Origin of the sequence: Pantoea sp. At-9b, from assembly GCF_000175935.2 — a bacterium.
Lineage (GTDB): Bacteria > Pseudomonadota > Gammaproteobacteria > Enterobacterales > Enterobacteriaceae > Pantoea.
Genome location: NC_014841.1, coordinates 230,687 through 288,357, shown reverse-complemented (window position 1 = coordinate 288,357; position 57,671 = coordinate 230,687). Strand labels below are relative to the sequence as shown.

The following is a 57,671-nucleotide window of genomic DNA, read 5'->3' as shown; positions in this document are numbered from 1 at the left end:
TTTTCTGTAATGCTCCAACTTTCCTCAATTAATCCGCCGGTGCCTCTGCAATCCTCACCAGATGGACGATCAGCCACAGCAGCTCATCATCCGTCATCTCGACCTCCAGCATTTTTTTCACATAATCGTTGATCACCAACGCACAGCGGTGCATGCGCGGGTGCTGGCGGATGATTTGTGGTAGCAGGGCATTGCCCTGGCTGTGGTTGAGTTGCCCGGCAAACATCCGTTGGATAAAGAACTGCATATGGATCAGAAAGCGTGAGTAATTCAGCGAAGATGTGTCGATGGTGATCCAGGCGTGGTACTGGATGATATTAAAGATATCTTTCAGCATACGCATCGCCAGTAGCGTCTGGCTGGTGTCGCTGTGCTCAGACTGACCATTTACCAAATGAAAGGCGATATTACCCGCCTCTTCAGGGGGCAAGTCGAGCTGGAATTGGCTGTTGAGTTGCACAACCACCTGTTGCGCGAGGTTAAATTCCACCGGCCAGAAGCGCTGTACCTCAAACAACACGCGGTTTTGCAGCATGATCCCTTTGCGGCTGCGTTCCACTGCGAACATCAGGTGGTCGGTCAGGGTAAAAAAGATTTGCGGGCGCAGCGGATGGCTCAGCCCCTGCTGCGCCATCTGCATCACCAGTGCGGTCATCTGGAAAACCTCCTCCGGCATCGCCGCGAAAGCATTCAGATACTCCGCGCCGGGCAGGTTTTCCTGCACCATAAACAACTTCTCGACTTTTTCCCGTGGGATCAGGTCGCCGACATGGCTGTTAAAACCAATTCCTTTACCCATCACGATGGCTTCTTTGCCGTCGCCATCCTCGATCAGCACCAGGCTGTTGTTCAGGACTTTAATGACCTTCATCTGCTAACGGGTGTCCTGTAATTGGTGTCCGTTACTGGCGATAACCTGTTGATACCAGTAAAAACTGCGTTTTGGTATGCGCCGTAAATCGTTCAGCGTCTGCTCGTGGCGATTAACATAAATGAAACCATAGCGTTTCGCATAGCCCTGATGGGTACTGACCACATCAATCGCCGACCAGGGGAAATAGCCGATCACCTCAACACCATCCGCCAGCGCCAGCTGGATCTGTTCAATATGCTGACGCAGAAAGTCGATGCGATAGCCATCATCGATCGTACCGTCTGCGGCCAGGGTATCGGGCGCGCCGATACCGTTTTCGGTGATCATCACCGGCAGACCATAGCGTTCGCACACCTTGCGTAGCGTTAAACGCAGCCCCACCGGATCAATCACCCAGCCATAAGGAGTTTTGGCGGTGTACGGGTTCTCCTCCGGTCGGTACACTCCGGGTTCGCCTAACATAATCTGCTGATCGCCGGCACGTGGCGCGACATCGGACGCGTCCCCCCGGCTGGCGGCAATGGTGGCGGTGGAGTAGTAATTGATGGCAACAAAATCCGGGCGCGCGGCGGCCAGTTGCGCCGCATCGTCCGGCAATATCTGCGGCGCAAGGCCGCGATCCTGTAAATAGCGCAGGGCGAGGGCGTTATAGCGGCCATGAACCGCGACATCAAGAAAACTCCAGCAACGCAGCGTTTCCCAGTTATGTGCGGCGATGGCGTCCTCGGGACGACAGGTGGCGGCATACATTGAGGTAGTGTTAATCGCCGGACCGATTTTCGCTTCAGGCAGTAACTGATGGCAACGCTGCATCACCTGTGCCTGTGCCACCAGCATGTGATGGCTTTGCTGATAGAGTGACTTTTTATCCGGTAAGGTGCATCCCGGCGGCGTACCAATCGCGCCGGGATGCAGAATCATGGTGTTCTGTTCATTAATCGTCAGCCAGTAACGCACCTTGTCGCCGATCGCGTTGAACAGCACATCGGCATAACGCACAAAGGCATCAATGGTATGGCGATTCAGCCAGCCGCCTTTCTCCTCCAGCGCCCAGGGCAGGTCGAAGTGGTACAGCGTGACGATCGGTTCAATGCCGTGGGCGCACAAGGTATCCACCAGGCGGCGATAAAAGGCCAGGCCTGCCGCATTAACCTCACCCTCCCCGTCGGGGATCACCCGCGTCCAGGCAACGGAGAAGCGATAGGCTTTCAGACCAAGTTGCGCGAACAACGCCACATCGCTCTCCATGCGTTGATAATGGTCGCTGGCGACGGTGAAATCTGCCTTGCCTGCCGGATGGGTCAACATATCCACCACTGACGGGCCTTTGCCGTCGCTGTCCCAGCTACCTTCCACCTGATAAGCCGAGGTGGAAGCGCCCCAGAGAAAACCGTCAGGGAATGCGGCTTGCGTCTGATAAATCATGCTGCCTGCTCCCTGAGACTGAGTTCCATAATCGGCTGGCCGAAATCCACTGGCGCAGCGGCAGCCATGGTGATGGCATATTCATCGCTGTTGATCACCACCACTGGCGTGATCAGGTCGTATCCGGCGGCGGCAATCGCTGCCAAATCGAAGCGCACCAACTCATCACCCGCCTGAACGTCGTCACCCACCTGTAAGGACGAACTGAAATGCTGGCCGCCCAGCGCCACGGTATCCAGACCGATATGCACCAGCACCTCCATACCGTCGTGGCTCATCAGGCCAACCGCATGACAGGAGGGCAGAAAGGTCATCACTTTGCCGCTTACCGGGGCGCGCAATACACCTTCCTCGGGGCGGATAGCGACGCCCTGGCCGAGCAAACCATGGGAGAACACATCATCTTTCACGGCAGCCAGCGGCACCATTTCCCCGCGCAGCGGGCTGATGATGGTGCCGGGCTTCAGGTTCACCGGAACCGGAGCACTGGCAGGGGATGGGGTGTCAGCATCGGGAATATCGTCAAATCCGAGGACCCAGGTCAGCGCGAAGGTGACCACGATCGCAATCACACAAGTGATCAAGGCGTGCACGATGTTCATCGGGTTAGCGCCGATGAAAGCAGGCAGCGCGGCCAGTCCGGGAGAAACGAACGCATAACGCACCAGACCGCTTAACCCGGCATAGATACCGGCACAGCCGCCGCCGATCATCGCGGCGATCAGCGGTCGTTTTAATTTAAGGGTTACGCCATACAATGAGGGTTCGGTAATCCCTAACAACGCGGTGAAACCAGCAGAAGACGCGAGCTGACGCAGGTTTTTGTTGCGGGTCTTCAGTGCCACACACAGGGTTGCGGCACCCTGCGCGATGTTGGATGCCAGCATGCCGGGGCCGTTGATCATCTCAAAACCGTTCTTGCTCAGCTGCCCGGTGGCAATCGGCGTCATCGCCCAGGCGGTGCCGGTGATCACCAGGAACGGTTGCAGCCCGCCCATCAGCATCGGGATCAGCCAACTGGCATGACGGTCAATAATCACCGCACCAGCGGCAACCATATCGTTCAGCCAGATACCCAACGGCCCGACGACGACCAATGCCAGCGGTGCGGTGACCAACAGGATAATCATCGGCTTAACGAAAAATTTGATGATTGACGGTGAGACGCGCTCGGCAAAGCGTTCGATGTACGACATCAACCAGACGGTCAGGATGATGGGCAGCACTGAACCGGCATAATCCGCCAGCTGGAATGGCAGACCGAGGAAATCCACCGGTTTGCCGCTGGCGAGCAGTTTGCCAATGTCTGGATGCAGCAGTGCCCCGGCAATGGTCATCGCCAGAATCGCGTTACATTCGAATTTCAACGCCGCGCCATAGGCGAGCAGGACCGGCAGGAAGAAAAACGCCGCATCGGAGATGATATTCAGCAATTGCCAGGTTGGGCTGCTTTCGTTCATCACGCCGGTGAGCTTGCAGATCGCCAGCAATGCCTTAATCATCCCCGCCCCGGTGATGGCCGGGATCACCGGGGTGAAGGTGGTGGAGATCACGCTGATGATGCGAGAAACGATACCGCCACGTTCCTGTTTGGCTTGGGGCGTTGTTGTGGTTTTGTTGCCGCTGGTGGCTTTTTCCAGCACGCGGAATACCCGCTGCACGTCATTGCCCACCACAATCTGGAACTGCCCGCCGCGTTCTACCACGCTGATCACGCCGGGTAATTTTTCAATCTGCTCGCGCTTTACGGCGGCCCGATCATTAAACTCCATCCGGAGCCGGGTAGCGCAGTGCGTCAGGGTGCGGATGTTACCGCCCCCATTGACCAGCCGCAGGATTTCATCAGCTAACTCGTTATGACTCATCATTTTCCCTTTTCGTTAAGGCAAAAAAAAAGACCAAAACAAAAATGCGCTCCGGAGAAGACTGGAGCTGGCATTTTTATTTTGGTCTTGCCTGCCGAAGCAGTAGCACGCCGCAATAAAACGTATGTGGATGTTGCGCCAGGAGTATTCAGTACGCCCGCCAACATTGGCAATAACTAATAATAAAAATTGTGAACTGACGCAATCATTTCTCGGTGGTCGGGTGCCGGGTTAAGGCGTTAAATAAGTGTTAACCATATGAGAATTGTATTGTTACGACGATGAAAGGCCTACAGGGATGAAGTTTTCCTCTGCAAAGGAGATACCGGTAATAGGAAAATCGTTTCTCGTATGCGGCTCCTGGTTCGTCAGCGATGTCAGGTTTCCACCTTCACCAGCGCCAGACCCTTATCCAGCAGATACGGACGCAAATAGCCCACGGTATTCGACAGCAACAACACCTCCTGATGCAGCCGGATATGAAGCACTTGTTCAACATAGTGCCGCCGTAGCTGCATTCGCTGCCAGACTTCCGGGTAACTCGCGGCAATCTCTTGTTGCAACGCGCTGTCTGCCAGCGCCACCGTGTCTTCGATGCTACATCCACCGTAGCCCGGCACGGAGGGAATGATATCGATCTGCAATAACATGCCACTGGCTAACACCGTGGTGGCCCCTTCACTGACCGGCGAACAGAGCCACTCTTCATCGGCAACCAGATGGCCCGGATTCAGATGCCAGTGCCAGGTCTCCTTCGGCAACACGTTTTCCACTGTCTGATAGAGCTCGCCACCGGTGATGCCACATTGGAGGCGCTCCAGCCAGCTGATCACCGTGTGATAGTAGGGCAGCGCGACGCGTGTGAGATAATCTGCCACCTGTCGCGGAAGATCGTCGGCGCAGCTCGCCACATACGCTGCTCTGCTGCTCAGGCCGCCTTTGTAGCCGACCGTCAGGGAAAAGCGGTCGCCCAGCGCAATCAGTTTGTCCCGTGGATAGAGGGTGGCATGGGTGAAGCGATCGCCGGTGGCAGCGATGCTGATCACGCTGTTAGGCTGCCCGGCGGCGGCCAATCGCTCGCCAATCGCTTTTTCGCTTTGTCCGATGGCCACGGCGTCCAATGCGTTTAGCAGGCTGCCCGACGCCAGATTGGCACCGTATTCATAAAAGGCCACTTCAGCGGCACTGTTACGGATACGCACCCCATTGTGTGGGGAGATAAACAGCCCGGTGGCATTGCTGACCTGCTGCTTGCCTCCGGATGCCTGAAACACGGCATCCACGATAAATGCCGGGACATCAAACGGTGCCGGGTCAGCGCTAAACAATTTCCAGCCGACGATCCCGGTGCGGCTTGTGGGGCCGATACCACAGCTTGCCAACAGTTGATGCAGCGGTTGGTCGCCGTCCATCGGCTGATTTGGCAGGGAGAACACCGGGGCGTGCAGGCAGTTGCCGCGATTGCGGGCAAACGGCACCAGCTTGAGGTTTTCATTGCCCATGATGTAGCTGAGACAGCCATCCGCGCTCACCACCAGCAGCGCTTCCTCAAAACGTGGGATAAAACCGGAGAGATACTCGAAGTTGCCGCCGTGTTCTTTATCCGCGTAGATCACCAGATAGTCCAGCCCCCGGACGTGCATACGTTCCAGCACGTTTGCCAGGCGCTGGTGCATCACGGCATCCGGGATCACCACCGAGGTTGCATCATGGAATGTGGGTGGGGCCGGTATCCTGGTGAGCCGGTAATTTTGCTGCTGCGTCATGACCCGTCTCCTCAAGCCTGTGGTTTCAGCGTGGAATGATTAAGTTTCCGCGCAGCGTATACGAACCCAGCATATCCTGGGTTTTTCTCGTCAACCAACCTACCACTCTGGCCGCCATCGCATCCAGGGAGTACTCAATCGCCGGGATGGTGGGGATACCGGGTAAATGGACTGAACCCGCCAGGCTGAACACCATGATGTCGCCGGGCACCGATTTATTAAAAGCCTGTAGCTGGGTGATGACCTGTTGTGCTTCCTGATCGTTGGCCGTCAACAGCGCATTAAAATTCAAGGTGCTGGCATTGTTGAGCAACACCTGGAGCGCGACCGAGGAAGAGGGCGCATCCATAAACACCAGATTACGATTATAGGGCAGCAGGTTATTTTCCAGCGCGAGCTTATAGCCGCCCAGTACTTGCTCGCTGGCGTGGCCGACAGCGGGATAGATCAACGCTATCTGGCGCTTACCCTGGCTGATCAGATAGTTACAGGCCGTCTCAGCGGCAAACGCGTGATCAAACTGGATGCTGTTGGGCCGGTCAGCGTCGGCGCAATCGACGAGGATCACGTTGTCATCCTGAATATCGAGCGGGAAACGTGCGCCAATGATCAATACGTCATCGCACAGCCCACAACTCAGCTCATCCAGCGCGTGGAGTACATCGGCCTGGTTATTGGCGAATCGCAACAGGAGATGTTTTTGGTGCTGGCTGAGTTGTTTTTCCAGCGCATACAGGTAGCCCGTGGTTTGGTTGATGTTTTCCTGGGCGCAGATGACCCCAATACAACCGGTAGACTGGCTGAAGAGTGACTGAGCAATGACGTTAGGCCGATATTTTAGTTCCTCCACCGCTTTCAGTACTGCCTGACGGCTGGCTTCCTTCACGCCACGCGAACCACTCAACACCCGAGAAACCGTGGCTTTTGACACCCCGGCTAAGCGCGATACATCGTTGATCGTAGACATCTTTCTCCCCGGAAATGCTGAACAAACTTTAGCCAGCAGAAGTATAACGACTTCCTCTGTCGATGGAAACCGGATTTCCATATCGGTTCAAATCTCTGCCATATTGCCGCTATTTTGTGATGCGAATCTAATAAAAAAACCGCCGTTTTATCAGAAATTGATGCGGCTCACACTTCCCTTAACCTGTCATGGAAACCGGTTTCCGTATGATATCCAATCATAACCACATTGAGGCATATGTTTAAAGGATGGATGGCGATGATCAGGATTATGTTGTGTTGTTCAGCGGGGATGTCCACCAGCATGCTGGTACGCAAGATGAAAGAGGTGGCGCAGGAACGGGGCCTGGCCGTTGATATTGATGCTTACGGTGTGACCGAATTTGACGAGCAGTTTGCGCGTTATCAGGTGGTATTGCTCGGGCCACAGGTGAAATACATGCTGAAAACACTGGCAGATAAAGCGGCAACGGCGGGTGTCCCGGTTCAGCCGATCGAGATGATGGACTACGGTATGCAGCGCGGTGACAAAGTGCTGGATTACGCTCTTACGCTTATTGAGGCGGCTCACTAAAAAGGTGATGGTATGAGTTCGTTATATCAGTCGATGATTGGCGTGATCGAAAAAGCGATCACCCCGCTGGCCGGACGTCTCGGGCAACAGAAATACATCATAGCGATTCGCGACGGTTTTACCGCTGCACTGCCGTTTATGATTATCGGTTCTTTCATGCTGGTATTTATCTTCCCGCCGTTCTCGGCCACCACCACTAACGGCTTTGCCCGCGCCTGGCTGGATTTCTCTGCGACGTACCGTGAGCAACTGATGCTGCCGTTTTACCTCAGCATGGGTGTCATGACCTTTTTTATCTCGGTGGGGATTGGTGCCAGCCTGGGGCGGCAGTTCTCGCTCGATCCGGTGATGTCCGGGCTGCTGGCCTTTATGGCGTTCCTGCTGGTTGCTGCCCCTTATTCCAACGGGACCATCTCCACCGCCTATCTATCCGGGCAAGGGATTTTTACTGCGTTGATCACCGCGATTTATTCGACGCGAGTGTACGCCTGGCTGAAGCAGAACAACATCACCATTCGTTTGCCCAAAGAAGTGCCCACCGGGGTGGCGCGTTCTTTTGAAATCCTGATCCCGGTGGTGGTGATCATTGGCACGCTGCATCCGCTCAACCTGTTTATCCAGGCACAGACCGGGATGATTATCCCTGAAGCGATTATGCACCTGCTTGAACCGCTGGTGTCGGCGTCTGACTCACTTCCGGCGATCTTGCTGTCGGTGCTGCTGTGTCAGTTGTTCTGGTTTGCCGGTATTCACGGTGCGCTGATCGTCACCGGAATTATGAACCCGTTCTGGATGGCGAACCTCTCGGCCAACCAGGCAGCACTGGCGGCGGGGACCGCGTTGCCGCATATCTACCTGCAGGGGTTCTGGGATCACTACCTGCTGATTGGTGGTGTAGGTTCAACCTTACCGCTGGCTTTTCTGCTGCTGCGCAGCCGCACTACCCATCTGCGTACCATCGGCAAGATGGGCATCGTGCCGAGCTTCTTCAATATCAATGAACCGATTATGTTCGGCGCGCCGATCATTATGAATCCAATGATGTTTATCCCGTTTGTCTGCGTACCGATGATTAACGCCATCCTCGCCTGGACCGCGACCAAAATGGGTTGGCTGGCTCAGGTGGTGTCGCTCACGCCCTGGACCACACCGGCTCCCATCGGTGCCTCCTGGGCAGCCAACTGGGCCATCAGCCCGGTAGTGATGTGTCTGATTTGTATGGTGATGTCAGCCCTGATGTACCTGCCATTCCTGCGTGCGTATGAACGTTCTCTGATGAAAACCGAAGAACAAAAAGCGCAGGAGCAGGCAGCGAGAACTCAATCCGGAGAGAAACGTAATGAAGTATCAGTTTCCTGAGAATTTTTGGTGGGGCAGCGCCAGTTCGGCATTGCAAACGGAAGGTGAGAGCCGCGCGGGCGGAAAAAGTGCCACCACCTGGGACCATTGGTTTGCACAGCAGCCGTGGCGCTTTCATCAGCAGGTGGGGCCACAGCACACCTCGACCTTTTATCAGCACTGGCAGCAGGATATCGCATTACTTAAGCAACTGAATCACAACAGCTTTCGCACTTCGATCAGTTGGTCGCGGTTAATCCCGGATGGCACCGGTGAGGTGAATCCTGAGGCGGTGGCATTTTATAACCGCATCATTGATGAGTTACTGGCACAGGGTATCACGCCGTTTCTCACCCTGTTTCATTTCGATATGCCGCTGGTGATGCAGGAAAAAGGCGGTTGGGAGAGCCGTGAGGTGGTGGCGGCTTTTGGTCGCTATGCCCGGATCTGTTTTGACCTGTTCGGTGATCGGGTGCTGCATTGGTTCACTTTCAACGAGCCGATTGTGCCGGTGGAAGGCGGGTATCTCTATGATTTTCACTATCCCAACGTGGTCGATTTTCGCCGGGCAGCGACAGTGGCGTATCACACGGTGCTGGCGCACGCTGCGGCGGTGAGTGCGTATCGCGCCGGGGGCTATCGCGGCGAGATCGGGGTGATTCTCAACCTGACGCCGTCATATCCGCGTTCACAGCATCCGGCTGATCTTACCGCGGCGCATCACGCGGATCTGCTGTTTAATCGCAGCTTCCTTGACCCGGTGCTGCTGGGCGAGTATCCGGCAGATTTGGTGGCCTTGCTGGAACAATATGATCAATTGCCGGTGTGCCAGCCGGGGGACAGCGCGCTGATCGCGGCAGGTAAAATCGATCTGCTGGGCATCAACTACTATCAACCACGACGGGTTAAATGCCGCGAACATGCCGTCAATCCGGCTTCACCATTCATGCCGGAGTGGTTCTTTGATCATTATGAGATGCCGGGACGTACCATGAATCCTTATCGTGGCTGGGAAATCTACCCGCCAGGCATTTATGACATTCTCACCAATCTGCGGGTGAATTACGGCAACCCACGCTGCTTTATTTCTGAAAACGGCATGGGGGTGGAAAATGAGCAGCGCTTCGCGGAAAACGGGCAGATTAATGACCAATACCGGATCGATTTTATCGCCGATCACCTCAAGTGGCTGCATAAAGGTATCGCCGAGGGCAGTCACTGCCTTGGCTACCATATGTGGACCTTTATTGATAACTGGTCCTGGTGTAACGGCTACAAAAACCGCTACGGTTTTGTGCAGCTCGATCTCGCCAGCCAGACGCGCAGCGTGAAAAGAAGCGGTACGTGGTTTGCGGCCATGGCGGCTAACAACGGCTTTGACGGAGAGTGATAATGATCGATTTAGAAGACGCGGTGATGGAGATTATTGTTAACTCGGGTCAGGCGCGCAGCCTGTGTTTTGAGGCATTACAGGCCGCGAGGGAAGGGGATATCACCCAGGCGCAACAACTGTTGCAGCAGTCTGATACCTATTCCCGACAGGCACATAAAATGCAAACCCGCCTGATCGAGCAGGACGCCGGAGAAGGTCGCCAGCCAATGACGTTAATCATGGTGCATGCGCAGGATCACCTAATGACATCATTGCTGGCGCGTGAGTTGTCAGCCGAGATCGTCCATCTGTATCAGCGTTAAACGTGTCTGGCCCAGGCGGCAGCCTTACGGAACAGTTCATCTGAAGGCTGCACGCCGGTGTACAGACGGAATTGCTCAACCGCCTGGATGGCAAACACCTCTGCGCCGCTGATCACGGTTTTATGCTGCGCACGGGCTGCGCGGATCAGCGGCGTTTGTTCCGGCAACGCCACCACATCAAACACCACCTGAGCCGCCTCAATCGCTGCCGGTGAGAATGCCAGCGTCTCCGCCTCCGGCCCACCGGACATCCCTAAAGGCGTGGCGTTGATCAACACTTCCGCCGTTATCCCCTCCATGGTGTGGCGGTGTTGATAACCCTGTGCGGCTGCCAATGCCTTACCGCTTTCTTCATCCCTGGCGATGATATAGCCGTGGTGAAATCCGTGATTTTTTAGCGCACAGGCGACGGCGCTGGCCATGCCGCCGCTACCTTGCAGGGCAAAGGTTTGATGCGCCGCCACCGCGTATTTTTGCAGCAATTGTGCGATGGCGATGTAGTCGGTGTTGTAGCCTTTCAGGTAGCCATCACTATTGACGAGGGTATTGACGGACTGGATCACCTCAGCCGAGGGATCCAGCTCGTCAATCAGTGGAATACACGCCTGCTTAAACGGCATCGATACCCCACAACCGCGTATCCCCAACGCTTTGATACCAGCAATCGCCGCTGGCAAATCGCGGGTAGTACAGGCTTTATACAGATAATCGAGTTCCAACGCCTCATAGAGATAATTGTGGAAGCGGGTACCGAAATTGGTCGGTCGTGCCGCCAGCGATATACAGATGCGGGTGTCTTTGTTGAGAAGCCTGGTCATGGTAGTTCCCGTGGGTTGAATTGCCTGCGGAAAAATATTGCGTTAAAAAGAGGAAATGAAAAATTGATGTGTTTTGCACTGTAGAGTTCATCTTTTATGGGTACGCAACGCCTTGAGCAGCATTATCAAAAATTGTTAACCCTGTTCCCGCAGCGTGAGGCTCTGACCACGTTGCAAGCGCTTGCCGACGCCTTGTTTTGCAGCAAACGGCATATGCGCACCTTGATCATCCAGATGCAAGCTGCGGGATGGCTGGCGTGGTTCGCCCGTCCTGGCCGTGGGCATCAGGCAAAACTGGTGCTGTGCTATTCCCAACAAGAACTGATGTTGGTAAAGGCCGAACGCCTGTTAGATCTGAATGACATGCGCGGTGTACTGACGTTGTTAGGCGATGAGAAGCACCATCTGGCCTCCCTGCTACGTGGGCGTCTGGGCCATAGCGTGCAGGATGAACGCCAGTCATTACGGGTGCCATATTACCGGAGATTGCACAATCTCTACCCCGGAACGCCGTTGCGGCGTACTGAGATTCATCTTGTCAGGCAGATATTCAGCGGTCTGACCTGCATAGATGAACCAACCGGACAGGTTAAGCAGGATGTTGCGCACCGCTGGCGTCGACTTGATGCGTTGCACTGGTGTTTCTATCTGCGTCCTGGGGTGCTGTTTCATGATGGCACATCGTTAACCAGCCGCGATGTGGTGGCTTCCCTTGCCCGCAGCGCGCAAGCACCGCTTTTCTCCCATCTTAAGAATATCCAGGCGCAGGGTGAGTTAAGCGTCATGATCATGCTGAGCCAGCCGGACGAATTGCTACCCCAGCTGCTGGCCGATCCTGCCGCCCTGATTCTGCCCGCAGATCACCAACGGCGGCCTGATTTTGCTTCCCTGCCGGTGGGTTCCGGGCCTTACCAGATCGCGGAGAACAATGAATGGCACCTGCGCCTGACGGCGTTTGATCGCTATTTCGGCTTCAGAAGTCTGTTGGATGAAATAGACATTATCACCTGTCTGGAATCGGCACCGTCCGACCGACCTGCGGCGTTGCTGAGTTCCGGGATGAGCGATATTGCCTACGTTGCCACCCATGGGCAGCAAGTTGCCACCTCTGCGGATGACCCGGTGCTGGAGCGAGGCGGCTACTTTTTGTTATGCGACAGTCGTTCTTCCCTGTGGCAAAACATTACGCACCGTCGTTGGATACGCGCGCAATTAGCGCCGGAAGCCATCAGGCAGCAGATGCCGGAAGCTGTTCGTCCGCTATGGCTACCGGCCGCGAGCCTGCTATCCGACTGGTCGCATCAAATCGAAGACGGGGAAGCATGTCATCCCGGAGTGCAGCGTTTGCGGCTGGCGTACCATCATCAACATTACGAATTTCCGATGTTGATCAGCGCCTGCCAGCAGATTCTGGCAGCCAGTGGCATTGAGGTTGAGGCAAAGGAAATGTCTTATGAAGCCTGGGCTGCCGGAGAAGGTGAAGCCGATGTGTGGTTAGGCACGGTGAATTTTACCTTGCCGGAAGCATGGAATGTCGGCGCCTGGCTAACGGGCATGCCATTATTAAAAACCTCGATTTCCGGCGGCGATGCGCACCGGTTTGCCGACTGGCAGCAGCAATGGCGGGCAGGCGAACTTTCCGCACAGCAACTGACGGCAATCATTATCCGGGAAGGGTGGTTACAGCCGTTATTCCATCACTGGATGCGCTTGCAAGGACCCGAGCAAGCGCAGGGAATGCATTTTAATAATCTGGGCTGGTTCGACTTTACGTCAACCTGGATTGAACCGTTGGACGCGTGATTATAAATCAACGGGTAGATAATATAGGCACTGAGATTACATAATAAAAAACCCGCCCAAAGGCGGGTTTTCTGAAAAAGGTGGTCCTGTATTACAGGACCAGAACGAACCTGGTGTCATCACCGGTATGATAGCCGGGAGAGGACGCGAGCCAGGGCTGCATAGGGATTATAACAATAACGCAGTGAAAGTTAAAGGATGCGTAATGAACTGGAACGATCTGGAGAAACACTTTTCAGCCGCTCGTTTGGGGCGATATCGCACTGCGCGTGATGGCAATGAAACCTTGGCCGCAGAAGATTATGCACATAATCTCCAATTGGCTGAAGCCATGATGCCAGTCTTAAACACGCTTGAGATCGCCCTTCGTAACGGTATACATGCTCGCTTGACAGCCCGCTATAAGCGGCGTGATTGGTGGGCAGCCTGGATTGACGAGCCGGTATTCAGATGGCAGAACAAAGAAATAGCAGGCGCCATCGCAAAGCTTTCCCGACGCCACGAACCGCAAACGGCGGATAAAGTTATCGCCGAATTGACGTTCGGTTTCTGGAGTTCGCTGTTTAACGCACAGTTCCAGACCATACTGTGGAAAGATCTACGCCTAGTATTTAATCGTTGCCCTAAGGAGCTACGCCAGAGGCACAACATTTCAGCCGCACTTAACCAAATTCGTGATTTACGTAATCGTATTTTCCATCATGAACCACTCCTCTGGCTGCAACCGCCGTTGCCAGAACATCACGCCATTGGTGTGACGGTGGTCAGTTGGATTGATTCTTCACTCTCACAATGGCTCGCCGATCTTGATCGCCTGCCAACTGTCTGGGCTGATAAGTTGGCACGCTGACTCAACGCTTCGCCTTATCCCGGCGTGGCCGCACATTGATATCGGTGATTTGTGTTTCTTCTGTGGCATCGACAACCAGGCGCACTGCCGCCGCGACCGAATCAGGATGGCTGTATTCCAGCGGATCGATCGCGTCGACGTTGCCGACACGTTCGCGGCTTTTTCGGTTCATCGGGGTGTCGGTTGGCCCCGGTGAAACCGTTGCTACGCGCACGCCATGCTCACTCTCTTCCCCACGCAGCCCGTGCGCCAGGGCGTTGAGCGCAAACTTGCTGGCAGAGTAGACGGTATGCCCGGCCAGCGCGAGGGTGCCTGAACCGGAGTTGATAAACACCACCTGACCGCGTGTGGCACGCAAAGCGGGTAATGCCAGTCGCGTCAGCTCCGCAGGTGCAAACACATTGATTGAAAAGTGCTTTTGCCATAACTCCGGGCTGGCATTATCCACGCGAGCTTGCTCAGAGATGGCCGCAGAGTGCACCAGCACATTGATGGCAGGCAGTGAGTCAATAAAACGTTGTTGCGCGTTGAAATCCAGTAAATCGATATTCACCGCTTCGATATTTTGCCGCGAGCGCAACGCATCCAGTACCGCGTGATTGCGTCCTAACGCGTAGACTTGGTGGTCACGTGCAAGATTATGGACAATGGCTAAACCGATGCCGCTGGTACCACCAGTGACAATCGCCACGGGTAAATGAGGGGAATGGCTCATCGAGAATTCCTGTGCATTAACGAGGGGCAATCATCCTGACATAACCCACGCGCATCAGTTATATGAATAGGGTATATCCACATCCACGCTGTTCATATAGGACCGGTTAGCGCAGTTGGCTGTCTTTGCTGCCACGACGGTTGTAACCGCTGTGGCTTGCCTCGCGCTTGTCCCTCTCGTTCTGGCATTTAACGCAATAACGGACACCGGGTAACGCCAGTCGTCGTGCTTCAGGGATCGGTTCACCACATTCATCGCAATAGTGCGCACTTTCCCCCTGCCCAAGGTGACTCCGTGCTCGCGCGACTGCGTCATCAACAGTGGCGTCAATCTGATCCTGTACCGCACCATCACCAGACCAGCCGCTTGCCATATCCTATCTCCTGTGCCTCAGTTAATCTTAAGAGAGTAGAGTGAATCACCATTATTTGAGAAATCGAACGTTGCTCTTTTTAAGGTGACTGTGATGATCAAACCAAAAATCAGTAACAGGCTGGACGAAGACATTTGTGTGCATATTTTCATGGCCTCGTCCGCGATGGTCGGCGTTTGCCTTACCGTCATTGGTATTTTTCAGGTGGTGACAACCCTGAGACGCGAAAATACGTTGGGCGATGATTTGCTCGCCATCAATGCGATTATTTATCTGGCCACCACCATTTTGTCCTACCTGGCGCTCCGCACCCGCACTCAGCGGCGTAATCACCGGCTGGAAAAAATAGTCGATATTCTTTTTCTGGTCGCACTGACCTTCACCACCGTAGTCGCCGGGGTGATTACCTGGGCGATGACGTTTACCTGAAAGGTCATCACGCATCAGGCCAGCGCCAGGCAGGTACATCCAGGATGTCCTGCCCTTGGATCTTCGTTTGCCCTAACTCTTTTTCCAACTGAATAATGTGACATTCAGGGTCGCGCATCAGCGCATTAACCAGCCGGTTAGCGTGCGATATCACCCAAATTTGCGACTGTTGCGATGCCTGAAGAATTAACCGCGCCAGCGCGGGCAGCAAGTCCGGATGCAGGCTGGTTTCCGGTTCGTTCAGCACCATCAGTTCCGGTGGGCGGGGAGTCAGCAACGCGGCCACCCAGAGAATAAAACGCAAGGTGCCGTCGGATAACTCAGCAGCCGAGAGGGGGCGCAGCAGTCCCTGTTGGTAAAAGGCGATCGCGCTACGTCCCTCGCTATGATGGATGACTTCCAGCCGACTGCCGGGGAATGCATCGTCAATGGCATGAGCAAGGGCGTGGCGATCGCCGGTTTCAATAATGGTCTGCAGTGCCGATGCCAGATCTCGCCCGTCATGGTGTAGCACCGGGGTACGCGTCAGTAGCTGAGACTGGCGAGCGGGTGCGTCTTTATCGGTGCGAAAATGATCGTAGAAGCGCCAGTTGCGGATCATTTCACGCACCTGGAAAACTTCGGGGGCGGTGGTGGGATCGGCCAGTTGGTCAAACATGCTGCTGTAGACCGGCACTTTCTGTGCGACAACTTGCCACTGTCTGTCTGTACGGACTTTCAGCATATTGCCTTTTCGTTCCACTAACGAGGAAGCAGGGCGGTAGGATGGCCCATTAAAAATGACTTCCCGCTTAATCTCAGGATCAAGTGCAAAGGCTGATGAACTCGGTGTTGGCAACCCCAGGGTGATGGCATAGCCAAAATGGTCACTGGCAAAACCCAGCTTCAACCTGACGACATTATGCCGCGGTCCTCCTTCAATCGGCACGTCCCCACGTTTCATGCCGCGAGACAGGGTTTCCGGACCCGCCCAGTAGGTTGATGTTAATCCACCTTCTTCCGCCAGGGAGTTGACCACGCCTTCTTTTGCTGTCTCCGCCAGCAAACGTAATGCCTTGTAGAGGTTTGATTTTCCGCTGCCATTCTCTCCCGTGATGACACTCAATCGTCCTAACGGCAGGGTGAGATCGCAGATAGATCGATAATTAGCGATGGAGAAGCAGGTTAACATAGGCGCGGTCTCTCCCTTGAAACGTACTATGAATTTCCCAGTATAAACGGATACTAACCCACTGATATTTTTCGTAATGGAGTGAATATTTCAATTTGAAATTCCCTCATTTCGAATCCAACCCGAAGGTAGTAATGGTAATGAATGATGCCAGAGGCGATAGCGTCTGCAAAGAAGATGTTCCTGACGTGGTTAAAAAAATCATCTAACTTTAACGCCTTATAAGAAATTTTATGTCATAAAATTAAAGTGATTTAGGTGTTTCCTCTTTTAATTCATAGTTAGTTACATTTTGTTGTCTTTTTGCATGGCTGGCTTGATATCAATTGATGGTGAGATAAACTGAGTTAATAACTATCCGTTACCATTCCTCAATAATTACCTTACAGCAATCAGGCAAAAATATGTCGCTTAAAAATTTAAGTTTGATATCGATTGTATTTTTTATTTCTTCAATGCTTTTAGGATGCAGAATTAGCGATGATAAAGATCCTGAATGTCAGGCTAAATTGGATTCAGCGCAAAATAGTTTGGCGCAAAAAGAATATGGTTTATATCTTTCGATGCGCAACGAATTTCTCGCTGCCTGTAACCGATATGGCGTTGATTCTACATTAACATCTAAAAGTATCTCGTTGGATAACAGCATAAGTAATGATATGCAAAATTCGCATCAATATCTCTACTTTGTGGACCGGGAACGTTTGAATTTTCTTTCCGGTAGTTCAAGAGATTATAATGCGTATATGTCAAAGCAGTATGACTGGTTCGCCTCCCACGCTGATTACATTAAAGCCACCGATAAGAGAAAGGCAATTGACGTCATGACGGGATATGAAAGCGAAGTAATACGTTATTTCCGTCAATTAGGAACGGCTCATGCTACCTATTATCTGGCTAAATCATATGTTAAGCGTTATTCATTAGGGGATAATAGTGCAGCATTACTTCAGCAATTTTCTGAAGCGCTCGATCTGACTCCTTTTGCCACCCAGGAAATGTACAGCAATGCAATGAGTCTGGCCAGGGATAATAAAAACCAGAAATTAGAACAGCACTTTGCCCGGCAAGAAGTAGAACTTAATCGCGGTTGGGGTGCCACACCACAACAATCACGCATGTATCCTATTGATAAAGAAAAGCTTGTCAGGGTAGCTGAAAGTCTGGATGAGAAGCAGAGTCAGAAACTTAAAAATTCAACCCTGGAGTTGGCCGGTCTGCGTGACAAAGTTGATATTGAGAACCAGCAATTTGCTGCCCGACAGGTTGAAATCCAGGCTGAACAGGCGCGTGCAAATGCTGAATATGAAAAACAGAAGGATGTCGAAAATCAACAAACGATCGCTTCTTTAACCGGGATAGCGTCATCGGCGGTTATTGCACAAGCTTCCGGTGGGAATGTCATGCAAGCTGTCAACAGTAGCGCGGCTGATGCTGTAGCGGCTCAATCTAACGATCCAGAACTCATGCAGACCATCAAAAGTGGCTTTACATCGTTAACTGATTCGCAGCATCAGGAATGCAATCTTTCGACGACTTCAGGATTTAAAGCCTGTTGTAAATCTAATGGCGGAAAATTATTTACTACACCACGACCTGAAGGTGAGGTGAGTTACGCCTGTCGTCAATCACAACGCGGAAAGTTTGGCTGCATGTATAAGGGATCAACTCGGACAGGGCAGTGTGCCATGGAGTCGGAATGATTTGCGCTGTCAGACATACTTAAACGAAAAGGCCGCCCCTTGAGGGCGGCCATTGCTGTTACAACGTATTGCGACTCGCTGTTATTTGTAGAGTTCAGCCGTCATGTGAACACGGTTGTTGGTATTCGCTTCGGTGATTTTGTATTGAGCACCTTGCTGCTGTGCCTGCGCCGCGATTTTAGCTTCTGCACTGTCCAGGGTTGAGGCAGTAACGGATACGCTCTGTGCGAAACTTGCAGCAGACATCAGTGACAGAGCAGCAACAGCAGCGATTGATAATGCTTTGATAGTTTTCATGGTCTTATTCCTTCGTTTGTTTGGGTGGGAAGCGATGCGCCTCCGATGGAATAAATGATAACCATTGTTACCATTAGCAAGTTAACAATAAATGCTGATACTGTGATCATGCTAACTATCACGGTGATAGGAACCGCCAATGATGCTTTCGGGAGAGGGTTTACCTTGCGCAGGAGCGAAAGGTTGATGGCTTCATCTTCTGCCATTTTATAAACGCTCTGCTGAAGGCCTGCTGCGAACCAAAACCGTGCCGTAAAGCGATGGCAGAAATACTCTCCTGGCCTTCTGTGAGATCTTTGGCAGCCCTTTCAAGACGACGCTGGCGGACATAAGCCAGGATCGAGACACGATTGACTTGCTTGAACATATGCTGGATATGCCATCTGGAATAGCCTGAACGAGCGGCAACGTCCTCGATGCTATGTACGGCATGCAAATTCAGGTCAATCCAGTGCGTCAGATCTTCGATGATTTGTTCTCTGCGAGGCAAAATCTGTTTTCCTCCTGGTTGTGCTTCATCGTAATCATAATGTCTTTCAGGCAAAAAGTAATCGATTACTTTTTGCTAAAACTATGCTTGAGGCGAAGCACCGGGCTGGCGTATGAAGTAGGCCACAGCCAACGGTACGGCCAGCAACGAGATGATCAACCAGAAAATAATCTCCAGACTGAAGCGATGATAGCGCCTGACCCGCTCCTCAAGTTGGCGCACTGGGATGGCAGCTAAGCTGTCTTATCATGGTTCTTCCTGCGGGTCCCGTTTTGGCCATGTTCACCTCTCATTGATCAATGACCAAATATCGCTTATTTAAGAAATAGGGTGGGATATAATTATCCCACCCTTGGCAATAGCAGTACTGGAGTAGGCTTGAAATATTCAGGACGCCCGCTTTTTGGCAACAACGTATTATCCGGTTTCTCAACGTAAAAGTGCTAATGCCAAGGATATTAGACATTATAGGCTGTTTGACTGAACAAAATAATAACAGGATAACCTCCCACTCCCGGTCGGTGAAAAAATCTGATGGCTTAGTGAATACCAGCGATCTTCGACTGGAATGTGTGATAAAAGTCGAAAAATAAACATTTGCCAGCTCAATATAACTACAAATTATTCCAGGGGAACCATCCCTGAAACACCAGCGTCGTTTTTCGACCCTGTACGCTTTTAGCTCGTCACTGCCACCATAACTCAATATTTTCATGACGATACTCATCCTTCCTGTACTGGTGATTTTCTGGTCGTCAAGTATTATGTTTTCATAAACGCTATCGAGATCATCTAATAAGTCTCTGTCTGAACACCCCTTTATTTTCCCAGCAGGAATGTTGAAGTATTTGCATGCCTTATCATTTGCATAAACATATCGGGATGAGCTGTCTTTGACAGCCCAACCCAGTAGTGAGTTTTTAAAGTAAAATTCCATTTTTTCAACCGGTTATTACGATATGTCCTTTTTTAAGAAAAAACTGGGGTATATAATTATCAAACCGGTTGGTTCTGCAAAAATCAACTAATGCGGTTGATGAGTTGACCCCCGTCTTTTTGAATGAGCTGCGTAGTCTGCCATTGACGGCATCAACGGAAATGCCAAGAACATTACTTATCTCTTTAAGACTGAGATTGCATAGCAATAAATACATCACTTCCCACTCCTTTTCGGTAAAAAGTTCGGAGGGCGTCTGAAAAGTCGCATGTTGATTCAACTTTCCGTTTAATAATGATGTGGGGGTAAGAATATTCACATGCCTTACACTGATGACAGTGCCTATGCATAAACCATTTTCATCATAAAGGGGTTCCTGTATATTATAAACAGGTTGCATTATTTTTTCCCGCCCCTGTATATGGGTGGTGATCGCTCTTAAAACCGTCCCGGAACTTTCGACAAATCGTTCCTGCTGCTCGAATATATCTGCAAACTCAGCGACAGGGACGGGAACATCATGAATTTTCAAACCCTCGTAATCATATGTGGTAGAGATTGTTTGCCAGATCTTAAAGGCTTTATTGACATAAACAAACTTTGATGTCCTGTCTTTTATCGCCCAACCTACCACCGTGTCATTCTCAAACATCTGAATCAAACTTTTCGGTATCGATAATGTACTCATCAGTGTCGTCTCTCCATTGACTGATACTACATAAAACTTACCCTACATAAAAGTGACCCTACCTGAAGTCAACCTTTCATATCTGTATTAAAACAGCATACTTGCAGTTAACAAATGCAGCGCCAGGGAAATACTAGTAAAAATATAAAATAAAAGAAGTGATCTTCGCCCATATCTGACCCGGAAATGGGCTTTTTTTAAATTTAATAAATATTCATGCTATCAGGTATTAATGAAGGGGGGCATATGCCAATGGTTTAACCATTATGGGTTAAGTTTTCTCATTAATAATTAGCGGTGGCAGGGAGAGTGGTAACGTGCACGCCGATAATGAATTAGTTACAACAAACAAAAGGGTGCTTGCTCAAAATCACTTCGCCATCATGCCTCACAGGCTGGGTAGAGGAGCAACCTGAAACTCGCCGGTATTGTTGCTTGACTGGTGTTGGGCCGCAGGCCGATGTGGTTTTTTTGAAGCAAATGTATGATGTAACTAATATGCACGAAGGATCCGTTTGGATATCGGAAATTATTGTACGTTTAGGGGTCCGCATGGAAAACGGAAAATATCCCACGCTAAGACTGCTTTTTGTACAATTCAGTATCAACAGTGCGTAATGACCGGTATTTTCCGGCCCCCAGTTTAAGATTATTACGCCAGACGTAATCTCCGCTGTCAGTAACGTCAGCCCACTGGCGCGATAACTCTGATTCTCCAGCCCACGATCCCTGATTTCACCCAGCCGGTGCATGAATACCGCTCGCGCAAGAGCATTACGGGCCTCACCCCTATTCAGCCCAGCCTGTACGCGTCGTCGCAGGCCAGGATCACGGAACCAGTCCAGCATAAACAATGTCCGCTCGATGCGGCCAATTTCTCTCAGTGCTTTGGCAAGTCCATTCTGTTTTGGATAACTGGCTAACTTTTTTATCATCAGCGATGCGGTGACAGTCCCTTGTTTAATCGAAGCTGCCAGGCGCAATACCTCATCCCAGTGAGCCTCAATGTCTTTGATATTCAGGCTGGTAGTTGATATGACGGACTGAAGCCCCGGATACCGCTCGACCTTTCCATGAATAAACAGCCTCTTATCATGAAGGTCACGGATCCTTGGCGCAAAAGCGAAGCCCAGCAGATGCATCAGGGCGAAAACATGCTCAGTGAATCCTGCTGTATCGGTGTAATGCTCGGTAATTTCCAGCTCGCTTTCATGGTACAGCAGACCATCAAGCACGTGGGTTGAGTCGCGCACCCGACTGATCACTTTGGCGTAGAACGGACTATATTGGTCTGAGATGTGCGTATAAATCTGCACGCCCGGCTCCTGCCCATATTTAAGATTGACCTGGCCTGCATAACGCCCATGACTGCCAACCCGAAAGTTCTGCCCGTCTGACGACGATGTTTTCCCGTCGCCCCAGAATGCGGCCAGAGGTCGGGCTTTCTGGGCGTTGACCAGCTCAGCCAGCGCCGCTGAATAGGTTTCATCACGGATGTACCATGCCTGAATGCCTTCGAGTGACGATTTTGTTGCACCAGGGCAGGACTCTGCCATTTTTGTCAGCCCCAGATTGATGCCGTCGGCCAGAATGGTGGTCAGCAACAGCCTTCCGTCTTTTGGCCTGACGTTATTATTTTTGAGATGTGCGAAGTGACGTGTAAAACCCGTCCAGCTGTCTACTTCTTCCAGTATCTCCGTAATTTTCGGATGGGGGAGCATGCCATAAACCAAATCGGCAAAGGGTGAAACACCTGAAGGAACGCTGTTCTCCAGCGGAGTGATTTTCACACCTTTATCTGAGATATCAACATCTGGCAAATCACCAGCAAGAGCCATCGCGTTAACTTCTTCCAGACGCGATGCGAGAAGTGTCATACGGGTCTGAATATATGCCTGGCAATCGGTCTGAACGGCCAGCTGTAACTGGTCATTATGTCGGGATTTCTCAAACTCAGTGACCGGGATGAGATAATCATCAAAATTTCTGTATCGTCGCGAGCCTTTTACCCAGATATCACCGGAACGTAACGCTCCCTTAAGCTCATTCAGTACGCAAAACTCATAATACTTGCGGTCGATACCTGAAGGCGTGAGCACCAGTTTCCGCCAGCTTTCAGGGATAAAACCTATTGGCGCTTCGGGCGGAACTTTACGGAGCTGCTTACGGTAGATTTCCCTTGTAGTCTCAAGAGCATCGCTAAGCGCTTGCGCCGCAGGTGCCGCCACGAACTGTAATACTGACAACATTCGCGGGGCATATTTTCGAAGCGTACTGTATTTTTCGGTGATCAGGTGAAGCGGGTCAAAATTGCCTTTACGGGACAAAAATCGCGTTTCTTCCACGCTGCTGATGAACTCCTGCCAGGGAAGGACGTCTTCTATTGCGAGCCAGGGATCTTCACCGGATTCTCTGGCGTTAAGCAATGCCTGCCCGACGGAAGCATACTGCTTCAGCTTACTCTGAATTAGCTTTCCCGTTTGCTGGAGCCGTTCGGCCTGTGTGCGTTTTGCGCGGCTGAACAGGCTACCCAGAATACGTTCGTGCAGTTCTATAACTTCGTCAGTCAGTGTGGCCCGAGCTTCCTGAATGACACAAACCAGCGTAGCGTAACGCCTGACATCGGTAAATTTTGCCAGATCTCTACTGCTCATTTTCCGGCCCTCACGTGCCAGTTTGAGCAACCTGTTCTGGTGAACGGAAAGCGCAATACCATCAGGCAATCCCAGTGCGGCGATAGAATTAAGCCGATCGATATGTTGCAGCACATTTTTACCGTTGATTTTACCCGGAGGCTGAAGTAGCCAAGCGAGTCGGGTAGGTTGTTCACCCTCTGATATGAGCAGGCTATCGAGAGCTGATTTATGCTGCGTTTCCAGTTGCGCGACAAGTGCCGAAAATACGGCTCTGTCAGCGAGCGTGACGACTTCGGCAAGCGTCCGTTCGATCACATCAACAGAAGGGAAAATAACATTATTGTTATGCAGCCAACTGAGCATTTCTTCCGCCAGCATAAACCCTTTGTCAGTTCGCATCGCATAAGGGTGCAGATGCCGGATACAGCCTTTTTGCAGTGTCCGGCTGAATGGAGATAATTTAAGGTAGCGATAAAGTTCGGACAGGTGTTCCCAGCGGGTTTGCTCTCTGGATGCATATTCATGCCATAAATCAGGCTGTATTTTCAGTCGGGAAGCGACTCTGGATACGACGCCACTGTGAGGGAAATTACTTTTGTCAGGACTAAATCCTGGCCCGCGCAGGTAACAGAGTAATACCGCAAAACCCAGGCGATTAGCTGGCCGACGGTGCTTATTAATGAGTGCAATATCCTGTTCATTCAGAAAACACATTCGGGTCAGAATAATTTCCTCATCTGGTATAACAAGTAAGCGATCCTGCTCTTCACTGCTCAGTATCTGTCGCCGTGGCATAAATGCTTCCCTCGCGTATAGTTTCCATATGTTATGGATTGACTGTGACCGAAACTGACCGGTTTCGTACAGCAATCGAATAATATGTCCGAAAGTAAGTTAAATTAATTTCGGACATACATTATAATTCGTACATCCATTTCGTACGGAAATTTGCAATATGTCACGGGTTTTTGCCTACTGCCGCGTATCCACCCTTGAACAGACAACAGAGAACCAGCGTCGTGAAATTGAAGTGGCGGGTTTTACCATCAGACCCCAGCGACTGATTGAAGAGCATATCAGCGGTTCGGTTGCCGCCAGTGAACGTCCTGGTTTTACCAGACTGCTTAACCGCATGGAAAATGGCGATGTGTTGATTGTCACCAAACTAGATCGTCTCGGACGCAATGCAATGGACATCAGAAAGACAGTTGAACTGCTGGCAGATTCTGAAATTCGGGTTCACTGTCTGGCGCTGGGCGGTGTCGACCTCACCAGCCCTGCCGGGAAAATGACCATGCAGGTGATCTCGGCGGTTGCAGAGTTTGAGCGCGATCTGCTCATTGAGAGAACACATTCTGGAATTGCACGGGCAAAAGCATCAGGGAAACGATTTGGACGTCCCTCCGTACTGAATGATGACCAGAAGCAATTAGTCCTGGAACGACTCAGTACAGGGGTGACTGTGAGTGCGGTGGCTCGTGAATTCAATACCACGCGACAGACTATTCTCAGAGTAAAAGCTGCCAGATATTCAGACTGTTAGTTCTGTTTAACACAACGGGCTTTTACGGTCTTAACTCACCATATTTATACGAGGCCGTCGTACCACCATCGATTAATATATCGCTGCCGCTGATATAGGTGCCATTCGGCCCAAAAAGAAACTCAGCAAGTGCACCTATTTCATCAGGCGTACCGCCACGACCTGCAGGAGATTTAGCCAGCATATTCCGGTAAAATGCACCACGGTCAACACTATTCAGCTCATCATAGGCCAGCGGTGTGTATACAATCCCGGCGCTGATGCAGTTTATTCTGGCTCCACGTTTTCCCCACTTCACTGCTTCAGCCATCACGCGCAAAGCATTACCTCGCTTGGAAAGCTGGTAAGCGTACAGGCTATCATTAACCTCCTTAACCCACGGTAGTTCGAGCAGCGTCTCGGGCTCAAGTGTCGCCAGAGCATCCGCTTGTGCTTGTGTGAAAGCATCAACATTCAGTCGGTGGCTGGACTGAGAACCAATCACAACGGCTGACCCACCTGGCGCAATGACGTTGCCAAACTCTTCAAACAGTATGGCCGTACCGTATAAATCAACTCGAATAATGTCCTGCGCTTTCGCCTGAGAGGGAGACAGTCCGGCTGTATGAATAACACCTTTTACATCACCAATATGGCAGGCTTCTTTTACTAAATTTTGCACGGATTCGCGTGAACTGACATCAACAAGCGTGGTACTTACTTCAAACCCGGCACGTGATAACGTATGTTCGACTGCTTCTGCTATTTCAGGTTTAATATCAGCCAATAAAATATGCTTACCAATACTAACCCGACGTGCAATAGCCTGAGCAATAGATCCACTGCCTATAACAACAATCACGTCTTTCATTGTTTTCTCCAGTGTTTATCAGAGATGAATATAAAGGAAGATTTTCATTCCCAATGAAAATCTTCTACGAGCAAATTATTGAGCTTTATTCATAATATCGACAACAACACTATGGGTGTAAATGTCATTTATGCCGAACCATTCAGCATTACCCAGGATGTTTTCAATAAGTTCAGCGCTAACTTCAGTAATTCCCAGTTGCGGAAGGCGGGTTGGTGTGCCAATTTTATCAAACCAGGCCTCCAGTGCTGTAATACCTTGCTCTGCGGTTTCGAGTCCAAAAATTTCGCGCGCAAATCGGGTAAACTGCTCTGTATTACGTGGCTGATACCACTTCATCCACGCAGGCATAACTACAGACAAACCAGCACCATGCGGGACATTAAACAGGGCGGATAACGAATGTTCAATCATATGGTTCGGATAACTGAAGCCTTCTGTACCGGAATATATTAAACCATTCAGTGCCTGCGTGGATGCCCAGGCAAACTCAGCACGCGCATGATAATCTGATGGATCTACCAGCAATTTCTCTGTACTTTCCATCACGGTTTTAATGATAGCCTCAACCATTCGCGAGTGGAAACGTGGCTGATGTGTTGCAGTGAAATAGCCTTCAATAGAATGTGCGATAATATCTGCGGCAGAATAAACCAGATATTCACGGGTAATGGTTTTCATTAATTCCGGATTAACCACCGAGACAACCGGGAAAAGATGAGCGGAGTTAATCGCGTACTTTTGTGCGGTGTCTTCATTGGTTACCACGGCACCACAGTTCATTTCACTACCTGTCGCAGCCAGGGTCAGAATATCAAACACGGGCAATGCACTGTCGATATTACTTTTACCAATAAACAGATCCCAGACGTCCCCCTGATAGGGTACTCCCGCCGCGATAGCTTTAACGCTGTCCAGTACTGATCCACCACCAATACTTAATACTGCGTCAACATTATTCTGACGAGCCAGATTGATGCCTTCCCGAACTTTCCCCAGCGTCGGGTTACTAACGATGCCGCCGCATTCAACAAAAGTAATGCCGTTTTTATCGAGTGACTCCGTGACTATGGAAAATAACCCGTCACGTTTAATTCTATCGCTGCCATAACATATCAGAACGTGTCGAGAGCCATGCTTTGCAAGATGCTCGCCAATATTTTTTTCTTTATCTTTCCCGAAATCAAGCGTGGTGGGGTTAAACCATGTGAAGTTTTTCATATTACTTATTACCTTATCTGTGCTTACGCTATATTTTTGAAAAAATTCAGGTTTGTTACATTGGTTGTATATCAGTCCACATAAAATTAGAAAGACGTTCAGCTATCAACCATTTCCCATTCTGAAAAACATAACGGTCATGATAGCGCACGCCGCTGGTCTGCCTAATACGCTGACCATTCTCATCTTTGATTAATACTACCTGACAATAGGCAATACCCGCAGCCGCATCACCATCAATGGTTACCGTTTGCTGGCCGTTAATATGATAAACAACGGAAAACTGTGCCAGATAGCCACTGAACGCATCAAGAATTTGTTGCTGACCCTTTAAATCAAAGACTTCTTTACCGTCCATCACAACATTAATATGTGCATCAGCAGTAAACAGGGGGATTTGTGCTGCAACATCTTTTTCATCAGCCAGGTTAGAAAAAGTATCGACAAGTTCTCTGAGCGCCAGGCGCTGGGCTATTTCGTGATTAGTCATTTTTCATTCCTTAATTAAATTTGTACAGATAAAAGTTAATCCAGTCGTTTCAACACGCGTGCAGGGTTACCGCCAACAACGACGTTAGGCTCCACATCCCTGGTCACAACCGCGCCACCCGCAATTACTGCGTTTTCACCAATCGTTACGCCAGGCAGAATCAGTGCTCCGGCACCAATCCACACGTTATTGTGGATACGAACTGGTTTACAGATAAGAGTATAGCGATCGTCAAAATCATGGTTAGTGGTAGTAATTGTTACCTGTGGCCCGATTTGCACATCATCACCAATCTCAATGCCGCCAGCAGACATCATGGTGCAGTTATGGTTGATGAAGACATTTTTTCCTACTTTCACCTGGCGACCAAAATCGATGTAACATGGCGGCAGAATATGTGAACTACCGTCCAGAGCTTCACCAAGAAGCTGTGTAAAGAGAGGACGTAGCGTATCGTCGAGGAATTCAGTCGCCATATGGTTAATGGCATGCGTGACTTTCCAGCTCTCTCCCATATCGCTGATTGCCTGCGCATATTCAGGAGAACGCATGCTGACGGGTTTGCTTTCAGCAAGTTTTTGATATAAATCATTCTCTTTCATTTTTGTATCCTGTTGATTGTCATTACTGTCTCAATGAAAATAATTATCCGCGCATTATTATCTCTGGTATATGAATTATTTCCACTTTCAGAATTCTCATTTCAGGTATAATTGGTTTTCTTTAGGTCCCCACTTTATGCAGGGAACATCATGCTGGATAAACTAGAATCACTAAAGATTTTCTGTACTGCCGCAGAAACCCTTAAATTCAGGGAGACCGCGACACGACTGGGAATTGCACCACAACTGGTGACCCGCGCCATTGCAGAACTGGAGAAAACACTGGGTGAGATGCTGTTTGTACGTAACACGCGCCAAATGAAGTTAACGCCTTTTGGACAGCTTTTTTGGCCCAAAGCGGAAGCGCTACTGGTGGACAGTGACATGCTCTTTGCTGAAGGTAACAAGCACAATTCTCACGAAATATCCGGAAACGTGCGAATTACACTCCCGCCACTCTTTGAAAATCACGATATTCTGCGTCGCCTGCTGCAAAGTTTACTGGATTACCCTCAACTCAGCATTGAATGGCTGCCGACAGATGCCCATCTCAACATTATTGACGAGCAAATTGACATCGGCATACGTATTGGAACCGTTCCGGATAACCGTTTTATTGTGAAAACAATCCATCCCGTAGGAGTGAGTATTGTTGCTGCACCGGAACTGGTTGCCCGCCACGGCATGCCGGATTCTTTGCAGGATTTGCGGCACAATTATCCGCTCAGCGCCCTGTATAACAGAAATTCCGGGCGGATCTGGGCATGGCAATTTGCTGATGGCAGTAATTTTTTCCCTGTCCGGCCTGCATTCATTGCCACTGATATCAGCAGTGAATTGTCTGCTGCATTGTCTGGCCGCACCTACAGCCAGCTGGCGGATATTACAGTACGTCCCTATTTACAACGCGGAGAGCTGGTGAATATTTTGCCGGAGTATAACTTCCAGGCCTGGCAATTATATATTTTTCGTCCCCATCAGCCTTTGTTACCTGCCAGAGTTCGTCTGGTCTTTGACCTGCTTACCCAGATCCTCAGAGACCTGTTTCACAAACAGAAACAGGTCTCCCGGAAGTAGCCTTAGCGTTATTCTTTATGTCTGGACATGATGAACAGCACGATGATCAGTGATGTAGCTATGAGGACAGCCGCTGCGATGAAAGCATTATCGACCTGATGGGCAAGACGTTCCTGACCGGTTAAAAACTGCCCTCTGGTTTCAGCGGCTGCGACCATAACACTGATCCCAAGAGCCCCACCGACCTGATGTACGGCATTTACCACGCCAGATGCCGCACCGGCATCCCCTGGCTCAACACCGCCAATACCTGATGACGTCAGAGGCCCCATCGCGCCCCCCATTCCGAACCCGATGAAAATCATGGGTGTTAGGAGCCCATCAATATATCCTGATGTCTCTGAAAGGGTACATAACATTAATATACCCGCCAGTGCTGAAATCAGGCTGACCAAAAGGATATTCCTGCTTTTGACACGAGAGGATAAGGCAGGGACATAAAGCGCAGTAACGAAATTGACGAGCATGGAGGGTAAAAATGCAAATCCGGCCTGAATTGGCGAATAATCAAGAACGCCCTGCATAAATAGTGTTGAGTAAAAGAAAAAACCCATTGCTGCGCCAATATACAGCAACCGGGCGGCATATGCACCGGATCTCTCCCAACTACGAAACAGACGTAAAGGTATTAAAGGATCGCTTATTCTGGACTCAATGAAAATGAACGCAGCAAGTAAGGCTATCCCCCCAATCAATGCCAAAAGTGTAATACTACTATGCCATCCCACCTGTGCAGATGAGATCGTTCCATAAATAATAGCGGCCATCCCGGCTGAGGATAAAACAGTACCAGGAATATCAAGTCTGCCGATGTGTAATTCTGTCTCAGGAATAAATCTGTTTGCGGCCCAAATCAATACAATGCCAATAGGTACGTTAATCAAAAAACCCACACGCCAGGAAAGTAAGTCAGCTACCAGTCCCCCCAGAACAAGTCCAATACTGGCGGATAGGCCACCGGCTGCTGCATAGTAAGATATCGCTTTAGCTCTTTTATGGGGAGGCTGAAACGTCACCTGGAGTATTGCAAGTGTTGAAGGGGCAAGAATTGAAGCACCGACCCCCTGAATAGCCCTTGCGGTGACCAAAAATTCAGCGCCCGGGCTTAGCCCAATGGCTAACGAAGAAATTGAAAACAACCCCAGACCCAGAGTTAACATTTTTCGACGCCCATACATATCACCCGCTTTCGCACTGAGAAGCAGAAAACCACCAAACGTAAGCGCATATGCGCTCGATACCCAGGATAATCCAGTAGCGCTGAAATGAAACTCATTCTGAATTTTTGGTAATCCTGTAATTACAATCGAGTTATCAATAACAATCATGACATAGCTCATCAATACGATGGTCAGGATAGTCATGGGATGCGAGTACCTGCTTGGCGTATTTATTGACGTACTGGACAACATTTAATTTCTCTTCTGGCGTGGAATCTTAAATCAGGGATACCGTCTGGCGTTTTTCGAAAAATTTAACGCACCATAAGCGTCAAAAAATTGATCTTGCGTTAAGCATAAATACCTCTATTCAGCTTTATGCGCGGGCAATGCCCAGACTGTCACCTGAATAAAGGGCTGGAGTGATAACCACCTGAGTGATCAGATCAGCAATACTTAACCGGGACACACTGCTCCCCATGAACGTCTCCCCTTTTTTGGTGAGTACATAATCCACATCACTGCCATTGGTAAACCATCCTGGGCGGATAATCGTGTATTCCAGACCAGAGGCTTCTACCACGGCAGCCGACTCCCGATAAGGTGTCAGCACTGCACCATAGTGCTGATCTGGAACTTCATCATAGATACCCATCGAGCTGATAAAGATAAGCCGCCTGACACCGACATCTTTCATTGCCTGCACAATACACTGCGCCTGTCTTTTCATATCACCGCTCAGGTTGGCATAAATAATATCTTGTCCCACCATTGAGGCTTTAAGTTGACGGGTATCAAGAACATCCCCTTCAATGATTTTTATCCGGGAGGGATCCTGATTGCTCAACCGGTCTGACTGACGTAAATAAAGTGTCAGTTGGGCTTCGCTGTTATCCAGCAGATAGCGTGTAGCAACTCGCGCCAGGGAACCGGCAGCGCCAAGAATCAATACATTAGCCATTTATTTATCTCTCATTAATTAGTATGCAGACAGTGTAAATGGATCGTTTATCATTGTATGTGGATTTATTTTGCTTTCAGTATTCATAAATCAGGAATTATTGAGTGAATTTGTAGCGGGTAAATACAGAGGAAAGTACTCTTCACCAGCGACTCAGCGACTCAGCGACTCAGCGGCAAGAGCGTCATACATCGTACTGATGGATGACGGAGGAATATCAAAGGATCTCGGCCTTGATGCCTGCGTATACAAAAAACGGGCTTAACGTGGGATATTTTCCGTTTTCCAAGCGGGCCCCGTTTAAGGAGACTTGAACGATCCAAGCAGTGAGAGACAATCCGGGATCAACCATCGATTGATGGCAGCTGAAACCTAACTAAGGCTGGGGGCTAACCACCCCGAACCTTTTTGGCTACTCTGTATTCTCCAGCAAGGCTGTAATCCAAAACCTCTGGCAGTCGATGTATCGGAATACCTGATTTCCCGAAACTTACTACTTAATCAACAGTCAAGGTATCATTAGGTGGTCGCATAGCATATGGGGATCTCACCTTTAGGCCCCATTACGCCACCTAAAATTTCCAGATTTCACGTAGCGCGCTGATTTGATTTACATCAGATGCAAAAAAGCCTGACTGGTGTGATCGGGCTTTTTTGTTTCCCGGTGCTGAGTTGATACTCTGGCCGGGGGAGAAGTCACTCTACAATTGAATCGCTGGCATTACCGGAAGGTATAGACCGTACCCCAAACGGCCCCCTACGACATGAAAAAATATCTAATCAAAATCGTCCCGTCATTCTCGGCTTTTCTTTTTTTCCATCATATCGACCATCGCTCCCTGATGAGCCTCAACATTACGAATATAGCGCATCAGCGTTTCCGGTTTTTTCCAGGTACCTTCCTGCATGATCTGCGCAATAGGGTAGCCGTTGCGCGTCATGTCTTGTGCCGCACCGACGCGGGCACTGTGCCCACTCCACTGGCGATAGCGGTTTTTGTTTGCGCTGGCAGAGCCTGAAATACCCGCGACTCGCCAGGCTTTACGGAAAATATCCTCGACCGCCGGACGACTCAACGTCTGATGTTCCGATGGAAGGGCCTTATTCGAACGATGTACCCGACAAAACAGAAATGCATCCGGTTCTCCCCGAAGACCGGACGCGTTCAGCCACTCATCCAGCCGCTGACTTGAAAATGCGCTCAGCGCCTTAATCAAGCCACCGGTCATAACGATAGTTTTGGTGTGGGAGATGTCGAGAATAATGCGCCCGTCCGCAGATCGCGAAATATCGCGTACCCGAATGCGTACAATTTCGCTGATACGCAAAAGCGTGCTGTAAGCAACATGCAAAAATGCCAGATTGCGTAATTCCTGCAACCGCCCGGAATCCGCCCAATGATCATCGATGGTATCTAAATCGCTCAATCTGAAGGGGACAGCCTGACCGACACGTTCTCCTGCAACCACCGCCATACGATTTATTTTCTTCATCACACGATAAATTAGCGGAGAAACATTTGGCGGCGTCACGCCAGCGTTACGGTGTAACATTGCAATCAATGATGCATGCGTGGAAATCGTACTTGAAGCGCGTCCGGTTTGTTGTAACCAGGAAAGATAGTCCCGCAGATCGCTCGATAGCATCGGTAAAAAGCTACGTTGGTTTTCCTGCGACCAGCGCCAACAAACCGCCATCACACTCATCAGCTGTGACCAAGTATTGGTTGAAAAGGCTTCTCTGTCCTGCACAAACTCTTGTAGCCGCGCGGCAATATCACTCTCTGCGGGAAAGGTGAGAATCTGGCTGGATTTCTGAACAAACTCTGTCATTGCTGCTCATTAATTCATCGATGGTGGTAGTGATCGCGCTACGCCAATTCTGCGATATCGCGTGGGTCAATTCCTTGCAGATTTTATGTAGCGACGCCCAATTAATGAGCGTTTTTTTCCGCTGCACCCGATGCCAATACTGCGACAAATTCGTCTCCCGGCAGACAGTAATCATACCCCGGAACGGTGGGAAGAACCTAACTTTACATAATTGGCATTATGTAAAGTTAGGATTTTAAGGATCGCAATATCAGGCAGAGGATAAATCCCTCTGCCTGTTGGAGAGGCTAAGGTGATGACGTAGAAAGTGAGTGTTTTGATGGCGGTTTGAGGCCCGAAAGCTGTTCCCCCAACTGCTGCCCAAGATTGACTGCGTGGTACATTTTTGGCGTCTGTCCCGCTATAACCCGTGTATTAATGCTATTGGCAACGGCCGGGACAGTGCTATCACTCTGGATAGCCAACGCCAGCCGTCCAACAATCGGCCCTTTGGGATGGTAGAGAAAGTGCTCCGTTATCTTACCGCCCAGATCCAGCCCGCTTACGTCACAGTAAAACTCACTATGGCAATGACCATCTACACAGAGTTGGCCACGTATTGCTATTAGCCCGTCTTTCGTCTGCGGGGAATCAATGGCAATCAGGGTATCAGGTGCCAGAAAGTAGCGGCTGACATCAGCAGTATCCAGCGTCGTACAAATGCTTTTTCCCCCCACCTGTGCAGAATAGCTGGTCAGAGTAAAAGACGGAGCCGTACCCGGTGGAATGGGGTAGTCACCCGTTAGCTCTATGTCCCGTAGCGCAAAGTACCATTGGTCCGACGCGACAGTTGTACCGTTGCTCACCGCCGGGTTTAGCCATCGTCGGATGCCACGGGCATGATGTCGAATCAGCTGAGCTTCAAGCTGTGAGGCACAACTATCCCAGAGGCCATTTTGTAAAAAGAAGTCCGTATCAGGGACTCTCGGCAGCGCCAGCTTATCGTCGCTTTCCTGATAACATGCGTTGAAAGGTATCACAGCGTCGATATTCAGGCTGGCAATAGCCTGCGCCATTTGCTGATCCTGACCGCTGAAATTAGTGCGACAGGCATCAATAGCTCCGTTCATGGCAGACACAATGGCTAAAGTGCAGAGCCTGTCATAGGCCGGATCGGCGGTTTCGGCATCCACTGCACAATAGACTGACGGCCCGCCGACAAACCAGGTGACATACCCCTGAGTCCAGTTTTCCAGCAAAAGATCGTAAACCCTTTCCTCCGGTTCAGTGGCAGGATATTGGTCAATAGAGGTAACGGACACTGGCACATGCTGGCCGTTGGATAGCCCTGCAAGCACGCTGCCCCTGGACAGCGCACTGACTCCCCCGGCAATCATGCTGGGAACCGAATCGATTGTGCTCCACGGGTCGATAGAGGTGCGAAGGCAGTTATCGGCTTCCTGAGTACGAAAAGGGTGTGCCGCTGTCGCAAAGACTGGCAGTTTATTAAGCTGATAAAGGCTACGCTCCCTGCGCAAAGGTGATTCAATCAGGACAATTTTGCGCGCCCCCTGACTGGACATCACCTCGTCTCCGACATTAAGGGTCTCAATGGCTTTACCTGAACCATCCGCCATCAGCACCTGAGTACCTTTGCCAAAACAGCTTGATGAGGGCGGGGGAAACCAGTTCAGGTTTCCCCACTGGCAAAGGCTTAACGGATAGCCATTGTTGACTGTTTTATTAAAGGTATTGGAAATCGGAAACCCGTCGGGAGGTACACGCTGAATGATGGTCTCCTTTTCCGGCATCGCATCACTGATGCGCGGTGCGATTTTCGCCTGCACATCACTGCCACTCAGGGCGGTATACCACTGGGTATAGCCGCCATTCCACCAAGAGCCCGGCCCCACAGGAGCCGGAACGATGAGTCCCTGTGTCTGACTCTGTTGAATAACCGCATCCACATCTGCCGCCCCAAGGGCTTTAAGGGTGACCCATAAATTAAACAGAAACCAGACAGCCGCGTTGGTGCTGTCACCGCCAGCGGATATGGCCTGGTTAATATTAGCGGTGAACTGGCCGCGAGCGATGGCCTGGGCCAGAAGCTGTGCTGATTGCGGTCCCTGCCCGTTATTCATAATGGGCCTCAAGGCCGCCGACGTTGGCGCATAGCCCTGGGTAAAAACCCCCAGATAGCTGGCTGTCAGGGCGGGCATTAATGCGCTATGGGCCCCAGACAGTGCCCCGGAGAGTTTCCCCGTATCCAGGGGGATAGAGGTACTGAGCCGGATGGCATCACTTAAAATACTGACGCCGTAGTTACTCCACCAGGTGCTGTTCAACGCGGGCTGCATTGCCTGAACCTGGGTGGCAACCTCTTGCCCGCCAGCGTTTGGTGTGATGCCGTTGTAGAACGCATCCCGGTAGCCGGAATAGGGTCCCGTATATTCCATCAATATGGTGACCGTGACACCAGAGCTTGACGGCTCCGGCGCAATCCGCGAGTTGGGTAAATTGACCTGTAACAGGTTAATCAACGTCCCCCGGTGACACTGAATAAAGCTGCTATCGCCATAGAAAGGTAGCGCATTAATCAACCCGACCAGCGGCCCGCTGAGCGGGTCATCGCCCACCGTGCGAATAGCCACGCCGATCCCGCCCTCAATCTCTTGCACAAACTGCTGTTGTAGCTGTTGATAACTACTCATTTTGCGCTCCTGCTACATCACGCTAACGATAGATACAGGGGCCTGGGTAACTGCCGCTGGCACCGGCGGCGGTGGAGCGACTGAGAGGGTGAAGCTGGCCGCCTCACTCCCTAAGGTATTACTGGCTCCCAGCGTGTAGATGGTTGATGAGGCTGGCGTGGCTACGCCCCCGTTAGGTGCAAGCTGCCCGGTCTGCGTGCTGAACGTCAGGAAAGCGGCGGGGGCCGGAGACAGCGTATAAGCCATCGGCGTGCTGGGGTAAACGCCAAAGGCAGCGCCATAGGTCTGCTGCTGCGATGGCGTCGTATCCACGAGGAAGGCGACATCCATCATTCGCATATAGTTAGGCTTCATACCTGACACGGTCAGGGTAAATGTGGAGCCCGTCGACGCGCTATACCCCACCCCCGTTGGCGTACTGATGATATAGCCTGAGGCATTGGCTGGTACGTAGTTGCCTTGACTATCAGGAATAACCGATCTCAGCGTGAGGTTAAGTGCGGCCAGATATTTGTTATCACTGGTCAGGCGGGCATCACCCTGCGGGGTGCTCAGCCAGGTTTGAGTGACGACCGTCACGCCATCAGTATTTGCTGTTGTTGAGGATGCAGGGACCCATTTGGGCTGGAATGAAAGGCTGTTATCACTCATCAGACTGAGGTAAGCCACCACCGGTGGTGCGGTCGGGTCAGGCTGAATGGCCGTCAGGATCTGGCTTAAGCCGTAGCCATCCGTAGTGACCTGCCAGACGCTATCCGGCAGGCTGGATGCGGCACTAATGATGCTAATGCTCCTGTCATTGCCGACGCTGAGCAGCTTGCCGTTAATGCCTAAGGTGAAGCCGATCATCAGCAAGTTTTGCTGGTCCACATTGGCATATTGAGTTACGTAATCAATGCTGCTGGCGCGGGAGCTTATATAGAAACCCGCAGGGCGGACGTAGGTATCGACAAATTCTTTGACAGGATCCGGTGGGGTACGGGTCATTTCGTATATCATCAGTGCGATCCCGGCAAGTGCCAGCAATATTGCCAGTGGGCCTGCGGCAGAAATTAGCCCGGCGAGCACACCTTCACCGGCGATAAATCCGCCGGAAATGGCCCATTCTCCGATGGTGGCAAACAGCATCAAAGAACCACTGATGATATTGATGACATCCGTAGCCAGGGCAATGCCTTTTTCACCTTTAATTAGCGAATACAGGCTAAATCCAATACCAGCCAGAATAAAGATAGGTCCGATTCGAGTGGCAATGAACTCTTCCAGGTTTCTACCAAGAATCTTACCGACCCAGCCAGCTTCTTCCATTACGGTTTCGGCGCTGTTAACCAAAACAGCCGTTACCGCCCCTTCGTTCATCACGGCTATTTTCCCCATGGTCCCTTCCGTATCCGCGAGCCAGCGCGCAGCGCTGTTGCCAATACGTACCAGGCTTTGGTCAAGGATGCTGTCCTCACCTATCACCACGATTTTGGAGATGGCCGCCGTGCGTTGGCAGGTTGTCATGCCTTCAACGCCATAGATGGAGTAGATGCGTACACCTCGTTTGACGACGGCGGCAACAATTTGCAAACCCACCTGAGAGGCATCGACTATGACCTGGGCCTTTTGCGAAGGACTCAGCTTGTCCCATTGTTTGAATTGTGAAAAAAGATTAAACACGGCCAACCCGGTGATCCCGCCGATCAGAATGGAACCGAATAGATTGGCAACGGTATTCAGTCGTGGGTAATTGGTGGAGAACCATTTCACAAATCGGTTTGCGACGAAGGGTAAGGCGAGGGTGTCCCTAATGGCGCCCGATAGCCCGCGCAAGGCATTGATGGAATCGTGCAGGATCTTATCGGCTTCGGCATCATCAAGAATACTTTTTATCTGCGCAGCGGCCTGGGCAATCTGCTGGTCTTCGTTCGCCAGGTTCTTATCCACAAAATATTGCAGATACTGCTTAATCATATCGAAATTATCGGCATCACCGGTAAAGCCAAACATGCTTGGCAGAATATTCGTCGCCATAAAAATATTGATGGTTGAAATATACTGTTTGGCAAAGTAGCCGGAAGGGTCGAGAGCCGTTAGAGTAGAGACGTTTTGCTGGAATAGCCGGGATAAGGTTGTGCCATCACTGGAGCCAGTATTAATTCCCATCTGAAGGCCAATATTCGCCAGAATAGCCGGGGTAGTATTGTAGGTAAAAAAGGCAAAAGCCCAGTAAAGTTTTTGCGCCCTCGCATAGTCACCGACGGTTTTTACCTGAGCAATCAGGTTTTCTTTCATATTGGGATCCGTCGAATCCGCCACCACGTTGGTATTAATATCATTGATGCTGAACTGGATCTGAGCATCAATTTGCGGTTGATACAACAAGGCGTTAGTCACCTGATCGCTCAGATACTGTCCGATCAGAGGAAAACGTTTCTGCCATTCATTTTTGAACAATAGCTGACTGTGAGTGTAATACACCGGGGATGTCCCGGTTTGTGCCTTCAGCCATTGGTCGGCCCGGGCACCATTCATATTGGCGCAGTTCTTATCCGAGCCGCCGGACATGCCAGATGTCATGACTGCCGTTGCTAAAGATTGATACCAGGCGGAAGGGTCCGCTACACCGGAAACCGGCGAATTGGCGACGACAGCCAGTTCACCGCTCAACGGTTGCTGGGGCGTTGATGGGAACAATAGCTGCCACATTTTGGACGGGATAAAACTGTTCATAATGCTGTTGAGATCATTAGTAACTGCATTTTGTACCGCATCTCCCCATTGACCGCTGTCATTCTGAGCGAAGGGGTTCATGCTGAGCAAACCATAGATATCCAGCGGTGAAGCGAGCAGTGATTTTAGCGTATCGCCATGGCGCACATTCAGCGCGGGATGGATATCCTGATGGGCAGCCAGTGAGGTAATGGCCATACTGGCGCTTAGTCGCCTCAGGGAAGAAGAGCCGTTCAGCACATTGGCGATACTGCCATCGGAGTTAAACGTGGCCTGCCCCGTGGCCGGCAGGCCGCAGCGCTGTTGGATTTCCACAGGCAACGCATTCCAGTACAGCGTATTGCCCTCAAGCCAGGAGCGGGCAATAGGTTTTCCGTCAGCCACCAGGCGACCAGCAAAGATCCCCACAGGTGCCGCCTGGGGCTGGAACAGGTAATAGCCGGTAATCAGCGCATTTTGCCGCGTGCCACGCACACCAACGAGAGTACCTTTGGGTGCCAGATCGTCAATCATCATCACGCCGTCCAGATGATTGGCGCTGGCGTCTTCAATCAGCTGCATCCAGTAGGGAAATACCGTATCAGGCCCCGTTGCCGGGTCTCCGCTGTCATCTGCCGGTTCGATGTCGGATTTAAAAGTCAGGTCCCACACCGTAAGGCCCTGCCGATTGCCCATTTGCAAGGTAGCATTGAAACTCCCCAGGGCGGGTGACCACGGGATAGACTCCGTCTGATTGTCGGTGAAGGTAAAAGCGAAGGTTGGCGGTTGCATCGGACCACCAGTCGTGACTGTGTAACTTAAATATAAACGCCGTGAAACCCATGCGGCCTGAGTCCAGGCGGGTGATGCAGGATCCCAGCGAAACCCGGTAACGTTTCCGCCGCTGGTTTCATAGATAGCGCCGCAGTTTAAAGCGACATCACAGGAAAAATTGGCAGTAGAAGACGCATAAACTGAGGCAGAGTCGTTGGCTGATCCAATCGTACCCAGACCGCCGTGGCCAGCATGGACTAAGTTGATTCGACCGCCTCCGTATGCGCCACGCCAGCTCAGTACGCGATCTTTATTATCGTAATGCCAGGCATCGCGCGGTAACGGAAGATGATCAATAAAAAGTTGGTCCTGCGCAGGATCCTGGGGAACAGGGCGCAGCAAAGTCACTAAAGAGGGGATTTCACGTTGCGAATTGTTAAAAATGTTCATGCGACTAAGGCTGAGGTTAATAACCTCCGGTTGGGCATGTAGAATACGTTTTTTTTCAAGATCTTGTTGCGCTTTGCGGGCGGTGTGTTCCGAGAAAAGCTGAGCTGCGTTCATTAGAATTCCTCAACAATATTTGTGGAAAACAAAGGGTTATGCAGACAAACAACATATTTAATTTTCGGATAATAAACTACATAAGCTACTGATCATAAAAGGTTTATGAGTTTCACATGTCTAAACTGGCGATATCAATATATGGCTGACCTACATGAAAAATGCAATATCGCGGTTAATATAATATTTAAATGCTCACCTATCTTGAATTATCAGGACATTTATTTTTCCATGTTAATTATTTTCAATTAATTCAATATGATATAACACACAAATAATTAGCGAAAAAATAGCATATATTAAATTAATTTAATGCTTTTTAGTGTGGGATATTCATGAACATTAAACGTCATCCGAAACGTTCAAAATCACCGCGGTCAATCAAATAACCTGGGGGGATCGGCAAGATTTTACGTAGCGACGCAATTTATCGCGCTGTTCTGACTACTGTGCTGTAAAACCTGCGCGACAAATCGTGCCGCTACCGGAGGGGATGGTATTGCGGGGTTAGTCGGGCATGTTATTTAACATAATGATGATTGTGCGCATATAGAATATAGAAGCAAAGCTGAGATTACCGTTTTAAGCTAAGCTTACCTGGCCGCTTCGGGCAACCTGCTGAGGACCCTGAGATGACGGCTTCTGGTGCGGAGTTTTTCACGATGAACGAAGTTAACCGGCTTAAAGTGATTCAGGATGTTGTCGACCGGCGGCTGACAACACATCTCGCTGCGGAGCGTCTCGGTATTTCTGACAGACAGTGCCGCCGCCTGCTCCAGCGCTACCGTACTGATGGCCCGCTCGGCATGGCCGACCGGCGGCGCGGCAAGCCCAGTAACTATCAACTGCCCGAAGGCCTTGCTGAACACGCCATTCAGATCATCCGCGAACGTTATGCTGACTTCGGCCCGACGCTGGCCTGCGAGAAGCTGGCCGAACTTCACGGCGTGGTGTTATCCAAGGAGACGGTACGTAAGCTGATGACGCGCGCCGGGCTCTGGATCCCGCGCAGGCAGCGCGCTCCGAAGATCCAGCAGCCACGCTGCCGCCGTGCCTGCGTCGGCGAACTGATACAAATCGACGGCTGCGACCACCGGTGGTTTGAAGACCGCGGTCCGGCCTGCACGCTGCTGGTTTACGTCGATGATGCGACCAGCCGCCTGATGCAGCTGCATTTTGTAAAATCAGAGTCCACGTTCACCTATTTTGAAGCCACACGCGGCTATCTGGAGCAGCACGGCAAGCCGCTGGCGTTTTACAGCGACAAAGCCAGTGTGTTCCGCATCAACAATAAAAATGCGACCGGCGGCGACGGTCAGACGCAGTTCGGACGAGCAATGAACGAGCTGAACATCACCGGCATCTGCGCCAATACCAGCTCTGCCAAGGGCCGCGTGGAGCGTGCGCATCTCACGTTGCAGGACCGGCTGGTCAAGGAGCTCAGGCTGCATGGCATCAGTACGCCTGACGCGGCCAACGCCTTTGCCGCTGAGTTTATGGCGGACTACAACCGCCGTTTTGCGAAGGCACCGAGGCACGATTTTGACGTTCACCGGCCGCTCGATGCGGACGACGACCTCAACCTGATATTTACCTGGCGTGAGCCGCGCAAGGTCTCAAAATCGCTGACGGTCCGCTACGATAAAATGCTGTTGCTGCTGGAAGATAACGATGACAGCCGCCGCGCGATGGGTAAGTATCTGGATGCGTGGCAGTACCCGGATGGACGGATTGAGCTCAGGAGTCACGGCACGGTACTTCCCTACTCTGCCTATGACCGGCTGTCTGAGGTTGACCAGGGTGCCATCATTGATAATAAGCGGCTGGGCCACGCGCTGGCGGTGGCTAAGCTGATGCAGGACAAGCGTGATAACACGCGCTCTCAGGGACTTCCGGCTGGTAACGGACCAAGCCGCAGAAGCGCTAAAAAGGACCCGGCAAAAAAGCGGCAGCGGGCCATCAACGAAGACGATTTGCTGGAAGCCGTGAATGATTTGCAGACGCGCAGTGAAGAAATATTTGGCCGTTAGACCCTGCGTTTAACACAACAGACGGACAACTCAGCTTAGCCTGGACCCGGTCATCTCTGCTTAGCTTTAACAGCGCATCAAATAAAAAATTTAATTATGTTAAATGAAAAAATAGCGCAGGCAAAACAAGGAAAAATCTTGTCAGTTCTGGATACCTGACGGTCACACTTTTAATGGCACAGTAAAGTTTGTACAAATGTTTCAGAGTCATCACCTGTCGGGTTTTCTCATTATTTGGGATATGCTGTCTGCGATATTTTTGTGCGCATCTCGAGAGCAAATTACTCGATAAAAAATATCCGCACCATTCAGGTGCGCTGGTTGATCTGCCAGAGCAGATACTTATTATGTTGCGCTACGCTTATCACAGAACGCATTCACATCAACAGTCTATTTCTTATAGCTGATTGCCTCCATATAGTGCATGGCGATACGATCTCATTGAGTTTCCTGACTTGCAGGCACTGGGATATCGCATGCACAAATTAAACAATCGACAGATTATCTCGCCAATCAGCTGTGCAATAAATAATCAAACCACAAACAAAAATTCGCGCGCCCGATGTTTCCAAAACAGGAAAGTTCACTTTCCATGTTTTATATTTCATCTCCCACTCCTCTCCGTAAATTCAAATTTCACACCGTCATACTGATGATGTTGATTAACTTGTCATTCAGGAGAAAGCGCTATGTTGTTTGATGAAAAGTCGTTGGCAAATATCCCAATGCGCCCGGCTAACCTTGCGGCACCCTCCCCGGTTACGGCCTGGCCGGAAAAATATAAAGCCGCTATGTTTCTCTCTTTTGATGTTGATGCTGAAACTGCCTGGACAAGTAAAGATCCGGCCCACGCTGACCGGTTAGTCACCATGTCCTATGGCGGATATGAAAACCGGGTTGGTGTTAACAAATTACTTGAGTTGTTACGCGATCTGAAATTAACCGCCACTTTCTTTATTCCTGGCTGGGTGGCTGATGTTTATCCCGCGATGGTAGAAAATATCGCTGCCGACGGGCATGAAATTGGTCATCACGGATATCATCATTTATTACCTGATCCTGGTGCTGACTATTTCAGTGACGAAATCGTTAAAGGCTTTGCGAGCCTGGCTAAATTAGGCATCACGCCGATCGGTTATCGTGCCCCGTTTGGCGAAAACTGCTACGAACTACTGAGCGTTTTACAACAGGCAGGGATCAAGTATTCCAGCTCATGGCGCGATGACGTTCTGCCTTATCGCCATGTTTATCCAGACCAACAACCCGGTATCGTTGAACTGCCGGTGACCGCCAGTTACGACGACTGGATGCACGGCCTTTGCGCACGCTTTAGCCCCAGAACCATCCTGCCACGTGAGCAGGTGCTGTCGATGTGGCAAGACGAACTGGATGAAGTGCGCGATTGGGGAGCCATGGTCACGACCGTCATTCATCCACAAGTCAGTGGCCGCCCGATGCGTCTGCGTCTGCTGCGTGAGTTCCTGCAATACGCCATCGAAAAACAGGATGTGTGGATCACCAGCGGTGAAAAAATTTATCAACATTATTTATTGAGTGAAGCGGCTAAATAAACCCCTCTTGGTTCAGGAATAATATTATGCGTATTTCAGTAAATAAGATCGCACTGGTTATTGGTGGTGTTCTGGCTGCGTTTTCTGGCATGTCACAAGCAAAAGAATTTACCGTAGGCGGTTACCCCAGCTATCCCCCTATTGATATGCGCGATCCGGTTAGCGGTAAGGCTATGGGTTTCGATATTGATTTCGCTCGTGAGCTGGAAAAAGAGATGGGTGTTAAAGTTAATTTTTCTGAAACGGCCTTCGCACAGTTAATTCCCTCATTACAGACCGGGCGGCTGGATTTTTTTCTGAGCGCAATGAGCGACACCAAAGAGCGGCAGCAACATATTGCTTTTGTCGATTACCTGCAGTCCGGCACCCAATTAATGGCACTGACCGCTGACCCTCATAAAGGCCATTCTTTGATCGACTATTGTGGCAAGCGTGTTGCTGCCAGCCGTTCGACCAATATCATTGCGCAACTGAATGCCTGGAGTGATGCGCATTGTGCCTCAGCCGGAAAACCCAAAATGAGCGTACTGGGTGCCGAGAATAATATTGATGCCAGAATGCAGCTGAAACAAAAACGCGTGGATGCAATGGCTCAGGATAGTCTGACCATCCCGTATATTCAGCAAAGCGAACAAGGTGTCTTTACTACAGTGGATCAGCCGATTAATTTCAGTTATATGGGCATTGGTGTAGCGAAAGAGGATGTCGCCTTGCAGAAGAAATTACAACAAGCCTTACAGGCGATGATTGATGATGGCCGTTACGCTGCCTTAATTAAAAAGTGGAACCTGCCAGCAGTCAGTGCAGTACCGAAGGCAATGATTAACAGCGACCCTGCCTCCTGATAAACGGCCTCCGCTGAACGCGGAGGCCATTTTAATTAGCCCTGTTCCGCTTCACAACGCGCGTAGTGCGCCGCAATTTCTGCGCCGGTAGCAATCCAGACATCGTCATATTGCCGAACATGCGTGAAGAATCGCTCCAGAATGCCAATCCGCATCGGGCGGCCGCTGACCTGAGGATGCATCACCATGGTGGTAACACCGCCCCACTCGCGGGTTTTATCGAATTCGTCACGCCAGATACTAAATACTTCATCCTGCCCAAACATGGCGCGCGGGCTGGTGCGGTGGGTCAGGCCATAGCTCCAGTCGTCAAAACTGTAATTCACCGGAATCTCAATAGGTCCCGGCCCGGATGGCAGCAGGTGGCGATAGGGGCGAATGTCGTCACGGAACGAGCTGGAATAAAGCAAACCACGTGCCTTCAGCAGTTCCAGTTGTTCAACACAGCTTTCTCCCCAGGGAGCGCGATACCCTTTAGGTACAATGCCGAGTACGCTTTTCATCGCTGCCAGACCGCGATCCATCTCTGAAAGTAGCGTGTCGTGATCGGCGGTATCGGGACGCAGATGCAGGTAGCCATGGTGCGCAATCTCATGACCTCCTGCCAGAATCGCTTCACAGGCTGCCGGGTGCGCCTCAATCGACCAGCCCGTCACAAAAAAAGTTGCCTTGATGGCAAAACGCTGTAATAGCTCTAACAACTTAGGAATGCCAACGCGAGCTTCGTAGCCGCCGTAAGACATCGTCACCAGTCGTCGGGCATTCTGCGCATCGGCCCCCAGCCACACAGACTCACTATCGACATCGAAAGCCGGAAACAACGCACAGTTTGCGCCCTGCGGCCAGGGAAACTCCGGTGCCGCAGGGGCGGGGTTCGCAGGTCTTGCTGCCAGGAAATCACTATCCATCACGTCAGTTCTCGCAGTTAGAGGGTTAACCAATATCCAAAAATTTATCCAGGCCGAGCAGTTTCTCGATCAGCCAGACAATCAGCAGGCTGAGCAGAATCAACAAGGTGGCCATCGCCGCCACGGTGGGATCATCGATATCGCGTATATAGCTGTAAGACTCCACCGGTAAGGTGGTGACGTCGATATTGGTGAGGAATGCGGAGACCGCAAAGTTATCCATCGCTTCGACAAACGCGAAAGTGCCTCCGGCAACCAGTCCTGGCGTTAATTGCGGTAAGGTAATACGCAGAAAGGCGCGTAACGGACTGGCCCCCAGGTTACGTGCGGCTTGCTCCAGCGCCGGATCTAAACCCGACAGATTAGCAATCAGTGGGCGCATGGTCAGCGGCAGGGCGAGACAGATCATGGCGACGGTGATCGGCCAGTAGCCGGGGCCAATGCCGGTCTGAGAGACAAAACCCAGGGCTGCCGTGCCGACAATCACCCCTGGCACCACCATCGGTGCCGAGATCATCCCCAGCAACCATTGCCGCCCGCGAAAAGGATGGCGCACCGCAACAATCGCCGTGGGTAATGCCACCAGACAGGCCACCACGGTCGTCAGACAGGCGATGCTGAGGGAGTTGCGTAGCGCCGCCAGAAAGCGGTCATTGGTGAAGAAGTTAATAAACCATTCCAGGGTAAATCCCTGTTCGCTAATGATGCGATAGCTGTTCGGGCTAAAGGAGTACAACACAATGATCGGCAGGGGTAACAGAATAAAAATCAGGGTTATCCAGCCTGCGGTCAGCATCCCGCTTCCGACGCGATGATTATGGTCCATGCTTATGCAGCCTCCCCGGCATAACGGCGCGCGATCACCCGGCGAAGTCCGGCTGACAAGGCAAAGATGATCACCACCAGCAACAGGAACAGAAACGCCAGGGCGGCGGCCTCAGGGATGTTGTAACTGGTCTGGATACGGTCATAGATTTGTGTTGCCAACACTTGTACCCGACCGCCGCCCAGCATCTGCGGGAACAGAAACGAGCCGAGCGTCATGGCAAAGCACAACGACGTCGAAACCGTCAGCCCAGGCAGCGACAGCGGTAAGGTAACGTTAAAGAAGGTGCGCAAGCGTGAAGCACCCAGATTTCTTGCAGCATCTTCTAAGGTCGTGGGAATGGTTTTTAAGGCACCAAACAAGGTGAGAACAAAAAACGGCAGCACAAAATTCAGCACCGCAATCACCACCCCAACCTCGTTATTCATCAGCTGCAAGGGAGGCAAGCCCAGCCCCGTCAGTGCCTGATTAACGATGCCGCGATTGCCGAGAATCAGCATCCAGGCGTAGGCTCGGGTGACGCCCCCAGAGAGAAAGGTCGCAACCAGGCAGAACAGAATCAGACGGCGTAAACGCGGTGAAGTGGCGCGCGCCAGCAGATGCGCGAGGGGATAACCCGCCAGCACACAGAGCAACGTGATAACCAGCGAGAGTCGCAGTGTGGTCCAGACGGCACGCCACGCTAGCGTCGACACCAACAAATGCTGGTAATTTTTCAACGATGCCGGGCCACTGAACACCGCTGATCCCGGCTGCATATGCATAAAACTGATCTCGACAAACGAGAACATCACCACCACAAACAGCACCACCAGCAGCAGTGAGGGCAGCGTCAGCAGAAAGACGTTACGATTCATCAATTAATCATCCAGCAGGCAACAGCGTTGAGCGGCGAACTGCAAAGACACCCGGTCGCCAATAGCAAAATTGCGGTTATCGCGGCGTACCTCCGTGACCACCACGCGCATATTCAGCCCAATCTCCACCTCGTAGCGCATGCTCGCCCCTAACAGCTGGACATAGCGAATCTCACCATTGATGTGCCCGGCCAGCTCTCCAGGCATCAGGCTGATCGCCTCCGAGCGTACCGCGAGACAGGCTGTTGCCTGCGTGCTGCCATTGTCGTGCAAACCATCCAGCACAAAACCGGCCAGTGAAGCGCTGCCGGGAGAGAGGCGTCTGACCGGCAACACGTTCTCCACGCCGGTAAAGGTGGCAACGTATTTTGACCGCGGTCGGTCATAGATTTCGCTCGCCGTGCCAATCTGTTCAATACGGCCAGCCTTCATTACGGCAATACGATCTGCCAGCACAATCGCCTCGCGCTGATCGTGGGTGACCATCACCGTGGTCAGGCCCAGCCGTTTTTGCAGTTTGCGGATTTCCACCTGCATCTCTTCGCGCAGGTTCTGGTCCAGCGCACCAAGGGGCTCGTCCAGCAACAACAGGCGAGGTTCGGTCACGATGGCACGCGCCAGCGCGACGCGCTGTTTCTGCCCACCCGACAACTGGCCCGGACGCCGTTCGGCCAGCGCATCAATCCGTACCAGCTTCAACACCTCATCAACGCGCTGGGCGATCGCCTGGCGGCTGACGCGCATCATGCGCAAACCGAAACCGATGTTGTCGCGCACCGTCATATGCGGAAACAAGGCGTACTGTTGAAACACCATCGCTGTGCGCCGCTGTTCTGGCGCAGTGGCTAATATCGACTGATTATCCAGCCGGATGTCCCCGTTATCCGGGGACACAAAGCCAGCGATAGACTGCAACAGGGTGGTTTTACCGCAGCCCGACGGCCCTAACAGGGCCAGCACTTCACCCGGTTCAACCGTGAGGCTGATGCGGTCGGCCGCAAGCACGCCGCCGGGATAAATCTTGTCGAGACGATCAATCTCAAGGCGACAGGAGGAGTGAGCAGTCATCTGGCTATCTCCTTACTGACTGATCACGTTATTGAATTTTTCTGTCCACTCACCGAGATGCACATTGATCTTCTGCTCATCAAATTTGACGGCATTCTCCGGCATTGGCAGCAGGTTAATCAGCGCTGGCGCAGCCTTCACCTGTTTATTCACCGGTGCAAGGTTGTAGGCCTGGGTCATAAATGCCTGCCACTTTGCCGATAACGCATGGTTAATAAATTCCGCAGCCGCTGCGGCGTTGCCATTGTTGACCATCATCATGCCTTCAAAGATCAGCGGCGTCGGTTTCGGACTGACCATCGCAACCGGGATATGCTGATCGGACAGTTCTTTCACCGCCGACGGTGAACCGAGCATGGCAATGATTTCGCCACTCGCCAGCGCCTTACGTGCGGCGGTGTCGGAAGAGTGGAACATCGCCACCTGATCACGATGCTGACCGAGGAATTGAATGCCCGGGTCCACGTTATCAATCGATCCACCATGCAACAGCGAGAAGATCAAAATGGTTCTGCCCGGATAGACCGCCGGTAACGGCAGCGCGATTTTGTTTTTAAAAGGCGGGGTAAACAGCGTTTGCCACGAAGCAATCTTTCCGCCCGGCACCAGGTCGGGACGATAAACAATGCCGGTTGGGAAGTACCAGTAGGCGACGAATTTGTCAGACGCGGCACCGGGCATCAACTGTGACAGGTTGGGGATTTTATCTTTCGGCAGCGGTAAAAACAGGCTGCTATCGGTGGCAGCACGTAGCGCGATAGCTTCCCCGGTGAACCAGACGTCCACCCCCGGATGCGCCCGTGAAGCTTGCAGCTTGGCAAGACCTTCCGCAGAACTGTTTTCAATCACCGGTACTATCTGAATGCCGGTTTCCTGTTTGAATTCAGCTGACAGTGGCTTCAGTACTTTTTCCCATGTCGATCCAAAGGTCATCACCCGGACAACCCGATCTTCCGCCTGTGCCGGTTGCATGGCTGCCAGTATACTCATCATTCCTAACGCCAGAACCGCCGCGACATACCCTTTCTTTTTAAGCTGTGTCATAGAGTTACCCGTAAAGTGAAGTGGTGTTAGCAAAAAATTAGTGATGTGACTGAACATCAAACAAACAACGGCCACGGCTCCAGACCTGCGCTGGCTCATCGTCCTGATTGAGGAACACGAAATCCGCGTCATAGCCCGGCGCGATCTGCCCTTTGCTGTCGCTGAGGCGTAACACCCGTGCGACGTTGGTGGTTACTGGTTGTAGCGCTTCGCTCCAGCGCCATCCGGCCTGATGCACCAGACGACGAACATCGCGGAACAGGATGGATGGCATCACTCGGCGCACGCCACCCTGCCCATCCGGCACCGCCACCCCGGCATCCGTGGAGAGCGTCAACTGGCTGAGTGCCACCCCCTCGTCCGTGGCGCGACAAAGCGCGGCAACCGCATCAATTCCGGTAGGAATACCGTCCAACGGGCCAAGGCAGGCAGTGAAATCAATGGTTCCTCCGGCACGGGCGAAATCCAGTCCCTGCGCAAATACCGGTGACGTCTGCGGCACACGATTGATATGGGTAGGCACCGCCATGTCGATGGGAAAATCCATTTCATCGATCAGCCGCAGCAGGGATTGCAGCCCGGCGGCCATGCGGCCCACGTGCAGGTGCAACACGCAGGCTTTCCCGGTCATCGCCCGGGCCAGTACCAGCTCACCCGCCAGCGCGGCCAGTGCCGCGAAATCGAGATTCGGATAGACACGTTCAGCAATCGCCGACTTGGCACCAATGCATTTCTCAATCAGGGCCAGATCGGAACGCACGCTCTGCGTCAGGAATGGCGCGGGTAACGGCATTGCACCGCTATAAATAAACGTGGTCAGTCCCTGCCGTTGCAGCTCATGCGCTTTACGCAGCAACTGGGAGAGATTTTTGGCTTCCGTTTCACTGCCCAGCAGCCCCACGCTGGTGGTGATGCCGGCGGCGGCAATCTCCTCCAGGGAGAGTTCCGGCATACGCGCCAGTGGGCCGTCGCCATCCCCGCCGCCGGTATAATGAATATGCTGATCAATCAGGCCCGGAATCACTTTCCCGGCATGGATGATCGGGGACGCGTTCAGTGCCTGCGCCGCCATTTGCAGATCATCGCCGATCGCCAGAATTTTCCCGGCGGCGATCAACAGCTGCTTACGCCCCAGTGCGGCGGGGGCATACAGTTCGTTGGCCTCAATCCAGTAAACCGGGCTTATCATCCGCGTCCCCCGTTTGACTGCATAATCTGGGCCAGTACCAGACCGGCAGCGGCCTGCGTCGGATCAACCACCGGCAGTTCCACCGCCTGCTCCAGCGCAGAGACATAGCGCGCCAGACCCGCTCCGGCGAACAACAGCGCTTCCGCACCTGCGGCTTTCAGTTGCTGAGCGGCGGCAATCAGGCGCTGCTCGACCTGCGCCGGCTGTTGCAGTTCGGCATAATCCAGCCCCAGTCCCTGATGCCCGATAAGGCGATGATGGACGCCCATCGTCCGGGCGAGACGCCACACTTTGCTGCCGCGCCCGGCAGATACGCCCAGCGAGCCAATCACATCGCCGAGGCTCAGCGCGGCAGATAAACCGGCTTCGCCAATGCCCACCACCGGTTTTGATGTCAGTTCGCGGGCGGCGTGGACGCCGGGATCGGAGAAACAGGCCACGACAAAACCCGCGCTATCCGGCTGTTGCGCTTTTTGTTCGATAAAGCGCAGTACCGCAGGCGCTGCATCATCGCTATCGCGCGCGCTGACGATGCCACAGGGGCCATCCGCCAGCGTGACGCAGACGATCTCAGGTGCAGCCGGAAACTGCATCCAGCTCAGGCTGGCGGCGATATTCTCGGTGATACCGGTATCGCGGCGGCTGGAGGCATTGATAACGTAAAGGCGTTTACGCATGCTGTTGCTCCAGCGCCGTCAGCCCGGCAACATCCTCCAGCAACGCGCGTGCGGCCTCAATAGCATCGGTGATCTGTTGCCGCTGGCGAATCAGCTGTGTGAGTAACAGGCGGGCTTCCAGTTCATCACCGGCCAACTGGTGAAAACGGTTGAGGCTGGCAAGCATGGGCACCGGCTCGGCCAGGGTGCTGACGCCATAGCTGTCCTGTCCGTAGCGGCCACTGGCTGAGGTAGTAATAAAAGTCAGCAGACGCGAGAGACGGATTACCGTCTGACTGGCGCGTTGGTATTGCATGGCTTCACCGCCGTGGCTGTTGAGCTGTTCCAGCCAGGCGTCAAAAGCCGTGATCTGTGTGGCCAGTAGCGCCAGCATCTGCGGAATACGCTGTAAATGCGCGGGATCGCAAGGTTGATGCAAGGCCTGATTGAAACGTGTGCGCATATCTTCGAGACGTGCGCTGAAGCGGTGCGGCAACACCGGCCGTGCCACCAACGCATGCACATAACGCGAGCACCAGTCGAGATCAGCCTCCAGTGCGGCTTCATCCATCACCTCGATGGTGTCGAATTCGGTGTGGTTGTACCAGCCGAGGGTCGCGCCATGCTGGCTGGCGACCACCTGAGGACTGTAGCTGTGACGTCCGGTTACGGCCGGTACGCCGACGCCGAAGAAAGACTGATCGCCGACGCGACGCAGCGTCATCACTTTTTGCGGCAGCGTATCGGCAAATACCGCCCGGGAGAGATCGGCGGAGAAACCGTTGAGTTCCGGACAACTGCTGACGTGGAACTCGCTGGTCCCTTTCATTCCGACCGAGTCGATATTGACGTAGGCGACAGCGTGGCGGTTAATCTGCTCCCAGTGGCTATCGACAAACCAGGTCGAGCCAGCCGCTTCGGCGACCTCGTGCCCATTCCAGAAACAAAACACCACCGAGCGCCGCAGTTGCTGCTGCTGTGCCGCCAACAATCGGGCGATCTCAAGCATCACTGCCATCCCGGTGATGTTATCGGTGACACCCGGATCCCAGGAGTCAATATGGCCGGACACCACCACAAATTGCTCGTGTTCGGCTGACGTTTCCGGCGCGCGCAGCCAGGCCAGCGGTTGATATAATTCACGCCATTCGCGTGACCCTGTCACGTTAATATGTAAATTGAGCGGGCCATGGCGCATCTTTTCACGCAGCCGGATGCCATCGGCACGGGAAATACTGACACCCGCCAGGCGTGGAATGCTATGCCAGGTGGCCGGGGTTGGATTGCCCCATACCGCTTTTAATGCGCGCCACGGGATTTCATTGCGGTGATCCTCCCCCCAATTCATCAGCACAATCCCGGCTGCACCCATTTCCGCTGCAATCCGCGCTTTTTCCGGTGTCGCCGGGGCATAGGAGACTTCAGCCAGCACCAACTTGCCCCGCACATCCTTCCCGGCATAATCCGCCACGCTACCCGGACCGACATCAATCAGTTCGGCAGTTAATCCTGCTGGCGGTGTCGGTTCGATATGCAGGCAGGGCCTGGAGGCAATCACCTCACCCGACGCGCCACCAAGTGCCACAAAGGATGTCCCGATATCGCTATCAAAGGTGGTGAACGGCTGTAACTGCGCGTCGAGGCCCAATTCCTGCAACACCTCAACAATGTAGTGACCGGCAGCGAGATCGGTTCCCTGCCCGCTTTTACGATTGAGGAAATGCGTTCGCATGTAATCCACATGCTGCATCACATGTCCAAAATCGTAATCGAGCGCACTCATCCGGGGTTTCATAACGTGACCTTTAGGTTAAAGAGTGAAGAAAGCGCTGAGCGAAATGCAGGTAGATCTGCTGAGTCAGCGCCAGTTGAGGCAAATCGACCCATTCGTCTCCGGCGTGCATATTGGCGCCGCCGGGACCAAACAGATACGTCGGGATCCCCGCCCGACCACAGAAAATGTTGGCGTCGCTGACCCCTTTGCCGAAGCGCAATTCAGGTTGCTTGCCGGTGATGGCGCGATAGCTGCTGAGCAGCAGTTGCAGCGCCGGTTCATCGTTGGCAAGCAGGTAGCTTTCGTAATGTGGTCGTGCCGGAGAGACGGTAAAGGTGGCTGCGGAATGCAGATCGGCAGCGCACTGGCGCAGTAGCTGCAACGCCTGTTCGGCACTTTCCCCCGGCATAAATTGCCAGTTGAGGCGGAAGGTGCAGAAGTCCGGCACGCTGATTTGGTAAGGCGCATTACCGGAGCTGACATTCAGCACACAATGACTGGCGGGACCAAATTGTGGATGGGGCTCGCGCTGAATCTGATCAATCGCCACCAATAACCTGGCGGCTTCGGTTACTGCATTGACGCCTTTTTCCGGCGTCGAACCGTGGGCAGCCCGCCCTTTGACTGTGACATCGATGTTGATCTTGCCCATTGCCCCAATCACGATGTCATTAAAGTGCGGTTCACACATAATGGCGGCATCGATATGTCGCTCCACGCTGACAAAGGCATCCGCCCCGCGCGACCAGGCTTCTTCATCCGCCAGGGCGGCGAAAATCACCCTGCCGCCCCACTGTTCCCGCTGTTGAAACAGCTGGTGAACCGTGACCATGGCGGCAGCAAGCCCTGCTTTCATATCCATTGCACCCAGCCCGTACAGGCGATCGCCTTCGATTACTGGCTGGTGTGGCTGTCGTTGCCAGCCATCGGCAATCGCCACCGTGTCGCAGTGACCACCGATCCACAAGGTTGGCCCTTCATCATGTCCGGCAATCTCTACCACCACATTCTGCAAACCGTCAGCCGCCGCCTGATACTGCACCGGCATCCCACGCACGCTGAACCAATCGGCAATCAGGCGCTGTACGTTGTGCTCTTTACCGGAGTAGCTTTCGCAGCCGACCAGCGCGGTCAGTAAGGTGATCAGTTCCGCTGACTGGCTCATGGCAGCATCCTTTCAGCGGTGAACGAGAGGGTTTTCTCCGGGGTGATCAAATAGCCATCTTCCACCGCAATCAGCACGTCATTAATCGGCCAGACATACTCAACACAGCCGAGCATGCCCACTTCCACCGTTTCACTCACGCCAGGCAAAAAATAGACCGAGGATATCGTCTGACGTTGCAGGGTATGCCCACAGTCACGGCGATAGTCATCAACGCTTTTTCCCGCCGGGAGCAGGTTCAGGCCATGCAACTCGGCTTCCAGTGGACGCAGACAATCCACCCCGACCTGATGGATTTGCTCGCCACTCATGCCCGGACGAATCGCCGGTGTCAGTTGATCAATCAGCAGATTACGCAACCGATGGTGAATGGCAGCCTGTTGCGGATCAGTGCAGATGGTGCGGGCGATATCAGAACAGCCTCGGGTGCAACCAAACACGTCGGTTGCCCTGAGCCCCATATCAAACTTGATGGTCTTATCTGCGGCGGTAACGCGATAATCGCCGGCAGTGGCAGGCAGCAGTGTCCGCGCCCCGGAATGAACAATCGAGAAATAAGAGAAGACGCGGCCGGTAAAACCCAACTGGCTGGCGAAGCGATTGACCGCCTGCTGGAAGACTGCCACCAGATCACGTTCGGTGATATCACCCGTGGTGTTACGCCAGAAGAACGCCTGCGCCGCGTTGAATCCGGCTAATACCGCATTGGCCGCAAACACAAAATAGGCCGTATCATCACCGGCACGCCGATCCTGCCATTTTCGCAGTACCCAGGCGGCATCCTGCAAGGCCAGACCCGCAGCAGTACAGTCAAGATAGTCACGCACGCAGAGGTCGTCAGCCTGATAGCCAATGCTGGCGAGGTTTTGCGCCAGCAATGCCGCAGCCAGTGAATCTGCACGGCCGGCGGGGCGGAAATCAGCTCGTAGCAAGGGCTGCTCGCTGAAAAGGGTAATATCATCATGCTGCGGGCAATACAGCGCGGTGATGCCGTATTGCCCGATACAACTGGCAGGCAGACCAGTAAACATCTCGACTTCATGAGGCGCGGAGATATAAATGGCTGACAGATTGTTGCTCAGGCACAGCTGCGCCAGCGGGGCGAAACCGACATCGCTGCGCGCCAGCCAGTCGACTAATGCCGGACCATCGCGCAGGGTGAGGCAGTAATTACGCAACAATGCGGCATCCGCATTACGCGTACTGCGCCATTGCGCCATAATTTCCTGTTGTGACTTATGATAAATATACCTCCCCGCCATGACTTCCCGGGAAAATAATTCAACGTCACGTTCACCGGTTAACGCTAAATAACGGCTCACCGGCATATTATCATCCCCCACCAGGCTGTTATTGCCGATGACGTCATAAATGGCTGCGGCGAAACTCAGTGCAGGCTGCGTAAGATCTTTATGCCAGTCAAAATAACGACCATAAACTTTTACCGCAATATCCTCATCCAACACCTTGCAGGCATCCGAGTCAGCCTCACTGATCACTACCGTGAACTTTCCGGCGTGTTCAATTAACACCGGAGACACATTGCGCATGGCACCACGATAGATGCCTGGATAAGTCAGCTGTGAGAAAAACTCATAACCCAGATGATTGATGATTTCATCTAACCGGGTGATTAATATTGCCTGCATGGCGCGCATTCCTGTTAGCGATAGGTTTAATTAATGGGCTGCGTGTTAATCATCGCGCGTTTGACTTCTGCATAAGACAGGTCCCATTTAGCAAATATTTTGCTGTAGCTGCCGTCAGCGATCATTTCATTCAGCGCTTTAACCACCAGATCGCGCAGTACGGTCTGATCTTTGGCGAAGCCAAACCCGGCGTAGTCCACCGCAATCGGTTCGCCGATAAGCTGATATTTTCCTTTGTCCGGAGAGTCCGGCTGTTCATTCAGGTAACGGATCGCATCGACGCCCTGAACAGCCGCCAGCACGCGTTTCTGCTGCATTTGCAGGCGAGCATCGGCGGTCTTATCCACCAGCCAGTATTGAATATCCGCCAGGCCGCTGGCCTGGCACACCCGCTGATTAAACTCTTGCAAACGGATGTAGAAGATGCCGTTGCGATTCACGGCGACCGGCTTACCGCAGACATCGCTGGGTTGTTTTAAACCGGCACCCAAGGTCTTCAGGGTAAATAACTGGCTGCCGGTAGAGAAATAATCCACAAAGTCGACTTTGCCACGACGGGAAGCAATATCCGTCATCCCGGAGGCACCCATGTTTATTCTTCCGGTCGCCAGGGAATTGATCAGCTGATCAAATGCCGCTTCTTTCCATTCAATTCCCAGACCTAAGCGATGGGCAATCTCTGTCGCTAAATCAATATCCAGTCCTTTTAGCTCCATGGTGGTGACATCTTTATATTCCAGCGGTGGATAGGTTGGGCTGGTGCCGACCACTAATTTCCCCGCATCACGAATCGTTGCGGGTAATTGGTCATGTAGATTCTGCGCCATGGCCGTATTCGCCAACAAACCCGATACCATCATAATAATTGCGTAATAAGTTTTTCTTATTTTCACCTGATTTCTCCGCAACCAAACAAGCGCATTGAATAATGCGGCTGGATAAATGTTTAATTTTTCGTTCGCCTTAATGAAAATTGCATGCCACTATGCCTGTGTCAATAGTCGGGACAACAATCCCAACATGTGGGAAATATCGCCACAGGAAAATAAACACTGCGTATTTCTAATCGTTCAGCCGTTTTCAGATCACGCACTAAAACTGTGCAAATTGTGGAGATTTATTATGAGTCAGGTGCTGGAGAAAGCCGTTTATTTAGTTGATTTGGTTGCGAAAGGCATCACAACATTAACGGATATCGCTAAGGCGGCGGATATGTCACGCAGCACCACTCATCGCCTGCTGGGTGCCCTGGTGGATGCCAACTATCTGGCGTTTGAGAACAAGCGCTACGCACTCGGCTATCGGTTACTGGAATTGGGCGAAATGAAAAAGCGCAGTCTGGATTTCATCGAAGTTTGCCGCCCTGTGCTGGTGCGTTATATGGAACTGACGCAAGATACACTTCACTTAGCCGTGATTGATGGACAGGATATTGTGCTACTGGACCGGGTGGCAGGACACCGCCAATTACGCATAAATTCCTATCCGGGGCTGAGAAACAAGGCGTTTATGACCGCAGTGGGGAAAGTACTGATTGGGAATCAACCCGAGGAAACATGGAAAACACAGCTGCGAAGCTATCCGGCGGGCTATGCCAAAACCGTGGAGCAACTGATGCAGGACTTCAGACTGGCGCAAAAAACCAATGTGGCACGGGATATAGACGAGTGCAACGTGGGCACCTGTGGTATCGCCTCCAGCTTTATGGTGAACAACCGCTTGCGAATTGCCTGTTCCATTAACGGTGCGACGGTCTATTTTCCCCCCCAGCGCATGGAGGAGCTGGTTCCGGTGGTGCGACAACTGGCCGAGGATCTGCGTGAAGCGATTGACTATTCTGTGCGTGGGGGTGAATTCCTGCTGCCGGGAGAATGAGCCTCATCCCAGGATGTGTCTTTCACCCGCTCCTCGCCGTCGCTTTTAATCGCTGCAATAACAACGCCAGCATGCTATCCAGTGCCGGCGTCACCACACTGGCTGCGCGGGCCAGTTGCTGCACCACCAACAGTTGCGCATCCACTTCCAGCGGCCGATCTGCCAGCAGGTCCTGCAACATGGAAGGCGCATGCAAGCTGCGAGAAAAATTCTGCGTCACTTCCTCCTCGTCCAGTGGCAATCTCACCCCGTAAGCAGCGGCGATCCCGGTGGTTTCACTCAGTATCTGCTGAAAAAGCTGACGTAGTGCTTGATCCTTCATGATGTCCGCAGGCAGGGAAAG

The 57,671-nt window shown here is 52.0% G+C and carries 48 protein-coding genes and 1 pseudogene (1 of these 49 cut by a window edge); 14 read left to right on the top strand and 35 right to left on the bottom strand.

What is annotated here, in order from left to right; translation table 11 throughout:
* Positions 1–28: 28 nt before the first annotated feature.
* From PAT9B_RS28630 to PAT9B_RS28610, 5 genes are all read right to left on the bottom strand, one after another.
* Entirely contained in the window at positions 29–871 is an 843-nt protein-coding gene (locus PAT9B_RS28630; protein WP_013512779.1) for a PRD domain-containing protein, read from the bottom strand.
* 3 nt (positions 872–874) lie between these two features.
* Positions 875–2,299 carry a glycoside hydrolase family 1 protein gene (locus PAT9B_RS28625; RefSeq protein ID WP_013512778.1) on the bottom strand — a complete coding sequence of 475 codons (1,425 nt, stop codon included), beginning with the start codon at positions 2,297–2,299 and terminating at the stop codon, positions 875–877.
* Positions 2,296–4,164 carry a beta-glucoside-specific PTS transporter subunit IIABC gene (locus PAT9B_RS28620; protein WP_013512777.1) on the bottom strand — a complete coding sequence of 623 codons (1,869 nt, stop codon included), beginning with the start codon at positions 4,162–4,164 and terminating at the stop codon, positions 2,296–2,298. Before PAT9B_RS28620 ends, PAT9B_RS28625 begins: the two co-directional genes overlap by 4 nt.
* A gap of 377 nt (positions 4,165–4,541) precedes the next feature.
* A complete protein-coding gene (locus PAT9B_RS28615) occupies positions 4,542–5,930 on the bottom strand; it encodes a Xaa-Pro peptidase family protein (protein WP_013512776.1) in 1,389 nt (462 codons plus the stop codon).
* Positions 5,931–5,955: 25 nt separating this feature from the next.
* A complete protein-coding gene (locus PAT9B_RS28610) occupies positions 5,956–6,897 on the bottom strand; it encodes a LacI family DNA-binding transcriptional regulator (RefSeq protein WP_013512775.1) in 942 nt (313 codons plus the stop codon).
* Positions 6,898–7,155: 258 nt separating this feature from the next.
* Between PAT9B_RS28610 and PAT9B_RS28605 the strand changes: the two genes are divergently transcribed.
* Genes PAT9B_RS28605 through PAT9B_RS28590 form a run of 4 tightly spaced genes read left to right on the top strand, consistent with a single transcriptional unit; the run spans position 7,156 to position 10,503 of the window.
* Positions 7,156–7,470 (top strand): PTS sugar transporter subunit IIB, encoded by a 315-nt coding sequence (locus PAT9B_RS28605; RefSeq protein ID WP_013512774.1) that lies wholly within the window; start codon positions 7,156–7,158, stop codon positions 7,468–7,470.
* A gap of 12 nt (positions 7,471–7,482) precedes the next feature.
* On the top strand, positions 7,483–8,829 hold the full coding sequence (locus PAT9B_RS28600) for a PTS cellobiose transporter subunit IIC (RefSeq protein ID WP_013512773.1): 1,347 nt from the start codon (positions 7,483–7,485) through the stop codon (positions 8,827–8,829).
* The gene (locus tag PAT9B_RS28595) at positions 8,810–10,198 is read left to right on the top strand and encodes a glycoside hydrolase family 1 protein (RefSeq protein WP_013512772.1); all 1,389 of its coding nucleotides are present in this window, start codon (positions 8,810–8,812) and stop codon (positions 10,196–10,198) included. Before PAT9B_RS28600 ends, PAT9B_RS28595 begins: the two co-directional genes overlap by 20 nt.
* Positions 10,199–10,200: 2 nt before the next feature.
* A complete protein-coding gene (locus PAT9B_RS28590) occupies positions 10,201–10,503 on the top strand; it encodes a PTS lactose/cellobiose transporter subunit IIA (protein WP_013512771.1) in 303 nt (100 codons plus the stop codon).
* On the opposite strand, the gene PAT9B_RS28585 is transcribed toward PAT9B_RS28590, so the two are convergent.
* Complete coding sequence (locus PAT9B_RS28585; RefSeq protein WP_013512770.1) at positions 10,500–11,321, bottom strand: shikimate 5-dehydrogenase; 822 nt, start codon at positions 11,319–11,321, stop codon at positions 10,500–10,502. The genes PAT9B_RS28590 and PAT9B_RS28585 overlap by 4 nt on opposite strands.
* Before the next feature lie 96 nt (positions 11,322–11,417).
* Here PAT9B_RS28585 and sgrR point away from each other — a divergent pair, with 96 nt between their 5' ends.
* A complete protein-coding gene (gene sgrR / locus PAT9B_RS28580) occupies positions 11,418–13,124 on the top strand; it encodes an HTH-type transcriptional regulator SgrR (protein WP_013512769.1) in 1,707 nt (568 codons plus the stop codon).
* A 205-nt stretch (positions 13,125–13,329) separates the two neighbouring features.
* A complete protein-coding gene (locus tag PAT9B_RS28575) occupies positions 13,330–13,974 on the top strand; it encodes a hypothetical protein (RefSeq protein WP_013512768.1) in 645 nt (214 codons plus the stop codon).
* A gap of 1 nt (position 13,975) precedes the next feature.
* On the opposite strand, the gene PAT9B_RS28570 is transcribed toward PAT9B_RS28575, so the two are convergent.
* Together PAT9B_RS28570 and PAT9B_RS28565 are read right to left on the bottom strand one after the other, a co-directional pair.
* Positions 13,976–14,689, bottom strand: a complete 714-nt coding sequence (locus tag PAT9B_RS28570; RefSeq protein WP_013512767.1) for an SDR family oxidoreductase — start codon at positions 14,687–14,689, stop codon at positions 13,976–13,978.
* A gap of 106 nt (positions 14,690–14,795) precedes the next feature.
* The gene (locus tag PAT9B_RS28565; RefSeq protein WP_013512766.1) at positions 14,796–15,062 is read right to left on the bottom strand and encodes a DksA/TraR family C4-type zinc finger protein; all 267 of its coding nucleotides are present in this window, start codon (positions 15,060–15,062) and stop codon (positions 14,796–14,798) included.
* Positions 15,063–15,155: 93 nt separating this feature from the next.
* Between PAT9B_RS28565 and PAT9B_RS28560 the strand changes: the two genes are divergently transcribed.
* Positions 15,156–15,491, top strand: a complete 336-nt coding sequence (locus PAT9B_RS28560; RefSeq protein WP_013512765.1) for a hypothetical protein — start codon at positions 15,156–15,158, stop codon at positions 15,489–15,491.
* A 7-nt stretch (positions 15,492–15,498) separates the two neighbouring features.
* Here PAT9B_RS28560 and PAT9B_RS28555 read toward each other — a convergent pair whose 3' ends face one another.
* Positions 15,499–16,662: an AAA family ATPase gene (locus tag PAT9B_RS28555; RefSeq protein WP_013512764.1), complete on the bottom strand. Its 1,164-nt coding sequence runs from the start codon at positions 16,660–16,662 to the stop codon at positions 15,499–15,501.
* A gap of 404 nt (positions 16,663–17,066) precedes the next feature.
* Between PAT9B_RS28555 and PAT9B_RS28550 the strand changes: the two genes are divergently transcribed.
* A complete protein-coding gene (locus tag PAT9B_RS28550) occupies positions 17,067–18,365 on the top strand; it encodes a hypothetical protein (protein ID WP_013512763.1) in 1,299 nt (432 codons plus the stop codon).
* 81 nt (positions 18,366–18,446) lie between these two features.
* Here PAT9B_RS28550 and PAT9B_RS28545 read toward each other — a convergent pair whose 3' ends face one another.
* From PAT9B_RS28545 to PAT9B_RS28525, 5 genes and pseudogenes are all read right to left on the bottom strand, one after another.
* Positions 18,447–18,662: a YdgH/BhsA/McbA-like domain containing protein gene (locus tag PAT9B_RS28545; RefSeq protein ID WP_013512762.1), complete on the bottom strand. Its 216-nt coding sequence runs from the start codon at positions 18,660–18,662 to the stop codon at positions 18,447–18,449.
* A gap of 160 nt (positions 18,663–18,822) precedes the next feature.
* Positions 18,823–19,206 carry a helix-turn-helix domain-containing protein gene (locus PAT9B_RS28540; RefSeq protein WP_223300538.1) on the bottom strand — a complete coding sequence of 128 codons (384 nt, stop codon included), beginning with the start codon at positions 19,204–19,206 and terminating at the stop codon, positions 18,823–18,825.
* A 235-nt stretch (positions 19,207–19,441) separates the two neighbouring features.
* On the bottom strand, positions 19,442–20,089 hold the full coding sequence (locus PAT9B_RS28535) for a PAS domain-containing protein (protein ID WP_013512760.1): 648 nt from the start codon (positions 20,087–20,089) through the stop codon (positions 19,442–19,444).
* A gap of 4 nt (positions 20,090–20,093) precedes the next feature.
* On the bottom strand, positions 20,094–20,777 hold the full coding sequence (locus PAT9B_RS28530; protein WP_013512759.1) for a LuxR C-terminal-related transcriptional regulator: 684 nt from the start codon (positions 20,775–20,777) through the stop codon (positions 20,094–20,096).
* A gap of 576 nt (positions 20,778–21,353) precedes the next feature.
* A pseudogene (locus tag PAT9B_RS28525) lies at positions 21,354–24,208 on the bottom strand (Tn3 family transposase).
* A gap of 160 nt (positions 24,209–24,368) precedes the next feature.
* Here PAT9B_RS28525 and PAT9B_RS28520 point away from each other — a divergent pair.
* The gene (locus PAT9B_RS28520) at positions 24,369–24,956 is read left to right on the top strand and encodes a recombinase family protein (RefSeq protein WP_013512757.1); all 588 of its coding nucleotides are present in this window, start codon (positions 24,369–24,371) and stop codon (positions 24,954–24,956) included.
* A 22-nt stretch (positions 24,957–24,978) separates the two neighbouring features.
* Here PAT9B_RS28520 and PAT9B_RS28515 read toward each other — a convergent pair whose 3' ends face one another.
* The 4 genes from PAT9B_RS28515 to PAT9B_RS28500 form a co-directional block, all read right to left on the bottom strand.
* Positions 24,979–25,806: an SDR family oxidoreductase gene (locus tag PAT9B_RS28515; protein ID WP_013512756.1), complete on the bottom strand. Its 828-nt coding sequence runs from the start codon at positions 25,804–25,806 to the stop codon at positions 24,979–24,981.
* A gap of 75 nt (positions 25,807–25,881) precedes the next feature.
* Positions 25,882–27,027: an iron-containing alcohol dehydrogenase gene (locus tag PAT9B_RS28510; protein WP_013512755.1), complete on the bottom strand. Its 1,146-nt coding sequence runs from the start codon at positions 27,025–27,027 to the stop codon at positions 25,882–25,884.
* A gap of 55 nt (positions 27,028–27,082) precedes the next feature.
* Complete coding sequence (locus PAT9B_RS28505; RefSeq protein ID WP_013512754.1) at positions 27,083–27,517, bottom strand: nuclear transport factor 2 family protein; 435 nt, start codon at positions 27,515–27,517, stop codon at positions 27,083–27,085.
* Positions 27,518–27,552: 35 nt separating this feature from the next.
* Positions 27,553–28,119 (bottom strand): sugar O-acetyltransferase, encoded by a 567-nt coding sequence (locus PAT9B_RS28500; protein ID WP_013512753.1) that lies wholly within the window; start codon positions 28,117–28,119, stop codon positions 27,553–27,555.
* Between the two features lie 150 nt (positions 28,120–28,269).
* Between PAT9B_RS28500 and PAT9B_RS28495 the strand changes: the two genes are divergently transcribed.
* Positions 28,270–29,196: a LysR family transcriptional regulator gene (locus PAT9B_RS28495; protein ID WP_013512752.1), complete on the top strand. Its 927-nt coding sequence runs from the start codon at positions 28,270–28,272 to the stop codon at positions 29,194–29,196.
* An 8-nt stretch (positions 29,197–29,204) separates the two neighbouring features.
* On the opposite strand, the gene PAT9B_RS28490 is transcribed toward PAT9B_RS28495, so the two are convergent.
* The 5 genes from PAT9B_RS28490 to PAT9B_RS28470 all read right to left on the bottom strand — a co-directional run bounded on the left by PAT9B_RS28490 (position 29,205) and on the right by PAT9B_RS28470 (position 39,325).
* Positions 29,205–30,560: an MFS transporter gene (locus tag PAT9B_RS28490; protein ID WP_190274700.1), complete on the bottom strand. Its 1,356-nt coding sequence runs from the start codon at positions 30,558–30,560 to the stop codon at positions 29,205–29,207.
* A gap of 172 nt (positions 30,561–30,732) precedes the next feature.
* Positions 30,733–31,317 (bottom strand): NAD(P)H-binding protein, encoded by a 585-nt coding sequence (locus PAT9B_RS28485; protein ID WP_013512750.1) that lies wholly within the window; start codon positions 31,315–31,317, stop codon positions 30,733–30,735.
* Between the two features lie 794 nt (positions 31,318–32,111).
* Positions 32,112–33,149 (bottom strand): tyrosine-type recombinase/integrase, encoded by a 1,038-nt coding sequence (locus PAT9B_RS28480; protein WP_013512749.1) that lies wholly within the window; start codon positions 33,147–33,149, stop codon positions 32,112–32,114.
* Between the two features lie 287 nt (positions 33,150–33,436).
* Positions 33,437–35,839 (bottom strand): Hint domain-containing homing endonuclease, encoded by a 2,403-nt coding sequence (locus tag PAT9B_RS28475; protein WP_013512748.1) that lies wholly within the window; start codon positions 35,837–35,839, stop codon positions 33,437–33,439.
* Between the two features lie 12 nt (positions 35,840–35,851).
* On the bottom strand, positions 35,852–39,325 hold the full coding sequence (locus tag PAT9B_RS28470) for a hypothetical protein (RefSeq protein WP_190274699.1): 3,474 nt from the start codon (positions 39,323–39,325) through the stop codon (positions 35,852–35,854).
* A 1,178-nt stretch (positions 39,326–40,503) separates the two neighbouring features.
* Here PAT9B_RS28470 and PAT9B_RS28465 point away from each other — a divergent pair.
* From PAT9B_RS28465 to PAT9B_RS28455, 3 genes are all read left to right on the top strand, one after another.
* On the top strand, positions 40,504–41,901 hold the full coding sequence (locus PAT9B_RS28465) for an ISNCY family transposase (protein ID WP_013511894.1): 1,398 nt from the start codon (positions 40,504–40,506) through the stop codon (positions 41,899–41,901).
* Between the two features lie 692 nt (positions 41,902–42,593).
* Positions 42,594–43,472 carry a polysaccharide deacetylase gene (locus PAT9B_RS28460; protein ID WP_041526321.1) on the top strand — a complete coding sequence of 293 codons (879 nt, stop codon included), beginning with the start codon at positions 42,594–42,596 and terminating at the stop codon, positions 43,470–43,472.
* Positions 43,473–43,498: 26 nt separating this feature from the next.
* Positions 43,499–44,317, top strand: coding sequence for an ABC transporter substrate-binding protein (locus PAT9B_RS28455; RefSeq protein ID WP_013512745.1), 819 nt, complete (start codon positions 43,499–43,501; stop codon positions 44,315–44,317).
* Positions 44,318–44,352: 35 nt separating this feature from the next.
* Here the strand turns inward: PAT9B_RS28455 and PAT9B_RS28450 are convergent, their stop codons facing one another.
* From PAT9B_RS28450 to PAT9B_RS28400, 11 genes are read right to left on the bottom strand one after another with little or no spacing between them, the layout of a single operon-like run.
* Positions 44,353–45,225 carry a polysaccharide deacetylase gene (locus tag PAT9B_RS28450; RefSeq protein ID WP_013512744.1) on the bottom strand — a complete coding sequence of 291 codons (873 nt, stop codon included), beginning with the start codon at positions 45,223–45,225 and terminating at the stop codon, positions 44,353–44,355.
* A 25-nt stretch (positions 45,226–45,250) separates the two neighbouring features.
* Positions 45,251–46,051 carry an ABC transporter permease gene (locus tag PAT9B_RS28445; RefSeq protein ID WP_013512743.1) on the bottom strand — a complete coding sequence of 267 codons (801 nt, stop codon included), beginning with the start codon at positions 46,049–46,051 and terminating at the stop codon, positions 45,251–45,253.
* Between the two features lie 2 nt (positions 46,052–46,053).
* Positions 46,054–46,908 carry an ABC transporter permease gene (locus tag PAT9B_RS28440; protein WP_013512742.1) on the bottom strand — a complete coding sequence of 285 codons (855 nt, stop codon included), beginning with the start codon at positions 46,906–46,908 and terminating at the stop codon, positions 46,054–46,056.
* 3 nt (positions 46,909–46,911) lie between these two features.
* Positions 46,912–47,976 carry an ABC transporter ATP-binding protein gene (locus tag PAT9B_RS28435; protein WP_013512741.1) on the bottom strand — a complete coding sequence of 355 codons (1,065 nt, stop codon included), beginning with the start codon at positions 47,974–47,976 and terminating at the stop codon, positions 46,912–46,914.
* Between the two features lie 12 nt (positions 47,977–47,988).
* On the bottom strand, positions 47,989–49,020 hold the full coding sequence (locus tag PAT9B_RS28430; RefSeq protein ID WP_013512740.1) for a PotD/PotF family extracellular solute-binding protein: 1,032 nt from the start codon (positions 49,018–49,020) through the stop codon (positions 47,989–47,991).
* 37 nt (positions 49,021–49,057) lie between these two features.
* Positions 49,058–50,209 carry an amidohydrolase family protein gene (locus PAT9B_RS28425; RefSeq protein WP_013512739.1) on the bottom strand — a complete coding sequence of 384 codons (1,152 nt, stop codon included), beginning with the start codon at positions 50,207–50,209 and terminating at the stop codon, positions 49,058–49,060.
* Positions 50,206–50,886: an aspartate/glutamate racemase family protein gene (locus PAT9B_RS28420; RefSeq protein ID WP_013512738.1), complete on the bottom strand. Its 681-nt coding sequence runs from the start codon at positions 50,884–50,886 to the stop codon at positions 50,206–50,208. Before PAT9B_RS28420 ends, PAT9B_RS28425 begins: the two co-directional genes overlap by 4 nt.
* Positions 50,879–52,660: a M28 family peptidase gene (locus PAT9B_RS28415; RefSeq protein ID WP_013512737.1), complete on the bottom strand. Its 1,782-nt coding sequence runs from the start codon at positions 52,658–52,660 to the stop codon at positions 50,879–50,881. The genes PAT9B_RS28420 and PAT9B_RS28415 overlap by 8 nt, the downstream gene beginning before the upstream one ends.
* 10 nt (positions 52,661–52,670) lie before the next feature.
* The gene (locus PAT9B_RS28410; protein ID WP_013512736.1) at positions 52,671–53,804 is read right to left on the bottom strand and encodes a M20 family metallopeptidase; all 1,134 of its coding nucleotides are present in this window, start codon (positions 53,802–53,804) and stop codon (positions 52,671–52,673) included.
* The gene (locus PAT9B_RS28405) at positions 53,801–55,453 is read right to left on the bottom strand and encodes a M24 family metallopeptidase (protein ID WP_013512735.1); all 1,653 of its coding nucleotides are present in this window, start codon (positions 55,451–55,453) and stop codon (positions 53,801–53,803) included. The genes PAT9B_RS28410 and PAT9B_RS28405 overlap by 4 nt, the downstream gene beginning before the upstream one ends.
* 26 nt (positions 55,454–55,479) lie before the next feature.
* Entirely contained in the window at positions 55,480–56,346 is an 867-nt protein-coding gene (locus tag PAT9B_RS28400; RefSeq protein ID WP_013512734.1) for an ABC transporter substrate-binding protein, read from the bottom strand.
* A gap of 229 nt (positions 56,347–56,575) precedes the next feature.
* Between PAT9B_RS28400 and PAT9B_RS29545 the strand changes: the two genes are divergently transcribed.
* A complete protein-coding gene (locus PAT9B_RS29545) occupies positions 56,576–57,328 on the top strand; it encodes an IclR family transcriptional regulator (protein WP_013512733.1) in 753 nt (250 codons plus the stop codon).
* Positions 57,329–57,350: 22 nt separating this feature from the next.
* Here PAT9B_RS29545 and PAT9B_RS28390 read toward each other — a convergent pair whose 3' ends face one another.
* Positions 57,351–57,671, bottom strand: partial view of a ketopantoate reductase family protein gene (locus tag PAT9B_RS28390; RefSeq protein ID WP_013512732.1) — the 3' end only. Its footprint extends 564 nt past the window's final position; the window shows 321 of its 885 coding nt (coding positions 565–885); the start codon falls outside the window, past its right edge; it ends in the stop codon at positions 57,351–57,353.

What these genes read in the sequence shown, in the direction of transcription:
- PAT9B_RS28630 (WP_013512779.1), bottom strand. Translation starts at nt 871, where the DNA reads ATGAAGGTCATTAAAGTCCTGAACAACAGCCTGGTGCTGATCGAGGAT.
- PAT9B_RS28625 (WP_013512778.1), bottom strand. Translation starts at nt 2,299, where the DNA reads ATGATTTATCAGACGCAAGCCGCATTCCCTGACGGTTTTCTCTGGGGC.
- PAT9B_RS28620 (WP_013512777.1), bottom strand. Translation starts at nt 4,164, where the DNA reads ATGAGTCATAACGAGTTAGCTGATGAAATCCTGCGGCTGGTCAATGGG.
- PAT9B_RS28615 (WP_013512776.1), bottom strand. Translation starts at nt 5,930, where the DNA reads ATGACGCAGCAGCAAAATTACCGGCTCACCAGGATACCGGCCCCACCC.
- PAT9B_RS28610 (WP_013512775.1), bottom strand. Translation starts at nt 6,897, where the DNA reads ATGTCTACGATCAACGATGTATCGCGCTTAGCCGGGGTGTCAAAAGCC.
- PAT9B_RS28605 (WP_013512774.1), top strand. Translation starts at nt 7,156, where the DNA reads ATGATCAGGATTATGTTGTGTTGTTCAGCGGGGATGTCCACCAGCATG.
- PAT9B_RS28600 (WP_013512773.1), top strand. Translation starts at nt 7,483, where the DNA reads ATGAGTTCGTTATATCAGTCGATGATTGGCGTGATCGAAAAAGCGATC.
- PAT9B_RS28595 (WP_013512772.1), top strand. Translation starts at nt 8,810, where the DNA reads ATGAAGTATCAGTTTCCTGAGAATTTTTGGTGGGGCAGCGCCAGTTCG.
- PAT9B_RS28590 (WP_013512771.1), top strand. Translation starts at nt 10,201, where the DNA reads ATGATCGATTTAGAAGACGCGGTGATGGAGATTATTGTTAACTCGGGT.
- PAT9B_RS28585 (WP_013512770.1), bottom strand. Translation starts at nt 11,321, where the DNA reads ATGACCAGGCTTCTCAACAAAGACACCCGCATCTGTATATCGCTGGCG.
- sgrR (WP_013512769.1), top strand. Translation starts at nt 11,418, where the DNA reads ATGGGTACGCAACGCCTTGAGCAGCATTATCAAAAATTGTTAACCCTG.
- PAT9B_RS28575 (WP_013512768.1), top strand. Translation starts at nt 13,330, where the DNA reads ATGAACTGGAACGATCTGGAGAAACACTTTTCAGCCGCTCGTTTGGGG.
- PAT9B_RS28570 (WP_013512767.1), bottom strand. Translation starts at nt 14,689, where the DNA reads ATGAGCCATTCCCCTCATTTACCCGTGGCGATTGTCACTGGTGGTACC.
- PAT9B_RS28565 (WP_013512766.1), bottom strand. Translation starts at nt 15,062, where the DNA reads ATGGCAAGCGGCTGGTCTGGTGATGGTGCGGTACAGGATCAGATTGAC.
- PAT9B_RS28560 (WP_013512765.1), top strand. Translation starts at nt 15,156, where the DNA reads ATGATCAAACCAAAAATCAGTAACAGGCTGGACGAAGACATTTGTGTG.
- PAT9B_RS28555 (WP_013512764.1), bottom strand. Translation starts at nt 16,662, where the DNA reads ATGTTAACCTGCTTCTCCATCGCTAATTATCGATCTATCTGCGATCTC.
- PAT9B_RS28550 (WP_013512763.1), top strand. Translation starts at nt 17,067, where the DNA reads ATGTCGCTTAAAAATTTAAGTTTGATATCGATTGTATTTTTTATTTCT.
- PAT9B_RS28545 (WP_013512762.1), bottom strand. Translation starts at nt 18,662, where the DNA reads ATGAAAACTATCAAAGCATTATCAATCGCTGCTGTTGCTGCTCTGTCA.
- PAT9B_RS28535 (WP_013512760.1), bottom strand. Translation starts at nt 20,089, where the DNA reads ATGGAATTTTACTTTAAAAACTCACTACTGGGTTGGGCTGTCAAAGAC.
- PAT9B_RS28530 (WP_013512759.1), bottom strand. Translation starts at nt 20,777, where the DNA reads ATGAGTACATTATCGATACCGAAAAGTTTGATTCAGATGTTTGAGAAT.
- PAT9B_RS28520 (WP_013512757.1), top strand. Translation starts at nt 24,369, where the DNA reads ATGTCACGGGTTTTTGCCTACTGCCGCGTATCCACCCTTGAACAGACA.
- PAT9B_RS28515 (WP_013512756.1), bottom strand. Translation starts at nt 25,806, where the DNA reads ATGAAAGACGTGATTGTTGTTATAGGCAGTGGATCTATTGCTCAGGCT.
- PAT9B_RS28510 (WP_013512755.1), bottom strand. Translation starts at nt 27,027, where the DNA reads ATGAAAAACTTCACATGGTTTAACCCCACCACGCTTGATTTCGGGAAA.
- PAT9B_RS28505 (WP_013512754.1), bottom strand. Translation starts at nt 27,517, where the DNA reads ATGACTAATCACGAAATAGCCCAGCGCCTGGCGCTCAGAGAACTTGTC.
- PAT9B_RS28500 (WP_013512753.1), bottom strand. Translation starts at nt 28,119, where the DNA reads ATGAAAGAGAATGATTTATATCAAAAACTTGCTGAAAGCAAACCCGTC.
- PAT9B_RS28495 (WP_013512752.1), top strand. Translation starts at nt 28,270, where the DNA reads ATGCTGGATAAACTAGAATCACTAAAGATTTTCTGTACTGCCGCAGAA.
- PAT9B_RS28490 (WP_190274700.1), bottom strand. Translation starts at nt 30,560, where the DNA reads ATGACTATCCTGACCATCGTATTGATGAGCTATGTCATGATTGTTATT.
- PAT9B_RS28485 (WP_013512750.1), bottom strand. Translation starts at nt 31,317, where the DNA reads ATGGCTAATGTATTGATTCTTGGCGCTGCCGGTTCCCTGGCGCGAGTT.
- PAT9B_RS28480 (WP_013512749.1), bottom strand. Translation starts at nt 33,149, where the DNA reads ATGACAGAGTTTGTTCAGAAATCCAGCCAGATTCTCACCTTTCCCGCA.
- PAT9B_RS28475 (WP_013512748.1), bottom strand. Translation starts at nt 35,839, where the DNA reads ATGAGTAGTTATCAACAGCTACAACAGCAGTTTGTGCAAGAGATTGAG.
- PAT9B_RS28470 (WP_190274699.1), bottom strand. Translation starts at nt 39,325, where the DNA reads ATGCAACCGCCAACCTTCGCTTTTACCTTCACCGACAATCAGACGGAG.
- PAT9B_RS28465 (WP_013511894.1), top strand. Translation starts at nt 40,504, where the DNA reads ATGACGGCTTCTGGTGCGGAGTTTTTCACGATGAACGAAGTTAACCGG.
- PAT9B_RS28455 (WP_013512745.1), top strand. Translation starts at nt 43,499, where the DNA reads ATGCGTATTTCAGTAAATAAGATCGCACTGGTTATTGGTGGTGTTCTG.
- PAT9B_RS28450 (WP_013512744.1), bottom strand. Translation starts at nt 45,225, where the DNA reads ATGGATAGTGATTTCCTGGCAGCAAGACCTGCGAACCCCGCCCCTGCG.
- PAT9B_RS28445 (WP_013512743.1), bottom strand. Translation starts at nt 46,051, where the DNA reads ATGGACCATAATCATCGCGTCGGAAGCGGGATGCTGACCGCAGGCTGG.
- PAT9B_RS28440 (WP_013512742.1), bottom strand. Translation starts at nt 46,908, where the DNA reads ATGAATCGTAACGTCTTTCTGCTGACGCTGCCCTCACTGCTGCTGGTG.
- PAT9B_RS28435 (WP_013512741.1), bottom strand. Translation starts at nt 47,976, where the DNA reads ATGACTGCTCACTCCTCCTGTCGCCTTGAGATTGATCGTCTCGACAAG.
- PAT9B_RS28430 (WP_013512740.1), bottom strand. Translation starts at nt 49,020, where the DNA reads ATGACACAGCTTAAAAAGAAAGGGTATGTCGCGGCGGTTCTGGCGTTA.
- PAT9B_RS28425 (WP_013512739.1), bottom strand. Translation starts at nt 50,209, where the DNA reads ATGATAAGCCCGGTTTACTGGATTGAGGCCAACGAACTGTATGCCCCC.
- PAT9B_RS28420 (WP_013512738.1), bottom strand. Translation starts at nt 50,886, where the DNA reads ATGCGTAAACGCCTTTACGTTATCAATGCCTCCAGCCGCCGCGATACC.
- PAT9B_RS28415 (WP_013512737.1), bottom strand. Translation starts at nt 52,660, where the DNA reads ATGAAACCCCGGATGAGTGCGCTCGATTACGATTTTGGACATGTGATG.
- PAT9B_RS28410 (WP_013512736.1), bottom strand. Translation starts at nt 53,804, where the DNA reads ATGAGCCAGTCAGCGGAACTGATCACCTTACTGACCGCGCTGGTCGGC.
- PAT9B_RS28405 (WP_013512735.1), bottom strand. Translation starts at nt 55,453, where the DNA reads ATGCAGGCAATATTAATCACCCGGTTAGATGAAATCATCAATCATCTG.
- PAT9B_RS29545 (WP_013512733.1), top strand. Translation starts at nt 56,576, where the DNA reads ATGAGTCAGGTGCTGGAGAAAGCCGTTTATTTAGTTGATTTGGTTGCG.